This is a genomic window from Bradyrhizobium sp. 153 (assembly GCF_023073835.1).
Taxonomy (GTDB): domain Bacteria; phylum Pseudomonadota; class Alphaproteobacteria; order Rhizobiales; family Xanthobacteraceae; genus Bradyrhizobium.
Map to the genome: position 1 here is coordinate 1 of NZ_JADPKH010000124.1, position 54,426 is coordinate 54,426.

Here is a 54,426-nt window from a genome sequence, read left to right on the forward strand (position 1 = left end):
ATCCGCCACCCGGCAAGACCGTCATGTGGCGCGGGCTGTCACGCCTCACCGACATAGCGCTAGGTGTCATGGTCGGAGGAGAATTTGTGGGTAATTGAAGGCCTGCCAACCCTGTGCTTGGATCGAGCGCGTGATCACGCCAAATGCTTGATGGCCGGCAAACGACGAGAGGCGGAGGGTGAGGCCGGCTGGCTGGCTGGCCTACCTGTGTCTATCAAGGACCTGACCGATATAAGAGGTGTCCGCACAACCTATGGCTCCCCTATCTTTGCCAATCATGGGCCAACGAAGTCTCACCCGCTCGTTGAGCGCATCGAGCGCAAGGGCGGCATTGTGGTCGCTAAGTCCAATGTGCCGGAGTTTGGGGCAGGGGGCAGCACCTACAACGAAGTTTTCGGTAGGACACGAAATCCCTGGAACACGTCGCTCACCAGCGGAGGATCAACTGGAGGCGGCGCGGTCTCTGTCGCAACGGGCGAGGTCTGGCTTGCGCATGGCAGCGATTTTGGGGGGCACTGCGAGGTCCGGCTACGCATTGCTCGGTGGTGGGCTTGCGCCCTTCGCCCGGACGCGTTACCCGCGGCACGTCAAACAATCTCTGGGCGCCGCTCTCTGTACAAGGTCCTATGGCGCGTACGGTAACAGATCTTGCGCTCTTCCTCGACACTATGGCCGGCTTCTGTCCGCATGACCCAATGACGTTTGATGCGCCTCCAGGATCGTTCAGCACTGCAGTTGCCAATCCTTTCAAACCCAATCGGGTAGCGGTGACGATGGATTTCAATGGTGCTTTCCCCCTCGACAGCGAGATGCGCACGATCTGCAGCAAGGCGGCGCATCGGTTCGAGGAGTTGGGCTGCATTGTCGAGGAAGCCTCGCCTGATCTCGGACCGCTCGACGAGGTGTTCATGATTCTGCGCAGCCAGCAGTTTGTAGTTGACCACGAACTGCGCATCCAGCAGCACCGCGACAAGATCAAGCCTGACATCATCTGGAACACCGAACTCGCACTTAAGCACACGAACAGCGCGCTCGCTTGGGCGGAGCGCGAGCGGGCAGCTCTGTTCGGACGTATGGTAGAGTTCTTTCAGAAATACGACCTGCTCGTAACGCCAGTTGCAGCTGCGGGAGCATTTGACGTCATGTTGTCTGCTCCTCCGACCATCGCGGGCAAACGGCCTGAGCATTACATGTCAGGCACCACAGCGACTGCGGCCGTCACGTTAGTCAGCAATCCCGCCATCTCCGTGCCCTGCGGCTTTGACAAGTATGGTCGTCCCGTCGGATTGCAGCTTGTCGGTAAGCCGCGAGGCGAATCAGGGTTGTTGCAAGCCGCGGCTCTTTACGAAGACCTGCTGGGAATCCCAGCGCTTTTGCCCATCAATCCTAAGTCGGGGAGCGTGCCACCATCAGACCCGTAGGGGTCGCGAGGGCCCTCTAGGGGATCACCCCGTGCCGCCGCTCGAGGGGGAGCACATATGGTTCGCGATATTCCTGATCGTGGCATTTTGCGAGACAATGACGTGGCGGTGAGCGGCTTAGCATCGAGAGTACGGCTTTGACGAGAAATCGCCGCAAGGATGAAATTGCCAAGGAACTCGCTAAACGCGTTGGAGAAAAGGGATGTCCGATTTGCTCGATCAAGGTGCCGGCGCTATCGCAAGCGCCGTGCGAACGGGTAAGTTAAAGGCACGCGATGTTGCCGAAGCCGCTATCGCCCGCGTTGAGGCGCGTAACCCTCAGCTTACTGCTATCGTGGACTTTAATCCGAGTGAAGCTCGCGCCGCCGCGGACGCCGTCGACGCGCGTCGCAGACAAGGGTTTGACGGACCGATCCTTGGCGTACCTTTCACAGTAAAGGATATGGTCTGGGTCGGGGGCCGGCGTGTAACCAATGGCTCTCTGCTCTACAGGGATTTCATTCCGCCGCGCGATGCCCTCGCCGTCGAGCGGCTGAGGAGTGCGGGTGGCGTGTTCCTTGGAATGACCAACACACCCGAGATGGGGGCCAAGGGCCATACCGAAAACAAGGTTTATGGTCCAACGCGCCATCCAATGAATCCAAAACTCACGCCCGGCGGTTCCTCCGGTGGCGCGGCCGCGGCGCTCGCCGCCGGGTTTAGCCCTATTGCCCTTGGCAGCGATGGCGGCGGATCAGGTCGAAGACCGGCTGCACACTGTGGTGTCGTCGGGCTGAAGACATCCGCTGGCGCTATTCCCAAGCCGTTTGGCTTTCCCGGCGCCTTTGGCCCTCTGTACGCCGTCATCGCGCCTATGGGCCGTACCGTTGCTGATGCGAAAGTCGCCTTCGACGTCATGGCCGGACCGGATCCACGTGATCCGCATTCGGTTGCAACGCTGGACATTCCAGCTCCAGCGCAGGCCCGTTTTGCATTCAGTCCGAGACTCGGCTTGGATGTTGCAGTCGATCCCGATGTGATGTCGGCCGTGGAAACTGCTATCGAAACGCTGCGTTCCTCTGGCTGGCGCATTGAATTGGCCGACATACCCTGGCCCGAGGGAACGAATGAAACGTCTTTTGATGCAGCGACCAGAGCCGGAACAGCGCTGCTCTATGGGGAGCGTCTGACGCGCCAAGAGAATCTATTTGGCGACAATCTGACCGGCATTATCGAGCACGGACGGTTGGTCTCCGGCAGAGATGTCGCCGCGGCGCTTAGATCCGCGGATGCATGTGCCCGTGCCGTTGCCCAGTTCTTTACAGAGTACGATTTTCTCTTAACTCCGACTACGGCCTGCGTCTCGTGGCCAATAGAGGATGTTTATCCGAGGGTAATTGAGAACAAGCAAGTGGGGCCACGCGGACATGCGGCCTTTACTCCGCTCTTTAACCTTGCGTTTGTGCCCGCGATCTCCGTGCCCTGCGGCACCGGCCGTGAGGGCTTGCCAATCGGCCTACAGATCGTGGCTCCTCGGTTACACGATCGGCCGCTGCTTGCGGTGGCCCAAAGAGCGGAAACCGCCCTTGCAGCTGGCACGGGAAACCTCTTCTGATCTGTCTCGACCAACTCGCAGTAATGGGAAACGCCGTTTGTGGACTTTGTTGACGCGGCTTTCCCTTTCGGAGCGCGCGTATTTACTGCACTCTCGTGCCTCTTCCGATTGAGGACATTTGGATCCTACTGTGAGGAACCCCACAGGCGGGGGCCTAACTGCCGCGCCGATTCTCGCTGTTCGGATCGTGATGTGGATCAACGTCTTCTTCCAGGACGGTGTGTCGACCATAAACTCCTATTTGCCGACCTGGCAAAGAGCCGTTTAACCAGTGATGTTCATGTGAACATGCCTTCGTGTTCGCGACATTTGCCTAGGGCAAGTCCGCAAACTCTTCTGAAGCGTTCGGTCGACCTTGCAACCACTCCAACGCTGGATGGTCACCCGGCACGATGACGGGTAGGACGCGCCGGGCCAGCCGCAAGCCGCGCGCCGAATTGGCGAACCATACGACCCCGTCGCCTGTTTCTAGATTTCCCATCACAAATGCACGAAATCCCGGGTGGTGCCCCCAATGGAAGAAATATCTCTGCGCTGGTTCCAAGCCCCAACCCAAGCCCCAGGCAACCCCTGGTTGCTCAAGAGCTGCTGGGTTTTGCACGTCGTACACGCCCGCCCTGGCCTGCACGGCAGGCGTGAACCAGCTGTCGTGCATGGCAGGCCGCAGCCCAAGTCCGCGCAGCACGGCTTGTACAAAACGAGCGTAGTCGCTGGCGGTGGTCGAGAGCGACCAAGAGGCTTCGGCGATGACCGGGCGTCGCTTCGGCACCAGACGGCCATCGAGTTCGGCCCCTTGCGCGTGGTTGCATTCGAAGCGCTCTTGCCACTCTAAACTGGAGTTTGCCATGCCCAGCGGTTGAAAGACGCGCGAACGGGCAAGTGCTTCCAGCGAGTTTCGGGTGACATGCTCCATCGCACGTTGCAGCCACCCGAACGCACTGCTGCCATAGCTGAACCGCTCGCCGGGCTGGAAGTAGGTCTTTAGCGGCGTTTCGCGAGCGACGATATTTGGCAAGCCGCTCGTGTGCGTAAGGACGTGCCTGGCTGTAATCAAGCCAGCGCGCTCGTCACCCGTCACGTAATCTCCGCATAGAGACTTTAGGGGTACGTCGAGCGGCAACTTACCCTCTTCCGTCAGCTGCAGAGCGATGAAAGCAACGAGCGGCTTCGTCAGCGAGGCGGCCTCGAACACGGTGTACGCGTCGACCTCGCCTTTGCCTTCCGCGGTCCGAGTGCCAATCGCGTGGACTGAGGTGATCTCGCCATGGCGCAGAATTGCCATGGATAGTCCGGGAATCGCAGCACGTACTGCAGGCCTCCGGAGTATGTCTTCGAGCGAACTGAGCATGTTGAGCGAAATGCTACACAGTCGGTGGCGCCGAAATCCATTAAAGATGCGTTATGACCGCGCAATTTCAGCGCAAATCAGCTCAAACGCTTGCGAAATCGAAAAGAAGTCCCGTGAAATGGATCATTGGCTGGTGAGTCCTGACACGTGGGCACCGCAGTGCTCGCAAGCATGAATCCGGACTGACAAACCAGTCACCGCCAACGTTTAGGTTGTGTCCCCGGTGGTGGTGTAGCTCGGTAGAGCAAAGCCGCCCGGACGCGCGCCCCCAAATAGCGCCGTAGCGCGCGTCCACTCCATGCGCAACGCATTGGCCCATGCCCGCAAGAGCGGGCGGCGTGTCGTCTCGGCCTTCATTGCCACCGCGTTTGCCCAGGACGACGCCGAGGCGGCCCGGGCGCAGTGGCGCAAGGTCGCCGACCAACTCCGCCCCAAGCTGCCCAAGCTTGCCGGCTTCCTCGACGAGGCCGAGACCGACGTGCTCGTCTACATGACGTTCCCGCCGCAGCATCGCAGCATCGGACCAAGCTGCATTCGACCAACCCGATCGAACGCCTCTACGGTGAGATCAAGCGGCGGAACGAGGTGGTCGGCATCTTCCAAAACGAGGATGCCATCGTCCGCCTCATCGAGCCATCCTGCTCGAGCGGAACGACGAATGGGCTGACCAGCGCGCCCGCTACTGACGCTGGAAACCATCGCGCCATTGAGCGATGATCCAACCGTCAGCCTTCCGGCAATCGCCAGCTGACCTGCCCGGCTCTTGCCGGTGAACGCGGTGCCCCACCGCCAGTTACACCACGCTCAGGGACACGATCAACGTTTAAACGTCGGACGAGAATTGTCACACGACTCACACTGACGAAGCGCTGTCCAACGCCCAGTGATGACGTTGTGGTCGCGCTTCATCGTCGACCGCAATAGGCGCGTTTAGCTGTCCATCTCTGCTCCACGATGTCAAATCCCCTTCCGCATGATGCGCGAGAACGCGAGAACTCACATGTTACACGCGACGTCGGTTAGATGATTTGACATTGAACAGCGCCGCGAAGACCGATCCGGAAACAACAATGCATAAGTCGGCCTCGCGCCGAAATCTTAGATGGCACGTTCCTCGATCAGGTCGACGAGAATCCACGCACTATCTCGATCTCATGCAGAATTTCAGCCCCTCTGGCCGGTACTTTAGGGGATTTCTGCGCCGGTACCCCATATTATTTTGACAAGAACGAATAGCAGTAAAGCACAATAGAGTATGGTTGGGAGAGCCTTAGGAGAGAGGCAATGAGGATTCCGGTAAGTTGTGGATGGCTCGTGCGGGCAAGGCCGGACCTGGTGATCCTTTCTGTATGGCGCTCACCTGAGGCTTGCTGTGCTTCTTGACAATCCGCCGGCAATGTCCACGTGCTATCGTGATCACGACGTGGCAAAGAGTGGTCCAAGTCTGCTGCATGGGCGCCTTTGGTGGGGCAGGCAGTCTGTCCCAGATAGCTGGCAACATTTTCGATAATCTCAGCAGCCTTGGTGCCGCTAGAGCGGCTGGGGCATGCGTGGCGGGGCTCGCAGCTGATTTACGGCGCGAGTTGCCCGGTCGTATCCAAATTCATAAACACGGAGACCGCCATGGAAGGGCCTGCCGCATCCATCCTCTTCCAGCTAAATCGGCCTGGTCTGCCTGAACGGAGGGGGGGCAGCTTGGAGCAGGGCGCTGGGAGCTTGAGCCTGGGGGGGATTTCGAATCCTGTTCTGGAAGTTTCTAATCTTCAAACCATCTTCTGTTCTCGTAAGGCTCGGGTCTATGCTGTCAATGGTGTGAGCTTCCGTCTCAACCGAGGTGAGCTTCTGGGGGTGGTCGGCGAAAGCGGCTCTGGCAAGAGCGTCACGATGATGGCGCTGCTGAAGCTGTTGCCCATGCCGCCGGCTGAAATCGTGTCGGGGAGTGTGCGTCTTGGAGATAGGGAGCTCTTGTCTCTCGGCCCCCGCGAGATGCGGAGGGTTCGCGGTGGCGAGGTCGGGTTCATCTTTCAGGACCCGATGACATCTCTCAATCCGGTCTTCACGGTTGGCTACCAATTGATGGAGCCTCTGCGTAAGCATCTCGGTCTAACCCGGGGTGAGGCGCGTAAACGTGCCATCGAGCTTCTCTCGCTGGTTGGCATCCCGGCGCCGCAGGACAGGATGAACGATTATCCCCATCAGTTCTCCGGCGGCATGCGGCAGCGGGTTATGATTGCTATTGCGCTCGCCTGCGAGCCTAAGGTGCTTATCGCCGATGAGCCGACGACCGCACTCGATGTGACGATTCAGGCCCAAATTCTGGAACTGATCAAGAAGCTGCGCCAGGAAATCGGAATGAGCATCATCTGGATCACGCACGATCTTGGCGTGGTAGCCGGGATTGCCGACCGCGTGATGGTCATGTACGGAGGGCTCATTGTCGAGTGCGCCGCTGTCGACGATCTCTATAGAGATCCTCGTCATCCCTATACGCGTGCTCTCTTGGAGACGTTGCCGAGGGCTGATGAGACTGGACGGGAGCGATTAAAGAGTATCGGTGGTCAGCCGCCGCACCTTACTTCATTTCCGACGAGTTGCCCTTTCGCGTCACGGTGTCCGCATGTTTTTGACCGATGTCGCAGTGAAAGGCCTCCGTTGATGCCTGTGAGCGATGGCCATGATGCGGCGTGTTGGTGGGATATAACTAGACAGAGGCCGCCGCGATGACGTCTGAACAGGTGGGGCTCCTCGAAGAAGCGAGAGCCCATCAGGATGATGTCCTGCTTCGGGTCAGCGATCTGACGTTGCATTTCAAAATCTATCGTGGTGTCTTCGGGCGCGAAGTTGGAGCTATTCGGGCGCTCGATGGTGTAAATCTGGAAGTTAGACGTGGCCGGACGCTCGGATTGGTTGGCGAGAGCGGCTGCGGCAAGTCGACTACCGGGCGCGTGATCTTGCGTCTTCACGAACCCACTGGCGGCCGCATTGTGTTTGACGGCGAAGATATTACGCGGATGCAGGGAAACAGGCTGCGTCGGATCCGCCCTCGCATGCAGATGATATTCCAAGATCCGCAAGCCTGTCTTAATCCGCGTATGACGGTGGGTTCAATCATCGCCGAACCGCTGAACGAGCATGGGGCTTTGAGTGCCCGCGACAAACAGAAGCGGATACACGAGCTTCTCGAGTCTGTTGGCCTCAATCCAAGATTCGCTAACCGGTACCCGCACGAATTCTCTGGTGGGCAGCGACAGCGTATCGGCATTGCTCGGGCGCTCGCGCTGAATCCGGACTTCATCGTGTGCGACGAACCGATTGCGGCGCTCGACGTGTCCATTCAGGCGCAGGTCGTCAATCTCCTGAAGGATCTTCAGGATCAACTCTCTCTTACGTACCTCTTCATCAGTCATGACCTCTCAATGGTTCGTCACCTGTGCGATGATGTTGCCGTGATGTACCTGGGTAAGGTGGTTGAGCGAGGGCCGCGAGATTCCATCTACAAAGATCCGTTGCATCCCTACACGAAGGCGTTGCTTTCTGCTGTTCCGGTGCCAGATCCACAGGTCGAGCGTGCCCGCCAGCACGTCATCTTGATGGGAGATGTGCCAAGCCCTGCCAATCCACCATCCGGCTGCCGATTTCGGACACGCTGCCCGGTCTCCTTCGACCGGTGCGCTAAAGAAGAGCCCGCTTGGCGAAGCGTCGGGAGGGATCGGTGGGTGGCCTGTCATCGGGCCGAGTGACGGATGGTATTAAATCAATCGACCAGGGTGACCTGCCATGTCTCGATCGTTCTCGAGAGGCAACGCCGAAAATCGTCCGGTAAGGAATGGAACAATGGGAGCAAAACGCATGATGAGCCTCAAGTTATCAATCTCTGCTGCAACAGTTGCGACTCTTCTTGTAACACCGGCTCTAGCTGGCCGCGGCTCGGAGGGCACCGTAAACATTCTTTACTGGCAGGCGGCTTCGACCATGAACCCCTATCTGGTCGCTGCAGCAAAGGATCTTAGTCCTGCCTCACTGGTGCTCGAGCCTTTGGCAAAGTACGACGAGAACGGAAAGCTCATCCCATGGCTCGCACAGGAGATTCCAACCATTGAAAATGGAGGTGTCTCGGCTGACTTCAAATCGATCACTTGGAAGTTGAAGCCCGGCTTGAAATGGTCCGATGGCACACCTGTCACAGCGAAGGATGTCGTCTTCACCGCCAACTACTGTATGAACCCGAAGGCTGGTTGTGCAGCGCTAAATCAATTCGATGGCGTCGATAAGGTTGAGGCACCGGATGATCTAACAGCGCGGGTGGAATTCAATTCACCAAGGCCAGTTCCGTATGGTCCCTTTGTCAGCGCTCTGTCTCCAATCATCCAAGCCAAGCAGTTCGCGGATTGCCAGGGAGAGAAAGTCCCGACGTGTACTGAGGCGAACTTTCGTCCAATCGGCACGGGTCCATATATCATCGCCTCCTTCAAACCGAACGACTCGATCCAGTTCAAGCTGAACCCGCATTATCGGGACTCTGACAAGCCTCATTTCGCTGAGGTCAACTGGAAGGGAGGCGGCGATGCGGCCGCGGCGGCACGTGCCGTTCTGCAGACCGGTGAATACGACTATGCTTGGAACATGGCAGTTGCGCCCGACGTTCTCAAGAAGATGGAGGCAGAGGGAAAAGGCAGATTGCTTTTCAGCTGGGGGCCCGTTGTTGAGAGTCTCTGGTTAAATCTCACTGATCCTTCGTCCGATCTCCCGGTCGAAGAACGATCCACCCTGAAGCGTCCCAATCCTATTCTTGGCGATATTCGCGTACGTAAAGCTCTGTCGATGGCAATGGACCGCGCAGTGCTAAACAAGATCATCGCGGAGAGGGCGGGCCGCCCAACCTGCGACGTTATAGCGACGCCGAAAAAGTTCTCTGCAGACAACACGGGGTGCCTGAAGCCGGACATGGCTGGCGCCAACCAACTCCTCGATGAGGCAGGTTGGAAGCCGGGCCTCAGCGGCATTCGGCAAAAGGGCGACAAAAAACTCAAGCTCATCTTTACAACTTCGACCAGTCCCATTCGGCAACAGTCCCAAGAAATCCTCAAGCAGTGGTGGCGCGAGATTGGCGTGGACGTTGAACTCAGAAATCTTAGCGGCTCTGTTTTCTTTGGTTCGGATCCAAGCAGCCCCGACACTTACGTAAAGTCGTATCACGACATTGCGGAATTTACTTTCAACTCGACTATAGACCCTGCCAGTGTCATGGCGCGATATACTTGTGAGAAAGCCCCGAAACCAGGCGCATGGCAGGGCAGCAATGTTCCCCGCTACTGCGATAAGCGCTACGACGAACTAGTCGACGAGTTGGGACATACTGGTAACTATGAAAAGCGCGGTGAGATCGTTAAGCAGCTGAACAATATGCTGACCGTGGACAGCTATACGATTTTGCCCATCGCTTGGACCGCGAATGTTGACGCAACCTCGAACACATTACTCGGGCCCATCATGAATCCTTGGGAGAATTCGAGTGTGTGGAATATCCAGGATTGGCATCGCAAGAAGTAGTGAGTGTTGGGCTGGAATCCGATCTTGCCATGCAACATGCCGGCCGTAGAATCTTCACGGTCGGAGGCGATAGGCATACCAAATGTTCAACTATGCGATCCGAAGGCTTCTCATTGCGGCGCCAACTGTATTGTTGATCAGCCTCATTATCTTCTCGCTGCTCAAATTGGCGCCAGGCGATCCTCTGGCGGACATGCCCCTAACAATACCGCCGGAGGTTCGCGAGAAGATGCGTGCCGTACTCGGCTTGGATGAGCCGATGCTTGTTCAATATCTGCTATGGCTAAAGCAATTCTTCTTTATCGAGCCTATAAATATCTTTGATGCTCTGTTCGGAACGCATTTTTCGGCAGGGACATTGCGGATTATCTCGTGGCAAACGCGCAGCCCAGTATTCGACCTCATTGCTATGCGACTGCTTCAAACGCTGTGGGTCGTCGGCTTGGCTTATGTCGTCGGAGTGTTGATCGCTTTGCCGATCGGTATAGCGTCTGCTTATAAGCCGCACTCGATCTTCGATCAGCTCGGTACTTTCCTAGCGATGGTAGGTCTCGCCGTTCCATCCTTCTTCTCGGGCGTGTTGATGATCCTGGTCTTCGCCGTCTACCTTGGTTGGTTTCCGTCGATCTACAACACCAATCTGGTCGTCAATAGCTGGAGCAGCTTCGTCGAGCAGCTTCGCCAAATGGCAATGCCCGTTATGGTGCTGTCGGTGCAAACGACTGCCCAGATAAGCCGCTATCTGCGCTCGTCGATGCTCGAGAACCTAGGACAGGAGTATATTCGCACCGCGCGCGCTAAGGGTATGGGAGAGATGGTGGTGGTGCTCATCCACGCGCTCCGCAATTCTATGATCCCAGTGGTGACCATCGTAGCGCTTGGGCTGCCAAGCGTCTTCGGCGGCGCAATTGTGACCGAACAGATATTCAAGGTGAACGGCATCGGTCAGCTCATGATCAGTTCTATTTATGCTGGTGATGTACCGATGGTCCAAACCTTGGCCTTCATTTTCGCTGTGCTAATTGTCGCCTTTAACCTAATCGCCGACCTGCTCTATGGCGTTCTTGACCCAAGGATTCGGTATGACTGACCTCAGCGATCAAAAGCACCCGACAGTTTTCGCCCAGGGACCAGTTGTGGAAGCCCTGCTAACTGATCGCGAGAACGACACAGAACCATTGGCGCCAAATGGGTCATCGCGCAGCCAGTGGTTCGATGTGTGGGAGGAGTTCAAAAGTCACAAGGGTGCGCTGACCGGCGCCGCCATTTTCTTTCTTATCTTCGTCGGTGTGGTCTTCGGCCCATATTTCTGGCGCGTTAGCCCGACCTATATTGATTTTGCGGCCTTGAATGCAGGGCCGAGCCGGTCTCATCCGTTGGGCACCGACCAATTAGGCCGCGATCTACTAGCCCGGATGACGAGGGGTGGAAGGATCTCAATCGCCGTCGGTCTGACAGCCATGATCATCTCAATTTGCCTTGGAACACTGGTTGGTGTCCTAGCCGGCTACTTCAAATCCATCGACGGTGCACTCATGCGGCTCACCGACCTATTCCTTGCGCTGCCGGTGCTGCCATTGCTCCTCGTGATGATGATGCTATTCCGGGAGGCATTGGCAAGCACCTTCGGACTCGAAATGGGGATTTTTATCCTCATCGTGTCCGCGATCGGCGTGACAAGCTGGATGCACACGGCTCGCATCGTTCGAGGCGAAGTTCTCGCCATCAAGCATCGCGAATTTGTGCTGGCATCGCGAAGCATAGGCACTCCACCTCGCCGGATCATTCTTCGCCACGTGCTGCCTAACGTATTATCGCCGATAATGGTGTCTGCAACTCTCGGCATCGCGACGGCGATCATTGCCGAGAGCGTGCTGTCGTTTCTTGGGCTTGGCTTTCCCCCAGATTTCCCGACTTGGGGGCGGCTGCTCTATGACGGGACTGAATACATGCAAAATTACCCGCAACTCGTGCTATGGCCAGGTATCGCAATCACGCTTACCGTCCTCAGTGTGAACTACATCGGTGATGGCCTTAGCGACGCGCTTGACCCGCGGTTGCGTCGATGAAAATGCTTCAATGCTTCCAGCCGCCAAGTTTGGCTGTTTGATATCCACCTTGCCTTTTCGGCCAGTGAAGTCCTTACGTTCATCGCTCGATAGAGATCGCAATGTAGCGGCGCTATCACGTCGAAATTTGCCGATTGGCGAGTTGCAGCAAAGCTGCTCGAAAGCGCGAACCTCGCGTAAACTATGCGATCGTGCTGCCTAGCCGACCAAATTCTGCATGATGATCGTGATATGTCTCCCTCGGTAAACAATGGTCCAAGTTGTCAGTGTGCGCAATTTAAAGCTTGGCGCTTGGTAAGACAGAAGTGCCATAACATGAGAAATCCATACGGCCATTCTGCAACCACGCGCGCAGCCTCCAGACGCGTTACTTAGCCTATTCTACCATAACCGGATGGCGCGGATCGAAACCTATGTCCCAATCCCCCTTGATATTCCATGGCCATGACTGAGCCGGAAGACAGAACGGCCTACATCAAACCATCAGGACGTCGCAGCGCTCTTGCAGGCTACACGGTGTTAGACTTGAGCCAAGTCCGCGCTGGGCCGACCTGCGCAAAACAATTCGCGGACTTTGGTGCGCGCGTTATAAAGGTCGAGCCGCCTGAAACGGCCGGGCGTCCCGAGCTGTATGTCGGACCCCGCAACGGTCCAGACATGGCCAATCTACACCGAAACAAACGTTCAATTGCTCTCGATTTGAAGTCGCCGATTGGCCGTGAAGTGCTAATGCAGCTGGTGCGCCAAGCGGACGTGCTCCTTGAGAATTTCCGGCCTGATGTCAAGGCGAGGCTAGGGTTCGACTACGAAAGCCTCGTTGCTGTAAACCCACGCATAGTCCTGGTCAGCATCTCAGGCTTTGGTCAGGCTGGACCATACCGGACACGTCCGGGGTTCGACCAAATCCTGCAAGGCATGTGCGGGCTAATGAGCACCACTGGCGCGCCGGATGGGCCGCCGATGCGCGCGGGTGCAGCTGTAATTGACGTGATCTCAGGCGTCTATGCTGCCCTGGGTGCCATGACGGCTTTGCTCGAGCGTGAGACAAGCGGAAAAGGGCAATGGGTGCAGATATCGCTGCTTCATGCTGGCTTCGGACTCATGGATTTCCAAGCAGCGCGCTATCTCTACGATGGCACAGTGCCTGGTCGCACGGGCAACGACCATCCCACCAGCATGCCCACGTCTGCTTATCGAACGAAGGACGGATACATCAATATTGGGGCTGGCGGAGATAAGATGTGGCGCGCTCTTTGCGAGGCGATCGGTCGCCCAAGTGTCGCGGCAGACCCCGACTACGCTACGGATGCTGACCGCGTTCGCAATCGTGAAAAGCTCAATCGCTTTCTCGGTCACTGCTTCTGCGAAAGAAGCACCGCAGAGTGGCTCCAGATATTGGGTGAGAATGACGTGCCCGCAGGCCCTATCTACTCGATGGATCAGGCGTTCGCTGATCCTCAGGTTGCGGATGCGGGAATTGTGGCTGAGGTCCCCGGAGCGGACGGGGCAACACGTCGTATTCTAGGCCAGGTCGTCCAGCTAAGTCGTACGCCCGCCAATATCGAGCATCTGCTCGAAGCAAAGGGTGCGAGCACTGATAGAATCTTAGCTGAGATTGGCTATGATCCGGCTCAGATTGCGCGGTTGCATGAGCAGGGAGTCGTGTGAAGGTGTCTATGACTTTTGTTTGATGGCGGCAGCTCGTAGAACTCGGAAGGCCCTATCGAGCTTGCCGAACGCGAGTACCCAGGGTGCGATAGGCCGCCGAGAAGGTCAGGTCGCGTGGGATTGACAATGATGAATCTGCAGCTTGCCCGGCTGCCTATATCAGGGCGATGCAGCCCAGCGTCTTTTTACGACAAGACGGTATGCTAGTTGACACAGGAGACAGACGTGTCTGACAATTCCGGCGCACCCCTTCTGGTTAAACAGGGTGCCATTGCCATCGTAACATTGCGGCGCCCTATCCACGCTAACAGACTACAACCGCAAGACGTCCTCCAGCTGCAGGCATATTGGGATCAACTGAAAAATGACTTGACCATGCGAGCAGTCGTGCTCACTGCAAAGGGCAAGCATTTCAGTGGTGGTTATGACTTGAACTCGATCTCCGAGACGGCAAATCCGACCGGCGTGGTTGTCGAAAACGCGTTCGCGCGGATGGTTGATGCACTAGAGCACCTTCCGCAGGTAACGATATGTGCCCTAAATGGTGGCGTATACGGTGGAGCGACAGATTTGGCGCTTGCGTGCGATTTTCGATACGGAGTGTCGACATGCGAGATGCTTGTGCCAGCGGCGCGCCTGGGACTGCAATATTACCTAAGCGGGCTCCGCCGTTACGTTTCACGTCTCGGCTTGGACAGTGCTAAGCGTCTCTTGCTCTTGGCCGAGAAGCTCGACGCAGATCAAATGATGGCCATTGGATATCTTCATCGGATCGTTGCTGCAGACCGCTTGTTGGCGGAGGCGTTACAGACGGCAAAGCTGGTAGAAGCTTTGGCGCCTCTCGCGGTAGGCGGCATGAAAGCAGCGCTCAATGCGATAGCGGACGACCACGTTGATGAGTGCGCCATTCGTCTTAGCGAGACCAACACGCTCCGTTCGAACGACATGATTGAGGGCGTAGCCGCATGGCGTGACAAGCGCAATCCGATGTTTGGTGGTTCTTAGCCGATGCTTTAAATTGACGGTTTCTACCTTGGGGATCTGGTGAGGAATTCTATGATAGAGCGTTCAGATTATGACGAGGTTTTTCGACACACGGGCTATGATGCAGCCGGCTCAACTGCAACTAACGTCGCGGATGGATTCACGATGATCGCGGTTGGGGATGTCATTGCGACGCGCCCCCTGACCAAACTGAAGGACAAAGGCTGCGATGAGGTGATCAAGCTGCTTCGTGAGGGCGATGTTACGTTTGGCAACATGGAAACCAATATCTTTGACATTCGAACTTTCAAGGGGAGCCCGCAAGCTGAATACGGGGGAGCGTATCACGTCAGCCTGCCGGGGCTCGGTCCTGATTTGAACGCCATGGGATTTAATCTCATGAGTTACGCAAATAATCATACATGCGATTGGGGCGTAGAGGGGATGCGGGAGACAGCTCGAACGCTAGATCAAAATGGTATCGTCTTTGCCGGTGTGGGCGAAAATCTCGCACAGGCCGGAGCCGCTCGTTTTCTAGAAACCCCCCGTGGTCGTGTGGCCCTGATCTCTTTTGCGTCAACATTCACGCCGCTATCTCGTGCCGCCGACCCAGCCGGTGAGGCGCCAGGGAGGCCAGGCGTCAATGGTCTGCGCTTGAAGCGCAGAATCGCGATTCCCCAGGAAATGCTCGAGAGCTTAAGACGCATCCGAGATGTCTTGCCCGGTCCAAAACCCGACACGGCTGACTCGAAGAATGTTGTTCTCGCTGGGACAGAATACAAGGCGGGCAGCCAGGCTGCCTACAGCTACGAGGTTGACCCTCGTGATCTGGCCGAAATCCTTCGGAATGTGCGCCGAGGCAAACAGCTTGCCGATTTTTGTATCGCCACGAACCATGGCCACGAGCCCGGCAACTGGTGCCAGGAACCTCCGGACTATGAAGCCTCGTTCGCACGTAAGCTGATCGATACCGGCGCCGACGCCTATATCGGCCACGGGCCCCACCAGCTTCGCGGCATCGAGATCTACAAGGGGCGCCCCATCCTGTACGGGACGGGGAATTTCGTGATGGACGATCTGCGGACGCCCAGTGGCTCCGATATGTTCGACCTCTACGCGAAGGACCCCCGGATCCACACCGACGCGGAAGTAACAGCCGCGGAGATGTCGAGGACCGGTGGCTTCGCAAATTGCCTATTTTATGAGAGCGTCATTGCGGTATCCAGGTTTGAAAACAACCGGCTTGCCCAGTTGCTGCTTTACCCCATCGAACTCGGCTTCACGGATCGATTGGCAAACCGCGGCATCCCACGCCTGGCGAAGGGGGACCAGGCTGAGAAGATCCTGCGAAGACTTCAAGAGCTGTCGGCGCCCTTTGGCACCCGGATCTCCATCCGTGAGGGTGTCGCCACGATTAGGCCCGACTGAGGTGAATGTCGGGATTGCCGTGTCAGCCTTGAGCAGGCAAGACCATTCAATAGGGTAGTAATTTAAGTTCGTACCAACGCATTGAAAGAATTGAGACCGATGGCTGTCAACACACTTGAATTCCAGGGGACCAGGTACCTCGACGGCCGGGCGTCGGATCCGCTTCAGCTCGGCTGGATGCGCGGCAGTCCTCCGCCGCTTGCCGCAAGGATTGCATTTTCGGACAATGCATTCGAGTTCCCGCAGGTTCGATGGTCTTTTTCTCATATGCGAGAGCTGATCCCGACCGTCAATGTCCGGCATAGCGACGGCGGACCTTCGGTCCTCGCAGGCAACGACAGAACAGAGGAGATTGATGCACTGATCTGCACGGACACAAACGGAAGCGTTCGTCGATTCGAAGACACATTGTTCGACACATATACCGATGGATATTTAGTATTGCACCGAGGACGGATCGTCTACGAGCGCTACCTTGGCGTTCTGGGCCCGCATGTGCCCCATGCGGCGCATTCCATCACAAAGTCATACGTCGGGACTTTGGCTGCGGCGCTTGTCCATGAGGGTGTTCTCGATGACGTTAGGACGGTGCCGAATTACCTGCCCGAATTGCAACACACCGCCTGGGGTGACGCGACGTTGCGTCAGGTTATGGACATGCAAACCGGTCTGGCGTACTCGGAGGAGTACACCGATAAGAACGCGAGCGTGTGGAAGTACTCGCAATCAGTCGGCTTTCGCCCTCGGCCGGCCGGCTACGCCGGTCCCTCAAATCTTTGCCAATATCTATTGTCGGTGACAAAGGAGGGCGAACACGGGGCCGATTTCAGCTACAAGACGATCAACACCGAAGTTCTGTCGTGGGTTATGACAAGAGTCACCGGCAGGTCCCTCGCTCAGCTACTACATGAAATGCTCTGGGACCCTCTCGGGTGCGAAGACGACGGCTATCTCACGATCGATGTTACAGGAATGCCGCACGCGGGTGGCGGCCTTTCGGCCACTCTGCGCGATATGGCGCGCTTCGGCGAGATGATGCGCTGCGACGGCGCATACAATGGCAAGCAGATCATTCCGGCGGAGGTGATCCGTGATGTCAGAATGGGTGACCATTCGGCCAACTTCACCACCAATGGGGTGAAGAGTTCCTACCGCAGCCAATGGTGGGTCACAAACGACGAATTTGGCGCTTTCCAAGCGTCCGGAATTCACGGCCAGCGACTGTATATCGCTCCGAGCGCCGAGATGGTGATCGCTCGCTTTGGTTCCCATCCGATCGCGGCGGCGTCAGCTGGGCATGGGCCTATCAGCGTACCGCAGATGCGCGCGCTGGGAAGGATGCTGCGCAGCTAAGCCGGGGACGGTGTAAATACTTGGTGGTAGCCGGCGGGCGCGGCGTGGCTACCGTGTCAGAGGAAAATCGAACTACAGGCTGCTTGCATGGCGGTGCGCATTGACGTGGACTTAGTCTAGTCAGTCGTCCGTTAAGAAGCCGAATTGAGCGGGGGACGGCATGACTAAGTTCTTCCAGCACGTCTTCCCGCACGAGCGCTCGGACCTGAGCCACTGGCGCAAGCGGCTCGGCGACAAGCTGGAGATTTTGCTGGCCGAGCGATGGGAAGCGCTGTGGTTCTCCCGGGCATTGTACCGGCAGCTCTCATCTTTCCGGCGTTCGCTGAATGAAGCTCTCATCTTGGTCCGGAGCTAGGTGAAGGAAACGGCGAGGTTATGCGAACGGGTCGTAACTATTCAGGCCTACTCTAGAGCACGCCAATAGTTAGCTTTTGAGACGCCAATCGGCTATTTTTTGCAATCGAGGTCAGCCGCTTGTTGAGGTAGTCGAGTGACGCCTCGTCCAGCCCCTCAAACAGCGCCGCATTCAGCGCTTCCCTCTTGGCTGATAGCTTTGAGATTTCTCCGCGGGCCGTGTCTGTGACGGACATTTGAATGAATCTTGCATCATCTGGCGATGGCTTGCGCGTCAAGAACTCCATTGTCTCTAACTTTTTCGTTTGGTTGGTAACGAACGCAGGATGAATTCGAAGTTTGTTTGCAACCGCTATCCCGGAGACACCGCGACCCTCATCGAGTTCGTCGATAGCCATGAGGATCAACCACTGGGGCTCGGTCAAACCCAGTAGCTCCGCCCAGCTCTTATGGATTTCCTCGATTTGGGAATGGATCTCGACAACGTTCCAGATGAAGTCCCGGACGGCCCTGTCCATTTTTGGTTTTTCAGCCATGTTGGTTGTTCCGTCAAACCCGGGGGCGCGAGATTGAGCCGCCACGTGGCTTGACCCCACGGGTAGACCGGTTCGACAGACCCTGAAAGGGCTCGAAGGGCATAGGCGGCATGTAAGAAATAAATTGATATGTACAATTAGTTTTGATAAAGACATTCCCGGATCGTTGAGGGGCTCTTCGACGATCATGTTTAAATCTCCAAGGAGAACCTCTGGGATGCCCCCTGGGGGTTCTTTTTTTTGCTTTTTTTGCTTTTTTCGCACATGTCTCGTGCGGCAAGATATGGGTCGTTGCCTAAATACCACAGTCTCGGACCGAAAAAAGCTTTCTTATATTAATTGATTGATGCAATTAAAATGACGAATTAGACCTTCGGCTGACGGAGAGGGGGCGCCTCGACGTCGTCCGTCAAGCACCCGCCAGGAGGTGAGGCCAGCTGCAGCGGATCTTTGAAGGACGGAAACGACGTTTCCAACTTGGAGGTTCAACGATGAAATTGATGAAGAGCTTTATCCTCGGTTCGGCCGCGATGTTTGCTGGCGCCGGGGCTCAGGCCGCAGATCTTCCCGTGAAGGCAAAAGCGGTCGAGTACGTGAAAATCTGTTCGCTGTATGGCGCCGGATTTTATTACATTCCCGGCACCGACACGTGCATCAAGCTTGGTGGCTACTTGCGTGCTACAACGGCGCTCGGCACAAACAGCGTCTGGGGAGCGGCGACTGGTGGTGTCGCAGGCGCACATAACCGCCTGAGCAACTACTACACGGCGCAATCTCGTTTCGATTTCAGCACTGATACGCGGACGGCTACCGAGTATGGCGTCCTTCGCACCTATGCCGAGTTAGCCTTCACCTGGAGCGCGGGCGGTTACGGCGGGGCGGGGAGCAGCCTGATCAATGGCGCGACGGCCTACAATGGTAGCAATCCGGCCGGGAGTGGCAGCGGGTCCGTTGCTGGTGGTTCGCTCACCGTCTATTATGCTTTCATGCAGTTCGCCGGTTTCACTATCGGCAGAGCGCAGTCGCAGTTCTCCTCGCCTTGGACGAACTATCCCGGAAACGCCTTCGACGGCATGCCTGGCGGCGGCGGATGGGAGGCCGTCAACCAGTTTGCCTACACTGCTGATTTCGGCCAAGGCATTACTGCCTCCTTCTCGGCTGAGGATCAGGTTCAGCGTACAACGGGCATCTGGAACGTCAGCGCTGCGACGGCTGCAGGTCTTGCAACGGGTACGTACGGCGCGTACGACACCGGCGGTTCGCGCACTCCCGACCTCGTAGCCATGCTGAGGGTCGACCAGGCTTGGGGTCTTTTCCAGGCATCCGTCGCCGCACACGATAATCATGCTGGCTATTATGGTGTCGATGAGACGACCGGTCATCCGGCCGACAAGTGGGGCTGGGCCGGTCAGCTTGCGCTGTCGATCAAAAATATCCCGACCGGTGCCGGCGACACCATCAACCTCCAGGGCGTCTACACGAACGGTGCAAGCGTTTACAACTTCCAGTCATATGCGCCGCTCACTTATGCCATCTACGGCGGCACTGGATTGGCAGGGGCGTATCAGAGTGTCGGTCTAGCTGGCGTTGTTGACTCTGTGTTCGTCGCCGGCGCTGGCCAGCAGCTGACGACGACGTACGGGTTCAATGGCGCGTACACTCACAACTGGAACCCATACTGGAACAGTGCCATCTTTGGCGGCTTTGGTGCAGTACAATACAACGGCACGGCCAAGGGGTACATCTGTGGCGCCGTCGTTGGGACACTTGCGCTGTCGAGCGGCCTCGCTGGTTGTAATCCCGACTTCAACTATTCGGTTGTTGGCGTAGCGACGCGCTGGAATCCGGTCAAGGGCCTGACTTTCTCGACCGAGCTCGCTTACACGATGCTCGACCAGAAATATGCGAGCGGAAGCACGGTCGCCCTGCCGGTGCAGGCTGGCATCGCCAAGCCGGCGGCAACCTACGAGCTGAAGGATCAGAGCAGCCTGCAGGTGATGTTCCGCGCGCAGCGCAATTTCTAAGTCTTCTGTCGCATCAGCAAAGGAGAAGTGGCTTTATCGATCCAGGTTCACCTCCAAGAAGGCCTCCGGCATGCCCGCCGGAGGCCTTTGATTTGTTTCGAACCGATCGATTGACGCAAAATTCGATCTGGCCGGCTTCCTGGCGAACGCACGCTAATAGACTTAGCACTCACATCAGCTTGCCTCAGAGTTCAGACATAAGCAGCGGAATCCGATTTGTGCGCCGTTTCGATGGAAACTCATCTCGCTGGACCTCTGAGAAAGTCGGAGAGCCGAGCTGGCAATAAGCCGCGAGCGTGAATGCCTGAGAGCATGAGCTTAAGTTATATCGCAGCGCACGAGAGCGAATTACGTCAAAGTGTCGCGCGGCGATCAGGATGGACAAGCGCGACAATCAGAGGCGAGAGTTTCACTCGGCTCGTGACGTAAGGGTAGGCGTCACGCCGCCAGAGCTACGGCCCCGACATCCACCCCGCTCAAAGAGGGGAGCGGACAGGTGAACCCCGCCGGCACCTTTTAGATCGTTGCGCCCATCAATTTGCTGGGCAGTTTATCCTGTCTGCGTTTCGTTTGGCTTGACGGGAAACCTGATCGACTTCGTTGTTGCTCACGCGATGCTGCTCATTCCGTACCTTATGCTGAGTGCGGCTGCTGTTCAGTGTTCAGCAGCATTGATCCAGCCTTGACGGGCCAGCCAATCTGCGGCGCAAGCCGAGACCCGGCTTTCCGGCAGGTTGTCCTTCCAATATATCGCTTTGGATCTGACGCGGTTGCACTCAGAGGAACGGCGCGGGAAGCGGCGCGCCAGATCACGAATGGCAAAGCCCAATGTCCGGCTACTCTCTAACGCCGCAAAAGGGTGGCTTTGTGTTTTGGTGTTTGGTATAACGAGTGACACTTGAGGCATTGAGGCATTATGCTAGAGAAATCGGATATTGCGGCTCCCCTCGCGCCTCTCGGTCGCCAAGCCAGTTTGGGTGAACTTGCCTACGCTTCGCTCAAGGAATCCATCATTAGCGGCCAGTTTGTGCCCGGCAGCAAGCTTACGGTCCGTTCCGCAGCACAAGCGCTCGGCGTGAGTACGACGCCCGTCCGAGACGCGATCGTTCGTTTGATCGGTGAGGGGGCCCTCGTCAATCTTGGGCCAAAAACCGTCGTCGTGCCGGTCCTCACGATCAGCACTCTCGATGAGGTGACGAAGATTCGGCTTGCCCTCGAAGGTCTGGCGGCCTTTGAAGCCACCCCACACATGAACGATGCCGACATTTCGTTTCTCGAGGAAACGCAGATCCGAATCAATGAAGCGATGGACGAGGCGCAATACACAGACGTGCTTCGCCTCAACAAAGCCTTCCACTTCCGCCTCTATGCGGCTTCCGAAATGCCCCGCTTGGTTACCCTGATTGAGTCGCAGTGGTTGCGCATCGGTCCTTCTCTAAATGATCTCTATCCGGAGTTTGCAATTCATCGGCGCGGCGTCTCGAACCATCAATGGGCCATTGGTGGGTTGAAAGAACGAGATCCGAGCACGGTGCGCGCCGCGATCGAAAACGACCTGCGTGAGGGATATCGCCGGTTGAGCAATCTCGTCCAATCTAGGCAGACTGAACCAGAAAATGCTTGATTGGCATCCAGAACTTTGTGTCCGATGCGATCTTGCTATTGCGAAACAGAGCAAGCAGTCCACCTTTATAGCGTCGAACGCAGGGGAGGCACGAAAAGCAATTCTTCCGTAACTCAGATGTTTTCAGGTCCGCTGAGGATGGCGGTGCTTGACTCCGCAACTAGTCGAATTGCGATTCGCTTGAAGTTAAGGCTTGAGAAGTCCCAAGCTTCGTCTCTAGCCACGTGAAGGTACGATCATCGAGACTCACGAAGTTTTCAATCTCGTCTCCGGACGCTCGGATGATGGGGGCCATGGCCAGCTCCAGATCGATGCACTCGGCCATGCAATGGGCTTGCAGCGAGACCGCCTCGGATGCGCTGACAAGGCCTCGGCTCCCCATGACGACTAGAACTGGGCATCTAAGCTGCCGGATCCGTTGGGAACGATGCGATGACATTGCAAGTCCATCAATTGCATTACCGGCTCCTGAGAGCCAACCGATCGAGGCGCTACTACGTGACGAACTCCAAAGCCCACCGTCGCATACAGCCGCCGCAACACGGCTGTCCGAGGCAGCGAAGTCGGTTGCAAGAGCGCTTGAAATACCGTCTCCGTAGACGCCAATGCGATCAGGGTCGACATCCGGCCGAGCTGACAAGTACTCCAAGCAGCTTGACAGCTGCATATTCACTTCGTGGCGCGAGTCGTGAAGGAGATCGTCGTGTGAGATGATGAGAAGTGAGAGCTTGCGGTTGAAGGTTGCGGATAAAAGTCGACTGAACAGTATTGCTCCCGGTTCTTGCTCCGTGCTGATGCAAATCACTGCCTGTTTGTGCAAACCTGAGCCACAACGTAAGTAGAGCGCCTCTAACTCCGGCGGCTCGCCGGCTCCGATCCTGACCCGCTCGATCCTGTTTTTCGTCGATTGCTCGAGCCTCTGAATGCAGCGCTCGATCCCGGCAACAAGGATAGCGAGTTGATCGCTTCCAGTGATCAGTCGCCTTGCAACTTCGTAGGCGGTCAACGCGCAAAGCCAAGCTTCCGTCGCCGCATCTGAGTTTCCTCTGTTTATGCGCTCTTCGCCAAATTGCGAATGAACTTCCGCAATATCGATCCACTCGGACGACCATTGCGTCGTCGTTTGCATATCCCTGTAAGCGGGAACCGGATTGTTCAGAAACGCCGAAGCCCGTTCTCTAATGGTTGCAAGATCGCTTTTGAGTTGCCAGCGTGCCGCTCTTTCCATCCGACTCGTTCCCATCGCGTAGCCATTAATTTGCCTTGCGGGTCCGCCTCGGTCTTCAAAGCGTTTCAATTGATAGATGATCGCAATGGTTCATTGAAAAACTCAACTGATTGAAGCAATCGGAGCAAGTTAAATTCAGTGTTCATCGCAGCAATAGGCTATCGGCCGAAGTGGAGAGCCGGAGCCGTGTTCGATAGGTAGCGGCGCAGCCATGAAGAGACAGCGCCGCGAGACGCGCTCCAGATTGGCGACACATTCCAGGATCAGGATGCCATTCGGCAGCCAATGCTTGAAGTGTCCAGGAAGTGTACCGGTCGATGCGCCATCTACTAGCGCCGCTTCGCATGCAATTGTGTCCGCGCCGACGGCACGGACGTTGCGCTCCTTGAACAGGAGCACAAGTTCTTCATTCATGCCTGGCGAATTGCGAGCGTACCATTGGGCCTGTGCATCTCGTCTCCAATGCTTTTTCAGCCAGCCGAAGTTCACAAGTGCTATCTCGTCCGGGCCCACGGAGATGCCATGCTTGCGTTCATAAGCCTCGATGTCTGAGGGGGTCAGGATGTCGCCAGGCTTCCAGTCTCGATCAGAGAAGTCGTAGACGACTGCCTCCGCAACAAGGCGGTCGACAGGAACGGCGTCGATTGTGGCGTGCATCTGATCCACGACCGTATGGGCGGGTGCATCCACGTGACAGCCGATATGCTCGGCCATACTCAGGTTTTGACAGTAGTAACCATCGTTCTCATGCACGATGGTCGGATCGATGATCAAATGCGGATGGCTCGGCCAACGAGGAATGCCTCGGCCCAGGGTGGGCGCAAGGTCAACCGGCCGCAGACTTTGGAGGTGCCGAGCGGCGGCCCTGACTGCATCGAAGCCGCGCTTCGGTGTGAATGCGCTTGAATCCGCCATTTTGAACCCTTCAGATGCGTATGATTTCCGGAGTGGAATCCTGGGGCTGCACTATTGTTCAGCGCTGCAACCGGCATTCCCTAACGCGTAGTCGGGTGGATTGAGATCCAGGTGCAGGTCCACGAAAGAGTGTGGATGTTCCTGGCTCACGGGCTCCCCCATCTTTCGATCTTCCGTGGAGGTATCGGGCCGACGTATGCGTTCTCGGCCCCAGTTTTGAATCCAGGAATGGGCGTCGAAGATTGCGGCTGCATCAGATCACCTCGAGGCGGCGCATCTTGGCAGTGCGTTCTGCGTCGACGGCAAGCGTTCCTACTGTGGCGTTCTCCGTCAGGACGACCTGATACGTGTCGCGGGCGCGTTCGATGGTCTCGCGCATCTCGCAAACGTCGCGCAGCACCAAGGCGGGATCTCTCTTGGCCGGATCGCCGAAGCCACCGCCCCCATTGGTGGTGCCGCGCAAGGCCTGTCCCTTGCGGACGACGTGGACGCCGAAGCCCGGAATCCGCTCTTCACGGCCGTCCTCGTGAACCAAATAGGATGCGCCAAGAGCACCCGATTGCCCGCCTAGTACGCCTTGCGGCGCAAACAATTGGCCATCCGAGTTGGTGACAACAGTCATGGTACCCTCGCGGACACGGTAGCAAGTCTCCACCGCCAAGCCACCTCGATGCTCGCCGGCTCCGGCGCTTCCAGGTACAAGACGCAGGTGATCGACGATCATGGGAAACTTGATTTCGTTGATCTCGACACTGTCGCGATAGGTCAGGCCCGAAGCTGCAGGGATGCCGTACGTTCCCCAGCCGTCGGCAAATGCGGATGCCGGTCCGCCGTTCGAGGCGAGCGTAAGTTGGCTGATATAAGCGCGCCCCCCGTTCCGAAAGTCCTCACCCGAAATGACACCGGAGTTCACTCCCATGCATAGGCCCCCTTCGGCGAGGCCAATATCATGGCCGAGGCCAGCAAGCGCGGATTGAACCAGGTTGACGAGGCGATCGGCGACATTGGTCGTGGCGATCGAGCAACTTGCTGGAAATCGCGGAATGCCGACGACCGAGTTTTCGCGCAGCAGAACTTTGATGCGGCGGAACGCACCCGAATTGCGCGGCAGTCCGGTGCCCAAGCTATGATAGATCGCCGCCATGACACTGCTGCGTGCGGTCGCTTCGGTCTGGTTGAAGCCAGCTTTGACGCAGTCGTCGTTGTGTTGGAGGTCAACCGTGATTTCACCCGCGTCAGGATCAACGTCAATGACGGCCTTGACCGCGATGCCATCGGGCAGAAATCCCGGGACCGGGTCGTGCGTTGAGCTCACGTCCATGTGACCCGTCGGTAGAGCTGAGATCCGAGACGCCATGAGGCGCTCGGAATAGTCGAGCCATTCCTTGATGAAGGTCTTGATCCTCGCCGTTCCATGCTCCCGGCAGAGCTCTTTCAGACGCCGCTCGGCAATGCGCGCGGCCCCGAGCGTCGCGAGGAGATCCCCACGCCACTGCTCTGGAACGCGAATCCGTCGCATCCCTAAGCGAATAACGTCCTCAATGGTGCGCCCGTTTCGCTGTAGCCGCATGCAAGGGAAGATGATGGCGCCTTCCTCGTACACGTCCTTCGCAAACGGGTGATACGTTGTGGGCAGGCTGTTGCCGATGTCAGCCTGGTGCGCCTTGGCGCAGGCTGTGAAGAGATGTTCACCATCGACAAAGACCGGGACCATGACCGTCTGGTCAGCAGGATGCGTGTTGCCTCTATAAGGATCGTTGTCGATGAAGGCGTCACCTTCCGCCAGATCGGGGTGAAGACGCGCGATATTGGCCGCCTGCATATGCGAGTTGAACGTATGAACGGGCAGTCCGTCGGCGACCGAGACGAGTTCGCCATCGCCACTGACAATTGCGCACGAGAAGTCTCGTCCGTTACTGACGATGACCGAGCGCGCAGAGCGAAGGACCGTGTTGGTCATTTCGCGCACGATTGCCTCGAAACGGTTGGCAAGAACTGCCGCCAAGACGGGATCGGTAAATGTGACCGGGGTCGATTTCGGCGCCTGATCGCCGGCCGGGCCCACGCTGGGTTGCTGTCTCATGGGGGTTACCTTTCCAGGTTCAGGAGATAGCTGCCCGTCGGAGACAGACAGGCGGATGCATCGGGCGGCACGACAATGGTGGTCGTCGGTTCAAGGATAATGGCGGGGCCAATTACTTCCGCGTCCGGCTTCAAGGCGGGGCCGTCGTAAAATGGCGTGTCGACAAGCCCACGTCCGGGAAAATAGGCGCCCTTTCTCTTGAGGAGAGCGCTGCTGCTCTCGGCCGCAATCGGCTTAGCAACAGGACGGGGCAGGGCGACGCGAAGCCTTACTTTCCAGGTCAGGAATTCGACGATGCCGTCCGGATCGTCTACGCCAAACGTGCGTTCATGGGCCTTGTGGAAGCGCTGCGTAAGCTCGGCGGCGTTGAGTTCGCCATCAATCGCAAGGCCGGGAAGAGGGACCTCGAGTTCCCAGATTTGGGCCCGGTAGCGGGCATCCACCGCGATTTCAAAGCTGCAAGGCGCATTTCGGGCAATTTTCAATCCCGATCGCAATCGCTCAAGTGCTGCATGGGCGCGGCTTAGGGCTTGTCGAACCACGTTTTCATTGAAAGCGTCGGAGCTCGTGATGCCACTCGCTGCCTCCTCGGCGACCACGTCGGAGAATTGCATCCCGCAGGCGCTCAATGCGCTGGCCGTCTGCGGAAGAAGAACCGTCTTGCAGCCCAGCGCGCGGGCAACTGACGCGATGTTGAGCCCTGCGGCGCCCCCGCCCGCCACGAAGACGCTCTGCCGCGGATCTACGCCTTCGGACACGGTGATATCCTGGATTGCGGAGATCATGGTCTCATTGGCAATCCGCAAGATTGCCAGAGCGGTCTCCTCCGCAGAAAGCGAGAGCCGATCAGCAACGGTTGCAACGGCGGTCTGTGCCGCGGCAGCATCAAGGGTGATACTGCCGCCCAGAAAAAGATGCGGGTCAATATAGCCGGCTACGACGGCGGCGTCTGTTACGGTCGGCAGCTTCCCCCCGCGCGGATAACAGGCAGGCCCCGGCACCGATCCGGCGCTTTGCGGACCGACGCGCAGCAGTCCTCCATCATCGACCCAGGCGATCGAACCACCACCGGCGCCAACGCTGCGAATGTCCACGGAGGATAGAGCCAGCAGTTCTCCGGTGTAACGGGGCCCAAGCCAAGTCTCACGCGTACGAACGACCTCTCCATCACGGATTAGGCCGACGTCGAAGGTTGTGCCGCCCGTATCGCAAATAATGACGTCGCCGTTTGAGGTGACCCGGCCGGCATATTCCCGGGCAGCCAGCGGGACCATGGCTGGTCCAGACTTGGCGAGGTGAACGGGGCGGCGAGCGGCCGAGGCGACCTCGATACATCCGCCCACTGTCGTCGAAACGAGCAGGTCGCCCGAAAAGCCAAGCCGGCCGAGATCGGCCGCCATATCCTCCAGAAACTTCTGCATCACGGGCTTGAGCGACGCATCGAGTACGGTCGCCGAGGCACGACGGTATTCTCGCGGAATGGGCAGCATCTGGTGTGACAAGGTGATCGCCACGTGAGGAGCATGTTCCTTGAGAATCTGCTCAACGCGCAGTTCGTGCTCCGGGTTGACAATCGACCACAGAAGGCAAACGCCGACGGCCTCGACGCCGAGGCCAGCTAGAGCACGTGCGGCAGCGATTGCCCCAGCCTCATCAAGGGCGGTCTCCACACCGCCTTCCGCGTTGATCCTCTCTTTGATTTCGAAGGTCAGACGGCGCGGCACATAGGGTTCAGGGAAGGGGGTGCGAAAATCATGCGCGTCCTTCTTGCCACCCTCCCTGAGGTAGAGGATGTCCGGAAAGCCGGCCGTGGCGAAGAAGGCGGTTCGTGCCGTCGATCGGGTCACGATTGCGTTTGTCGCACGCGTCGTCCCGAAAATGAGACGGCCCGCATGACGGATCACATGCTCCGGCGTCACATCGAGCAAACGGGCTGCCGCGGAGATTGCACCGAACATGCCTTCGAACGCGCGTTTGGGAGTCGTCAACGCCTTCCCAATGGTCAGCCGGCCAGCCTCATCCTGGATGACCGCGTCTGTGAATGTTCCTCCGGTGTCGATCGTGATCACGTAAGACATGTTAAGTCGTACTCTCCAAGGCTTGATGCAAGTTGTCGTGCAATCCGCAGCTCAGCTTTGTTGCGCCCGGAGGCGATCGAGCAGCACGCCGGCAATTACGATGACCCCGAGCACGATCATCTGCACATAGCCGCTGATCTGCACGAGGTTCATGCCATTCGACAGAACGATGATGAAGAGAGAGCCGAGCAGAGTCGTACCCGCACTGCCGCTGCCGCCCGCAAAGCTTGCGCCGCCGACAATGGCTGCCGCTGCGGACTGCAGTGAGAGGGTGCCTCCAATGTTCGGTTCACCGGACCCCGTCCGCGCGGTCAAAATCATGGCTCCGAGCGCCGTCAAAACAGAGCTCAAGATATAAGCCGACATCAGGATGAGCCGGACCGGAATGCCCGCAACTTCTGCAGCGCGCGCATTCGCACCGATCAGGTAAAGCCCACGCCCGAACACGGTCCGGCGCAGCAGGAAATGGATTACGAGACCCAAGGCAATGGCAATCACAACTGGGGCCGGCAGCCCCAGCACCGTCCCCGTGCTGAGCAGCCGGAAGAACAGCTCAGGCATCCCCTGGACCGGATGACCGCCCGACAGGGTCGTTGCGATTCCCGTTGCGATGTTAAAGCTCCCGAGCGTCACGACGAATGGAGTGACCCGCAAAAAGCCGACAACAATTCCATTGAAGGCTCCGACCAGCGCGCCGAGACCGGAACCTGCCGCAAGGCCCGCGAGAACGATCACCCCCTCGCTGGCACCGGACCCAAGAGCCGCCATCGCGAGTGCTGAGCCGACACTCACCATCGAGGCGGTCGGACCGAGAGACAGGTCGAAGCCCTTCCCTATGATCACGATCGTCTGGGCCATCGCGAACAGAAACAGGAAGCTCGTCTGCTGCAGGATGTTGATGAGATTAGCCGGTGCCATGACCCGGGGATCTGCCAGCGCGAAACCTGCGAACAACATCACGACGCCGGCCGGTAAAACCAGCTGGTGAAGCGAAAAGTGGATCCGCGTTGTGAGTGCTGCAGGTGAGGGGGCGCTCATGCTAGCCTCGCGATCAGTCATGGACGGTTCTCCGGCGGCGGATTTCGTCGAGCGCGACTGCGCAAATCAGGATCAATCCGATAAAGATGGGCTGGATGCGGGAATCGACGCGCAAAAGATTGAGCGCATTGGACAGGATGCTCAGAAAGATCGCGCTGAGTGCGACCATGCCGACGCGCCCCACGCCACCGTGCAGGCTGACCCCGCCGATTACGGCAGCTGCAATCGATTGCAGCATCATCAGGTCGCCGCCGAAGCTCGCCTGGCCCGATCCAACGAGAGCGGTCAGAAGTAGGCCGGTGATTGCCGCAAGCAGGCCAGATATTACATAGGCAGCGATCTGATAGCGGCGCGTCGAAATGCCGGAGACAATCGCCGCTTCCGCGTTGCCGCCGATCGCGTAGAGGTAGCGCCCAAGAACGGTCCGGCGCTGGATGAACGCAAGAACAAGCAGGATTGCGATGGCAACGTAGGCTGCGCTCGGCAGCTCAAACCAGCGCGCCCGGCCGAACTGGCTTATAAAAGACTGCGGCAAGCCATATACGGGGATGCCATTCGTGATGATCAACGCGATCCCGAGGGTCACAGACATCGAACCCAGCGTCGCGATGAAGCCGGAAATGCGAAGGACGGCCACGCAAAATCCGTTGAGAAGGCCAACGAGAATTCCCGTCATAAGCGCGGCACCGACGCCCAGGGCGATGATGAAGGCATCTTGCTCGGGGAATGCGGTCCCGGCCCAGCGCATGGTGACGGCAGCAATTTCGCTCGAGAGCGCTACAATCGCACCAACCGACAGATCGAAGCCGCCGGCGATGAGTACGAGGGCCTGGCCGAACGCCACAATTGCGAGCATCGATGCGTTTCGAAGAATGTTCGTAACGTTGGCAATTCCGGAAAATCTCGGATCGGCAAGGCACATTCCGACGATCAGAACCGCGAGGAGAATGGGCAGAATGCCGACGGCGGATATCGAGCGCGCAAGCGCGCTCGCGGTCCGCGAGGGTGAATGCATGCGTGCTTCTTCGATGGTCAAGATGTTGTTCCTGCTGCAGAACGGGGCTCATTGCGGAAGAAGCTGGCCAAGACGTTTTGCTCCGTCTTCTGGCTGCCCTCGAGCTCATTCACGATGGACCCGTGGTGCATCACATAGAGACGGTTCGACAAAGCCAGGACCTCGGGAAGCTCGGAAGAAACCACCACTACCGCGGCTCCCCCCTCGAGAAGCTGTTCCATGAAATCGTAGACCTCGCGCTTGGCGCCCACATCGATGCCGACGGTCGGCTCGTCGAACAAAAAGACCGAAAGATCACGCAGTAGGCCACGGGCTAGCATCACTTTCTGCCGGTTGCCGCCCGACAGCTTGTTGGCTGGATGCTCGAGGTGGGGAGGACGCAGTTTCAATCGGTTCACAGCCTGCTGGACAAGCGAGCGCTCGTTCCGCAGATCCAAAAGACCTCGTCGCGCGAACTCAGGCACGTCCAAGCCCGACATCGAGGCGTTCTCTCGCACGACGCGCGCGAGCGCCAAGCCTTCCGTCGCGCGATTGGCAGGGAAGTACACGACGCCGCGACGAAGGCTGTGCCTGGGAGAAAACGTGGTTTGCGCGATGTCATGGAGCCGAATTTCGCCGCGCTCTATCTGCTCGAGTCCATAGATGGCACGCACCAGCTCGGACTTGCCACAGCCAACAAGCCCTGCGATCCCCGTGATCTCGCCTGCGCGAGCAACGAAGTTTACGTCGCGAACCGCTCCACTTGCTGTCGACAGGCCTCGGATGTCGATCGCAATTGGTCCGGGTTTATGCTCGAAGATCGGGAATAAGCCATCGATCTTGCGGCCGGTCATCAGTTCGACGAGATCGGCCTCCCTGACCGCCGCCGCATCGAGGGTCCGGACAAGCTGACCATCGCGCAACACGGTGATCCGGTCAGACAAAGCTTTGATCTCTCGCATCCGATGCGATACGTAGATGATGCCGACGCCGCGCGCCTTCAGCGCTGCAATGAGCTCAAAAAGCCGTCCTGCCTCTCGGTCGGTCAGGGACGCGGTGGGCTCGTCGAGGATCAGGATCCTCGGTTCGGCGAGCAGCGCCTTCGCAATCTCCACCATTTGTTGGTGTGCCCGCGACAGCGTTGCGATCTCTCGGTCGAGATTAAGGTCAAAGCCCAGCTCTTCAATGAGGTCGCGGGCGCGCCTTCGCATTGTCGCAATGTCGAGGATCCAGCCGCGTTTGATCTCACGGCCGAGAAAGACGTTCTCGACCACCGTCAGGTTTGGCGCGAGGGAAAACTCCTGAAACACCGCGCAGATGCCCGCACCGCGAGCATGATGGGGGGTGAGATGGCTGAGATCCTGTCCATCGAACCGGTAAGTCCCCTCGTCAGCCGGGAATGTGCCGGCGATAACATTGATCAGGGTCGACTTGCCGGCGCCATTCTCACCGAAGAGCACATGCACCTCGCCTGGCCGCACATCGAAATCGACCTGCCGTAGCGCGGTGATGCCTTGGAAGCGTTTGGTGATCCCTCGAAGGATCAAAATCGGCTCAAGAGCCTTTTCCTCCACCTTCCGAGATGATTCCACAAACGCTTCCGCCATGTGTCAGCCTACGATACGCAACCAATTACTGCTTGACGCTGTACACGGGGCTCCAGCTCGCAGGCGCCAGCACCGTGGACATGTCCATCTTGCCCATCGTGGCCTTGTCGATCACGCCCGCAATCGGCTGCACCAGGCGGATAAAGGGCTTCTTTTCGAGGATGCGAACCGTCTCGTCAATTGCCACGCGCCCCTCGATGACCGGGTACTGGGTCGTGAACGCAACAATGTCTCCACGCTTGAGCGCATCGAGCATCGCCTGATTTTCGTAGGTCGAGATGACCTTGACGTCGCTGCGGCCAGCCTCAGCCAAGGCTCCGATCGCAGCCTCTGCTGTTGGAGCGGTACCCCAGATGTAGTTCATGGACGGGTAGGCTTGCAGCGCGTCCTGAACCAATTGAAGCTGCACCGCGACGCCGGTGTCGCCGAACTTTGAGGAAAGTGTCTTCACGTTCGGGTTCTTCGCGACGACAGTCTCAAAATCCTTGTTCATGGTTTCGGCCCAGCCTGAGCCCGCGGGGCCGGGGAACGTCACGACATTTGCGGTCTCGCCACTCTTGACGTTGGCGAGCAGCGCATTGGCAGAGGCGCTCGCCATCGATTTAAGATCAACAAATACGCCGGCGGCTAGATCAGGCGAGATGAAGCTGTTCGTCACGGCGATGACAGGAATGCCCTTCGCCTTCGCAGCCAAGACCTGTTTGGCCACACCGACCGTCGAGATCGCACCGATCACGATCGCGTCCGCTCCGCTCGCAATGCAGTCGTCAAATTGCGACAGTTGCTTGGGCAGATTGTCATATCCGCCAGCCTCATACAGGTTCATGTTCACGCCGAGCGCTTTTGACTGCTCGGTGATGCCGTAGGCGACAGCGACCCAGAAGCTGTCCTTCATGTGCGGAAACAGCACGCAAATCTTGTGAGCCTTTTCGGCTTTCTCAAGCGGCGAGTAGTCAATGACCTTCAGCGTGTCCGCCGAGGCGTCGTTCATCTTGAAGGGATACCACTTTGTGTCCCCCGCAGACGCTGGCGCGACGTTGATCGCGAACGGGAGGGCAACGGCAAGCAACAGTCCGCAGAACTTTTTCATCAATGACCCCATCTCTGAAAATGAAATGACAGGTGAAGAGCCCGCCTAGCAAATTCATGTATCAAATATGATGCATCAGAAGTACAGATGCGACAAGCGATCGGACTGCTGAAAGTTTGAGCAAGACTGGATATTGTGCAGTGCGGAACTGAATCCTCGCGTAAATACACGATTTTTGTTGCATCAAATATCAATCGGCAGTACCTCGCAGCCATCCTAGGCAAGAGGTGAGAAACTCGTGGCAACCGGTCCAGCAGGTTCGAACAGGGCGGCGCAATTTGAACGAGCAGGGCAAGGCTCCAAGGATAGCTTTGCTCGGGCACGATTGGTTTTTCCCGATGGAACCTCGCGGGTCACCATCGAGCGAGACCCGGAGCCGGTCTACATCGAGCGCGGATCCGGGAGCTATGTGTTCGACATCGATGGCAGGCGATTTCTGGATCTCAACTGCAACTTCACGACACTCATCCATGGTCATGCATTCGCGCCTGTTGTCGAGGCGCTAACCGATCAGCTGCAGCGAGGGAGCTGTTTTGCAAATCCGACCCGCGGCGAAATTGAGCTTGCGGAGTTGCTCTGCGACCGGATTCCGCGGGTTGACCGCGTCCGTTTTGTCAATACAGGCACCGAGGCGGTCCTGTTTGCGGTCAAGGCCGCGCGGGCCTTCACCGGCCGTACAAAAATCGCAAAGCTCGAGGGGGCCTATCACGGGGCATATGATTGGGTTGAGGTAAGTCAGGCGGCAACGCCGGACAATTGGGGTGATCCCGCTGCTCCAAAGTCTGCGCCCTTTTATCGCGGCATGCCTCAAAGTGTGCTCGATGAGGTCGTTGTGCTTCGCTTCAACGATGTCGAGGGTGCGCGCCGGCTGTTGTCATCGCACGCGCGCGATCTTGCAGCCGTTGTCCTGGATCCGATGCCGAGCCGCGGCGGTCTGACCGCTCCCACTCCGGAATTCATTGCTGCGGTCCAGCAGACTGCGCGTGAAAATGAGATTCTGGTGATTTCTGATGAGGTTTTAAATCTCAGGCAGGGTTTTGAAGGAGCCGCCGCGCGCTATGGGCTTGTTCCGGACCTCGTCACCATGGGCAAAATCATTGGTGGCGGTCTGCCGATCGGAGCGATTGGCGGGCGTGAGGACGTGATGAAGGTGTTCGACGCCTCAGCGGGCCGGCCGCTGCTGCCACAGGGGGGCACGTTCTCCGCCAATCCGTTGTCGATGATCGCGGGCCTTGCCTCGATGCGGCACCTGGACCAAGCGGCCTTTGCGCATCTTGAAGCACTCGGCAATCTAGTGCGGGACGGAATTGGCCGAGCTATCCAAAAGAGAGGCGTCTCACTCTGTGTGACGGGGGCCGCCTCTCTGCTTCGTATTCATCCCATGGCGCGAGCGCCAATTGACTATCGGGACGCGCATCCGACGCCGGGAGGTGCGGCGGTCATGAAGGACCTTACGCGCTTCTTCGCCGCCAACGGCATCATTTTGCCATATGGCGCTGCAGCTGCGCTCTCGACGCCTATGACGCGTACCGATGCTGAAATCATTATCGAGGTGTTCGAGGGCTTCCTCGACAATCATCAAGACCAGTTGGAAGCTATTGAGGTGCAGAAGTGACCGACGAAACAGTTGCGCAGCGTATTGCTCTGGCCTTGAAGCGACATGGCGTGACGCTGATTTTCGGGCAAAGCCTGCCTTCAGCGGTCATTCTCGCTTGCGAAGCTATCGGTATTCGCCAGTTAGCTTATCGACAGGAGAACATGGGCGGCGCGATGGCCGACGGCTTTGCGCGCGTTTCTGGGCAGATCGCCGTCGTTGCTGCTCAGAACGGGCCTGCGGCCACTTTGCTCGTTCCGCCTCTGGCCGAGGCTTACAAGGCGAGCGTTCCCATCGTCGCTCTGGTCCAGGAGGTCGAGCGCAACCAGCTCGACCGGAATGCATTTCAGGAGCTCGATCACTTCGCGCTGTTCTCGTCTTGCGCCAAATCAGTACGGCGGGTCATCACGGCCGACCGCATTGATGACTATGTCGATGCAGCCTTTGTTGCCGCCGGCAGCGGCCGACCAGGACCGGCTGTGCTGTTGCTACCGGCCGACCTTTTGCGCGAAAAGGTCTCCACATTAACTCGCGAGCGCCGGTCGAGCTTTGGGGGATGGCCCATCGATCGGACGCGTCCGAGCGAGGCAGGGATTCGCGAGGCGGCGGAATCGATCGCAGCGGCGAAGGCTCCGGTCGTCCTGGCTGGCGGCGGCGTGGCTTCTCCCGCCGCGGCCGCTGCTATGGCCAAGCTGCAGAACATCGCGCATCTGCCGGTCTTTACCACAAACATGGGTAAGGGCGCAGTCGACGAAACGCATCCGCTCTCCGCAGGGGTCCTTGGCGCACTGGTTGGTCCTCGCTCCCTTGGCAGGCATACCTTGCCGATTCTGCAAGAGGCCGACCTCATCCTTCTTGTCGGGACGCGCACCAACCAGAACGGAACTGACAGCTGGCGACAAGTTCCTGCAAATGCACGCGTCATCCACATCGATGTCGACCCGCAGGAGATCGGGCGAAATTATGAGGCGACGCGCCTTGTTGGCGATGCCGCAGCAACATTGGAGGCTCTTGCAGCTGCCATCGAACAGATTGACCTCTCAGCTCGCCGTGATGCTCGGCCTGTGCTCGAGAAGCGTATCGCTGCGGCCTGGAAGAGCTTTGAAGAGGAACGCTCGGTATTTTCAGGCAGCAACGGAAGCCCGATCCGGCCGGAGTGCGTGATGCGCGAGCTCCAGGCGCGTCTGACGCCGGACATGATCGTCGTCGCCGACGCAAGCTACTCGTCGATGTGGGTGGTCGGTCAGCTTCGCAGCCGGACCGCAGGCCAGCGCTTCATCACGCCACGCGGGCTGGCGGGACTCGGTTGGGGACTGCCGCTCGCGATAGGCGCCAAGCTCGCAAGGCCGGCCAGCCCCGTTGTTGCCCTGGTCGGTGACGGCGGTTTTGCGCACAGCTGGGCCGAACTTGAAACCGTCGTCCGCAGTAATGTGCACGTCATCGTCATCGTGCTCAATAACGGCATTCTCGGCTTTCAAAAAGATGCGGAGACGGTGAAATTCGGCAGCTACACGACCGCCTGCCACTTCTCTCCTGTTGATCATGCTGCGATCGCGCGCGCGTGCGGCTGTGGGGGCACGGTGGTTTCAGTACCAGGCGATCTGGGCAAGGCGCTCGATGTTGCGCTGGCAGAGAACAGGCCGTGGTTGATCGAGGTCACAACCGATCCATCGGCTCATCCTCCCATTTCGCTCTTCGATGGTACGCTTGATCGGGGCCTTTCGACCGTTTGAGACGAACATATGGGGCGGCGCAAGATAGGCGTCTGCCCTTTTGAAAGTGAGCTGGGTATCGGAGGCCCGTCCAGGTGCGGGCACTTCGACCATGCTTGATTTGTAATCGCTTCTGACCGCGCCTCGCCAATGAGCCTAGCCAGTGCGAGCTGCCTTAACAACTGAGACTGCAATGGACGTTCATCAACACTATATCGCCGGACGCTGGGTTGCATCAGCCAAGACCCTCGATGTCATCAATCCCTCGGACGGCACCAAAATCGCCGAGATCGCGCGTGGCGGCGCATCGGAAATTGACGCTGCGGTTGCGGCAGCTCAGGCTGCTCGCAAGGGACCTTTGGGAAAGCTGGACGCGGTCTCGCGCGGCCGGCTTCTACTTAAGCTGGCGGAGCTCATTCGCCGCGATGCGGAAAAATTAGCAAAGCTTGAAAGCGAAGACGTCGGAAAGCCAATGACGGTTGCTCTTGGCGACGTCGCTGTCTGCGCCAGGTACTTCGAATATTACGGCGCGGCCGCGGACAAGGTGCATGGCGAGACCATCCCGTTCCAGAACGGCTTCACGGTGATGACATTCTACGAGCCGCACGGTGTGACGGCTCATATCGTGCCCTGGAACTACCCGCTGCAAATGACGGGCCGATCGGTCGCTCCCTCGCTTGCCATGGGGAACGCGATTGTCCTGAAACCTGCCGAGGACACATCCCTGTCGGCACTGGCGCTGGCAAAGCTTGCGGAGGAGGCGGGCTTTCCGCCGGGGGTGTTCAACGTGGTCACGGGCCTTGGTGAAGAGGCTGGTGCGGCGCTCTCGGTTCATCCAGGCATCGGGCATGTCAGCTTCACGGGATCCCGTGAAGTCGGTCGCCTGATCCAGACCGCCGCTGCCAGGAACACCATTCCGGTCACACTCGAGCTGGGCGGAAAATCACCGCAAGTCGTCTTCGCAGATGCGCCTCTCGAGGATGCCGGCGCTACGATCGTCAAGGGGATCGTGCACAATTCTGGTCAGACCTGCAGCGCGGGCTCGCGCGTCTTGATCCAGGACGACATCTACGAGGAATTTACAAACCAGCTCGCCAAGCGGTTCAAGGCGCTTCGTGTCGGCTCGGCAAGTCAGGACCTCGATCTCGGTCCCGTTGTCAACGCTGCGCAGCAGACCCGCATCGAGGGTTATCTCGAGACCGCGCGGCGCAATGGATTGCAGATTTTGGCGGAAGGCTCCTTCGGCACGAACCTGCCTTCCGGTGGCTATTACGTCAAACCGACCCTGATCGGTAACGTCCCAGCGGAGCATGCATTGGCCCAGGAGGAGATCTTCGGTCCCGTGCTGGTCGCCTTACGTTTCCGTGACGAGGAGGAGGCGCTGCGCATCGCCAACGGTACACCGTATGGGCTTGTTGCCGGCGTGTGGACGTCCGACCTCGGCAGATCGCTGCGCTTGTCCCGCAATATCGAGGCTGGCCAAGTGTTCGTGAACAATTACGGCGCCGGTGGCGGCGTCGAATTGCCGTTTGGTGGTGTGAAGGGATCAGGTTTCGGCCGGGAGAAGGGATTCGAGGCGCTGTATGGCTTTGGCGTTCTGAAGACTGTGACCATCCGTCATGGTCTCTGATAGCCGCAAGCCATATCGGGCGCGCGTCAACCGGTCACGTGTTCGATTCGTTCGTCGCAACAGTCTTCCTCCCTCGACGAACGCGACTGGCCGCCCCTTCAAGGGGCGGCCACTTTTCCTCTTTCAAGCTGCGCCGTTTTGGGCAGACTTCCAGATCCAGTTCGATGAGATGACTGACGATGAGTAGATCAATCTATAGCGGTCCTGTTTTCGAGATGGCGAGGCAGCAGTTCGATCAGGTTGCCAATCATCTGGAGATTCCGGAAATGGAGAGGGATCGGCTGCTTTATCCCAAGCGCGCAATCGCAGTGTCCTGCCCGATTCACCGGGACGATGGCCGAACGGAAGTCTTCCAGGGTTACCGGGTCCAGCATCACCTGACACTGGGGCCTACGAAGGGCGGTACAAGGTTCGCTCCGTCCGTCGATGTCGGCGAGGTGGCTGCACTGGCTGTGTGGATGAGCTGGAAATGCGCTCTGGCGGGACTTCCCTACGGCGGAGCAAAGGGAGGCATCACCGTTGATCCCTACACGTTGTCGCCGCGCGAACTCGAAGCGCTGTCCCGCCGCTACATGCAGGAGATGATACCCTTCGTCGGGCCTCACACTGATGTCATGGCGCCTGACATGGGCACGAATGAGCAGGTCATGGCCTGGTTCATGGATACGTATTCGATGTACCAGGGCCAGACAATCAACGAGATCGTCACCGGAAAGCCGGTGTCAGCCGGAGGCACGCTTGGCCGCCGCGAAGCGACCGGCCGCGGGGTTGCCTATCTCGTCGGCCGCGCGCTCGACCACCTTGGGATCAAGGCGGCTAGTGCGACTGCCATTATCCAGGGATTCGGTAACGTTGGATCAGTGACAGCCTACTCGCTTGCGGAGAGAGGCGTGAAAATCATTGGCGTCAGCGATCACACCGCCGCCTACTATGATTCAGCGGGGCTCGACGTCTCCGCGCTACAGAAACACGTTGCCCAGCAAGGTCAGCTTGCGGGTTTTTCCACAGAGAGCACCATTGATCCCTCGGAGCTGTTGCTGCGAAAGTGCGATGTGCTCGTACCAGCTGCGATGGAGCAGGTGATTACAGGTCAAAATGCCTCCGAGCTCAAGTGTCGCATTCTCGCCGAGGGCGCCAACGGCCCAACGACACCTGAAGCCGACGCCATTCTGGATCAGCGCTGCGACGGAATCTTCGTGCTGCCTGATATTCTCTGTAACGCAGGCGGGGTCATCGTCAGCTATTTCGAATGGGTGCAGGATCTGCAGCGGCTGTTCTGGGAGGAAGCCGAAGTGTTCGATCGCCTTTACCGCATTCTCGAGCGCTCCTTCCAGCAAGTGATCGCCCGAGCTAAGCGCGATGGCATTTCTCATCGCATGGCGGCTATGGCCATTGGCGTCAGCGTTGTGCAGTCGGCCAAAAGTACCAGAGGCCTTTTTCCGTAATGACTGTTGTTCCGACCCATAGCACCGAAACGGAGAGACCCATGCTTGTTGCCCCCTGGCGGATCGGAATCGACATCGGAGGCACCTTTAGCGATGTGGTGGCCATCGACACCAACGGTCACATCGAGGTTCTCAAGTCGCCCTCGAAGCCGGACGATCCGACCGCCGGCGTTATGGCGGCACTAGAGGGGCTCGCGCGGCGCCTTGGCCTTGCCACCAAGGATCTGCTTAACGGCTGCTCGATGCTGGTGCATGGTTCGACGATTGCGACGAACACCGTGCTCGAAGGCAAGGGCGCAAAGGTCGGGCTTCTCACCACCAAGGGCTTTCGTGACACGCTTGAAATCCGGCGGGGCATCCGCGAGGAGCCTTGGAATCATCGCCCGCCGTTCCCCAAGGTGCTTGTGCCACGCCGCTGGCGTCTGCCGGTCGGTGGACGTCTCGACAGGGATGGACGCGAGCTTGCAGCACTGGATGAGCGTGATGTGAAGACCGCATCAGCGGCATTCAAGGCTGCGGGCCTTGATTGTGTCGCTGTATCCTTTCTCCACAGCTACGCCAATGGCGCGCAGGAGCGCCGGGCCATGGAAATCCTTGGAGCGGATTGGGATCTGGATGCGATTTTCTGCTCCCACGAAATCTCGCCCTACGCCGGTGAGTATGGTCGAACCTCCTCAACGGTGCTCGCAGCCTACGTCTCAAGGCGCGTCGTTCCCTACCTGCGGTCTCTGGAAGGCATTCTGCGGCAAAACGGACTATTTGGTCCGCTGCTTCTCATTCAAAGCAACGGTGGTATCTCATCCGTGGACGAGATCGCGCGCAATCCCGCCTGCCTCCTTCTGTCGGGACCGGCGGCACAAGTTGGTGCGCTAAGACATGTCGCGGCGACAGCGGGCACCGAGAATCTAATCTCTCTGGAGATGGGTGGGACGAGCTGCGATCTCGCCTTAATGGAAGGCGGGCGCGTCCATTCGACCGACCGGATCGATATTGCGGGGTATCTCGCCCTAGTGCCCAGTGTCGACATTCATTCCGTCAGCGCCGGCGGCGGCAGTATTGCTCGGCTCGATGCCGGCGGAATGGTGACCCTCGGTCCGGACGGCGCCGGGTCCATGCCCGGCCCCGTCTGCTATCGTCGTGGTGGGCAGAACCCGACGAACACCGATGCCCAGCTCGTCCTCGGCCGCCTCGCTCCAGGGCCCTTCGCCGGCACGCTCGACCTTGATGATCAGGCGGCCCGAGACGCGCTGCAGCGCGTCTATGGCGATACTGTCGGGCTTGCACCCGAAGCAGCCGCTCTCGGTGTCGTTGAACTGATGGATCAGAATTTGCGGCATGCTGTCGAGCATGTGAGTGCGGAGCGCGGTTTCGACCTTCGCAACTTTACGCTTGTTGCTGTCGGCGGCGCTGGTGCCTTGCACGCAAGCTCGGTTGGCCGAAGCCTCGGCTGCTCGACGGTTTACATACCGCGGCTTGCCGGCGTCTTCTGCGCGTTCGGTATGCTCAATTCGGACGTGCGCCTCGACGAGGTCCGGACGATCCGCCGGCCCTTCAATCAGGCGGCTCTCGAGGATCTGCAGCACGTCGCGCACGAGCTCGAAATCGCGCTACGCGCACGTCTTATGGCTTATGGCGAGACCGGAAGCCATCCAGTGTTCAGCCGCCACATTGATCTGAATTATTTGGATCAGCAATCTCAGCTCTCGATCGAGTGGACGGACAACAATATCGAGAGCATCATCAAGGCCTACGAGGAGCGCTATATCCTCCTCTATGGGCATGCTCACAAGCATTCGCCGATCATGACTTGCGCGCTGCGCGTCAGTGGAGCTCGCCAGTTTCCGGGCGTTTCAATCCAGAAAATGTCAGTTGCCGAGTACGTGCCGCCCTCCTCTAGCAAGCGTCGTATCGTTGTGAGCCGGGAGGTTGGAGCCGCTGACGTAGATATTTACGAAGGCTCAGAACTGCGGCCAGGTGCGCGCCTTATCGGGCCTGCGGTCATCAATGATTTGACCACCACCGTATTCATCGGAAAGGGTGACAAGCTCGAAGTGGACGCGACGAACAACTTCGTCGTTCGCTTGGCTGTTCCGGCTCAAGGAGGCAAGGCATGAAGGCAATTGATCCAATCAGCTTGGCGCTTGGCCAGAAGCAGCTCGATCATATTTGTCGGACGATGGGCTGGGTGATGGCCCGGACCGCGCGAAGCCCCATTTTCAGCCAATCGCACGACTTCTCCTGCTTCATCGGGAGCAAGTCCGGCCAGGTCGTCTCCCAAGCCGACGGCATTCCAATTCATACCGGAGGGGGTGGGATTGCGCTGACGCGCCTGTTGGAAACATTCGAAGGTCGCATTCATCCCGGCGACTGTTTCCTGGCGAATGATCCGTATGTGGCGGGCGGCAATCATCTGCCCGATTTTACGGTCATGCGGCCGGTCTTCCTGAACGAGGCGCTCATTGGATTTACTTGCAACCGCGCGCATCAGTCTGACATCGGAGGCGGAGCAGCAGGCACGTACAACCCGAAGGCCGAGGAGATTTTTCACGAAGGCTTGCGCATACCCGTCATAAAGCTGGTCTCGAAAGGCGAGGTTCAGGACGATCTTTGGCGCTTGATCCTCCTGAACTCCAGAACGCCCGACCTGCTCGATGGCGATCTCCGTGCCATGCTCGGATCGACCGAGATCGGCGCCAAGCGCGTGCATGACATGGCAAGCCCAATGGGAGGCGAGGGGCTGAACCAGCTGTTTACATTGCTGCTCGATTGGGCCGAGGAAAGCTTTCTCGCTGCAATTCGTAAGCTAAAGCCAGGAACATATGTCGGCGAAGACTTTTTTGATCACGATTGCTTCGAGCCCATCGAGGCACGCATCAAGGCTGCAATAACGATTGGGGCGGACGGAGTTCTGGTCGACTTTGCGGGCACGAGCCCGCAGATGCGCGGCTTCAAGAACAGTTCACTGGCGAACACGCGTTCAGCCGTACTCTTTGGACTGGTCTCGTTTCTTGGGGCACACATCCCGCGCAACGATGGTGTCTTCCGCCGCGTTCGCGTCGAGGCGCCCGAGGGATCGCTCGTCAACGCGAAGCCGCCAGCCCCGGTTACCTCAGCGACTACCTATCCCGCGCATCAGATCATCCACGCGATCTGGCAGGCATTGAGCCCAACTGCTCCCGAGTTGAGCTGCGCAGGTTGGAGCCGGATTTCGCATTGTAATACGTCTGGGACCGACGAAAGCGGACGATACTACGTCGCATATCAGTGGCTGGCGCAGCCCGGCGCCGGCGCGGTCAAGGGCCGAGACGGCTTCAATGTCATGGGACAGATCACGACGCTCGGCGGTCTCGCATTGCCAGATGTTGAAGACTTCGAGACAAGCTACCCGTTCATTGTAGAGTGTCAGGAGTTTGTCACTGACGGTGGCGGCGCGGGCCGCTACCGGGGCGGCACCGGTGCTGTCGCAACCGTCAAAGTTCGGCACTCCGCAGAGTATTCATTCCGCGGCGAAGGCAACGGCAATCCGACGTCCTTTGGCGTTTTAGGGGGACATGCGGCCGGCGTCGGGAGCTGTTCAATCAAGTTCGAGGATGGTTCCTCTTACGCGCCACCTCGCTTCGGGGTCGAAAGGCTGCGTCCCTTGACACTCACGATCAAAGCCGCCGGCGGTGGCGGCTTCGGATCACCGTATCAGCGCCCCCCGGAAGAGGTCTTGAACGATGTCCTCGACGGGATAGTCAGCCGTGAAAACGCGGAGGCAGACTACGGCGTCGTTCTGACGGGCAAAGATCTCTATGTCGATGAACAGGCGACGCGGGTACGCCGTCAACAGCTCAAAAAAGTCGAAAGCTCAACATAACCGAATCGCGATGTCGCAGGGGCGGGCTGGCAATGCGCTTAGCATGGGCCCCCCGTTGATTGCCTGCCAACGGCCATCCAACATTGAGCTGACATTTGGAGATCCAAGTGCAAGTCTTGAAGGACATCAGCAAGTCAGCCTTGCTCACACGTCCCGATCTGCATGAAGCGACGGAAGGCGAGTTCAAAGGCTGGCGCACCTGGACGTTCGATAGTTTCTTGAATCAGAGCGGGCCTTTTTGGCACCGGGTCGACGTGGATCGAAGGGTACATTGCGCATTTCGCGTGCAGAAGAAGCATCTCAATGGTCACGGCAATGTTCATGGCGGCTGCTTCATGGCCTTCGTGGATTATTGTGTATTTGCGATCGCAGGTCTCGTGCTGGAAGGGCCTGGGGTCACAGTCGCCCTCAGTAGCGAGTTCCTCGAAGCGGCGCGGGAAGGTGAGTTGATTGAGGCCGCGGGCGAGGTTACCCGGGCCGGCGGCTCGCTCATTTTTGTCAGAGGCGAACTGAAATCTGGCGAACGGCTGGTCCTCACGTTTTCCGGAACCATCAAACGATCGAAGCAAAAGCTCAGCACGTAACGCTGTTTGAGCTGCGATCCGGCAATGTCCTTGCTCGGCCCGCCGTCGCTTGCGGCGGTTGGATGCTATTCCGATTGGACGCGGGGATCTGTGCGAACCGTCACGTGTTTCTGCCATTCCTGTTCACCCGAACGACCGCTCGATCGTGCGGCGCACGCGCACCTTGCCTGGACCCTCATGGTACTGTTTTATGATGCGGTCTTCCATCGTTCGCTCGGTTAGAGTGGAGCAGTTGCGTTGGCGTAGATAATCGTCCCAAGTGCGAAAGTGGTAGCGCTCGATCCACATGTTCGGATCTGCCATGTTTCGCGCAAGCGACCAACCGTAAGCGCCGTTGCGCCTCCGGATGAGCCGGAGGTCTTGCATACTCCTCCGAAACTCTGGCGAGTTTTTCTGCTGAATCCGATATTCGATCTCGATCGCCACAGTTCCGTGGCGCCCGCTTATGGGTACCCGCACTTCTGGATTCTCGAGAAGGCTTCCTTCTTCCTCACGCGCCTTCACAGGCGGCATCCGCAGCCGTAGGCCGAGCAGTGGTGACGCAATCATCAATGCGGTCGCGACGAGGAGGGCTGTTTCAACACCCGCGACCTGGGCCACATGTCCCCAAACCCGGCTGCCGAGCACCAGCCCTCCTGCTGAGGCCGCCTGATAGGCTGCCAGAGACCGCGCTGCGACCCAGCGGGGAGCGGAAAGCTATACGCCAACATTCAACAGCGTCCAACACAGGGTCCACCCAGCACCGGCCACGACCAATCCCAGAGCGGCGATGACAGAATTTCGGCTGACTGCCACAAAAGCAATGCCAGCGCCCATACCAACAGCGCAGCATCGCAGGGCTGCTTCACCGCTCAAGTGCTTGCGCACCATTCCGATATTTGCTGCTCCGATGACAGCTCCGCACCAAAGGCTCCAAGCATGAGACCGTATGTTGGTGCGCCGCCGAGCAGCACATCGCGGGCCGCCAGCCGCAAGAGAGCCAGGATGACTGCGCTAGTCAAGCCATGATAATCGTTTGGATCAGCACGACCATGATCGAGGGTGAGTTCGCGATATACTGGACGCCTAAAAGAATCGCGCGATTGAGCTTTTCCGGCGGTAGTCGCGAACGCTCAGCGGCGCGCTTCCACAGATAGAGCGCGCCGATGAGCGGCACATAGGACGCGGCATTCAATACGAAGGCGAGAAAGTCCCTTCGGTAGCTACAATGATGCCGCCGATTGCCGGTCCTACGCTTCGTGCAATATTGAAGCTGATTCCGTTGAGCGCGATGGCGGCAGGCAGAGCTTGCGCGGGTACCTGCTCGCTGACGGCCGCCTGCCACGCGGGTCCCCACATCGCTGCCCCAGTTCCTGCGGCGAAGCAAAGCGCGAGCAGCAGATTTGGTGTGAGCAGCCCCATCCATGCGAGCGTCGCCAAGGTTGTCGTGGCCGCCAAGGCGATGATTAGTGAACACAGTACCACGATGCGTCGATCATGCAGATCCGCAATCGCGCCCGCTGGAATTCCGAGAGCATCCAAGAGCAGTTTGGACCAGTACCACTTTGTCAGCCGAGGACGACATCTCGGTCATGGCCCAGGCCACTCCAACTCCTTACACCAGACTGCCCAGATTTGAGATCAGGCTCGCAACCCAGATGTGGCGGAATGTGCGGTGGCGCAGGGGGGGGCGGAATGCGATCGGCGTTGGCAGTAGCGACGGGATCTGCAAGGTCGAGTGCGCGAGGCTCTGTACCCTGCGTCTTCGGCTGGTCTGCCGGGTCACCGGGAGCCGCGGCGAGGTGGTTCAACGAACGAAGTGAATTATCCGGACACACGAACGTTCTGGCCTGTGAGATCCGACTGAGCCTGAGACCGCTCGGAGCCGGATCGTTGTAAGTAGAATGCCCCAGCGGTTCGTTCAAAGGCCTCCTGTGTCATGCGGGCCTGCGCAGCAATCCGGCGCCAAGGAGGCCCTAGTTGCTGCAATTCTGCTGCGCATGCGCGTAGAATACATGATGATTGTTCGGCCATGAGAAACGAGGATTCCAAGGAGTTATTTCGGAGGTGAACGTGTGTTCGGCGAAATCGCAGGTGATCTCCGACTTGGTATTGGTGTTCCTAGTGGGTCCTCACAAAGTTACTTAAGTCGCGAGAGGGGGCGGCATAATTATGACAGCGGTTCTGATCACTGGGGCAAACCGGGGAATTGGCCTTGCGCTGGCGCGGCAATACGCTGCCGACGCGGCCGAGGTCATTGTCTGCTGCCGCGATCCAGCAAGAGCCGGCGCTCTAAAGGAGCTTGCGGCGTCGTCCGGCGGTCGCGTGCGGATCTTGCCGCTCGACGTGGCCGACGAGAACTCGATCACATCCCTCAAGAATGCGCTCGGCGATCAATCGATCGACATCCTCATCAACAATGCTGGGATTGTTGGCCCTGAGCACCAGTCGGCGGACCTTATCGACGCCGAGGGCTGGATGGCTACGTTGCGGGTCAACGCCCTCGCGCCGATGCTCATCGCACTTGCGCTACGTGAAAACCTGAAGCGTGGAAGCGAGAAGAAGTTGGTGGCGATCAGTAGCGGTTTGGGTTCCACCGGCAGGGAGCCTCGCTCGGCTCTCAACCCGATCAGATATGCATACTGCGCGTCGAAGGCGGCTCTCAACAATGGCATGCACGCGCTTTCGCGCGACTGGGCGGCGGATGGCGTGTTGGTGGCGATTCTAGCCCCAGGCTATGTGCGGACCGACATGGGCGGTTCAGGTGCTGTCGCCCATCCAACATCCATATCGCCGGAAGAGAGCGCAAGCGCTCTCATCCAGCGAATCGCCAAGCTTACACCAGCGACCAGCGGCACCTTCCAAGATCATCGAGGCGATACGATAGCTTGGTGATTCAGTAGTGAAGGGAAGAATAAACGAAAGAACGTAGCAGGACGCATTCTGTCCGAAGACCAAAGCGGGCCGAAATGCTCGAGAGTGAGGAAATGATGAAGTTGCTCGAAGGAAAACTAGCTCTTGTAACCGGCGGCTCGCAAGGGATCGGCAAGGCGGTCTGCGAAGCATTCGTTACCCATGGTGCGAAGGTAATAGTTGCGGATGTGAGGATTGCTGAAGCCGAAGTGCTTGCGGCTTCGCTGAGGGAGGCGGGCGGCGGTGCTTTTGCATTTCACCTCGACGTTAGTGATCTAGGCGCCTGCGAGGCGCTGGCGTCGCACGTCAAGAAGGAGATCGGACCCGTTTCAATACTCGTCAATAATGCCGGCGTCGGTTTCGGCGCCGCACTCGATGCGGATGACGCTCGCAACGCCTGGGATAGCACGCTGGGCGTGAACCTCACTGGCCCCTTCAACGTGACCCGCTCCTTTCTCTCTGCCCTCGAAGAGACGAAGGGTTGCGTCGTCAATCTATGCTCGATCGCATCCTTCAGTGCGGTGACAGCGGGATATGGCTACAACGTATCGAAGGCCGGGCTACGATCCCTGACGCAAACCATGGCGCGCCAGCTCGCAGTCAAAGGCATTCGCGCAAATGCTGTCGCGCCTGGTTGTATTCAGACCGCGATGACTGCTAGGCGATTAGGCGATCCTGCCTTACGAGCCGAGACCCTGTCGCGCGTTCCGATGGGGCGGCCTGCAATTTCTAACGACTTGGGCGCTCCGATGGGCAGGCCCGCCACTCCTGACGAAGTAGCGGATCCTATCGTGTTCCTTTGTTCCGATATGGCCCGGTACATTACCGGTGCGACGCTGCCAGTCGACGGTGGGTTTTTGGCTGTCTGACAATCAAACGTTGATTAGCTATCAGACAAGGCGGGGCTGATAGCGGAGGGCCATACTCCAGCAGCCAACAACCTTGCATGACGCTCGGGGCAGGTGCGAGGGCTTCAAGTGCCACCGTTCCTAGAAGCCCACTGGAGGGGTCCGATCGTGTCCCTGAGCGTGGTGTAACTGGCGGTGGGACACCGCGTTCGCCAGCAAGAGCCGGACTGGTCAGCTGGCGATAGCCGGGAGGCTGACGGTTGGATCATCGCTCAACGGCGCGATGGTTTCCAGCGTCATGTAACGGGCGCGCTGGACGGCCCATTCATCGTTCTGTTCGAGCAGGATCGCGCCGATGAGGCGGACGATGGCGTCCTCATTGGGGAAGATGCCGACGACCTCTGTCCGGCGCTTGATCTCGCCGTTGAGGCGCTCGATCGGGTTGGTCGAGTGCAGCTTGGTGCGGTGCTGCGGCGGGAACGTCATGTAAGCCAGCACATCGGTCTCGGCCTCGTCGAGGAAGCCGGCGAGCTTGGGTAGCTTGGGGCGGAGCTGATCGGCGACCTTCCGCCATTGCGCTCGTGCGGCCTCGGCATCGTCCTGGGCAAACGCAGTGGCGATGAAGGCGGAGACGACACGCCGTCCGCTTTTGCCGGCATGGGCCAGCGCGTTGCGCATGAAGTGCACGCGGCAACGCTGCCAACTGGCGTTGAGCACCTTGGCGACGGTCGCCTTGATGCCCTCGTGGGCGTCGGAGACGACCAGCTTGACGCCGCGCAGGCCGCGGCGGGCGAGCTTGCGCAGGAACGCCGTCCAGAATGTCTCGGCCTCCGAGGGACCAATGTCCATGCCGAGAACTTCGCGCCGGCCATCGCTGTTGACGCCGACCGCGACGATCACCGCGACCGACACGATGCGTCCCTGCTGGCGCACCTTCACGTAGGTGGCGTCGATCCACAGATACGGCCAAACGCCCTCGATCGGGCGAGCGAGGAACGCCTTCACCTTGTCATCGTTCTCCGCGCACAGCCGCGAGACCTGGCTCTTGGAGATGCCGCTCATGCCCATCGCCTGCACCAGATCGTCGACGGAGCGGGTCGAGACGCCCTGCACATAAGCTTCCTGCACCACGGCGGTGAGCGCCTTCTCGGCCATCCGGCGCGGCTCCAGAAAGCCGGGGAATTTGCGCAGCTTGGGAATGCGCAGCTCGACCGTGCCGGCGCGGGTCTCCCAGCTCCGGTCGCGGTAGCCGTTGCGCTGCGCCAGACGCTCCGGGTTCTTCTCCCCGTAGGCGGCCCCGGTCTGGCCCTCCACTTCCAGCTCCATCAGGCGCTGGGCAGCAAAGCCGATCATCTCGCGCAGCAGATCCGCATCAGGGGTCTTCTCCACGAGCGTGCGGAGGTTCATCATCTCATCGGTCATCGGTGGTTCCTCGAATCAGGTTGGTGTCAGCAACCCGACCCTACCGGCGAACTGCTGGTGACCACCGCAAAGCCGTCCGCCCGCTACGGCGCTACTGGAGGGCGCGCGTGCGGACGGCTTTGCTCTACCGAGCTACACCATCACTGGGGACACGACCAGGGGTCCTCGCGATTTGACCTGGCGCTACTTCACCGAAAACATCACCAAGGATTTTCTTTCCAACACCGGCTTGTTCGTTCATGGGTCGACGGTTCCGACGGGCACCCCGCCTCGAATAGAAGAGAACAAAGGTCGGTTTATTGATCACAGATGAAATTCGTGGCTTATTGATGCGCCGGTCTATCCCACAAGACGTCTTGGATCACTACCGGCCTTTCCGCAAATCCTCGTTCCCCGATATCGTCGGCTGCCAGTCAGGGAACGGATAGAGGCCGATGGCACGGTGCGGATTGCATTCGTGGCCGCCGCGCGAGTCTTTTGGAGGAAGGGGTAAAAGCGGCTGTAATCTACTTTTCGTCTTGCCGTGGACATGAGCTGGCGGCTAGGACTGAACTTCAGAAGCAACTTCCTAACGTATGGGTGAGCACGTCATCAAACATCACCCCACATTCGAGGAGTGAAAAAACATGGACTACCTAGTCGACGCATACGCGCTCCGCGGGTTGTACCTCACTTGAAAAGCTTGGCCGAGCGGCTGGAGCATTGCGCTTGCGTGCGAGCTGCTGATGATCCAGTCGAACCGGCGGCGCAATTCGACATCGATCAGGCGCCGTCAGTCTGGCTGCGGTCAGCCGTTCGCCGACCACCGTGCGAATTCCTGCCATAAAATAGGGAAACGGTAATCTAGGCGGTGGGCTCGTGCAGTTGACCTGGACAAACGCGTCCGTCAATGAGTCTAGACGCGCAGTTTCTGTACCCCAACGACATGTGAGCTGTGAGCTTCTGGGCCGGAGCAGAGATGACAGCCTCTTCGGAGGGGCCATTCAGGATGAGGGCTTTCCCAAAGTCGGGGCTCAGCACTGGCTGGAATCGAGGATTTTGAGGCCAGGATTTAGGCGACGCACACGCAGGCCGGACGAGGGCTTGCCGCGCGGCTCAAGTACTTAGGTTAGCGCGGGATTGGACCTTACCAGCGGATAGCCCCGCCACGGTAGTCGCGGAACGAGCCGCTGGTGGCCGGCGTGAGCTCGGCGATTCTCTGGATGAGACCGCGCGCGCTCTCCTCGGGCGACACGGCGGCGACTTCGCCGCCTCCCATGTCCGTTCGTACCCAGCCGGGGTGGAGTATCCCCACTAGGATTCCGTCATGGGCCCAGTCGCGCGATAGCCCGCGCATTCCGTTGTTGAGTGCCGCCTTCGAGGCCCGGTAAGCATAGCTGCCGCCGCCGGCGCTGGTGGTGGAACCAAAATTGCTGCTAATCACCACCAGCTTCTTCTCAAAGCCGCGTCTCAAATTCTCGCGCAGCCCCTGGGCAATGAGCATTGGGGCGAGGGCATTAGTACGCAGCGTAGTCATCCAGCCCTCAGCTTCGATCCTGTTTACCGACAGGTTGGCAATTGCCGCATTGTTGATGAGGATGTCTAACGGCCGATCGCCGAGCGACCGAATCAGGGATGCGATCGATGCCTCGTCCGCTACGTCGAGCTGCCATATTCGCACCTGACCGGCGGAGGATGCCGCGAGATCCCTTAGCGCTTCGGCTCTTGCTGGATCGCGGCAGCAAGCAATCACCTCAGCCCCATCGCCGACGTATTGCCGCGTGAGTGCAAGGCCGACGCCCCTGTTCGCGCCGGTGACTAGAACTGCCGCCATATAAGGACTCCTTGTCAGGTGGACCGCGCGCTGCCAACTCCATGATAATTTCTGAATCTCAGAAAGGGGCCTTCGTGCTTAGGCATAGTATACGAAGAAGCTAGCCTGCATGCTTCTACGAAGCTTTGCATTGAGATACTCGCGACGATTCTGAAACACCGCGTGAGCCGTCCTCGCATTGCAATTCTCTTCGGAATCATAGCCCTTAAACAGAATGAGCTCATTCGGCTTCATCTCCGGAAAGTAGTACCAACACTCACGTGGATTATAGTTAAGAATGCAGCTCTTATATGGGGCACCAGCATCTGAGGTGTAGTCCAGCACGACAAAATCGGTATCGAGAACGGTGGCAGCATCGCAGATCGCCAAGGCGCAGGCCTGCGGAGGCGGAAAGAGAGCTCGCCAACTGTGAATGATCATCAATCGAGAGTATGACCCAATCGGAATACCCTGCGCTTGGTTCTCAAGCGCGGCTAGCATAGGACTGGCGATCGGTGCGCAATCAATACGAGCCGGTTCTCCAGGTTTCGTTACCGCGGGAATTGAGCTCCCGCTGGCAGAATGAACGATAGCGCCTTTTTTGCGGGGCACGACCCAGGATGCATTGAAGAACTGTTTGATGAACGAGGCCATTTCTTCCAAGTGCTTGTGACACGTGATCTCTGGATCATCCTCGCGACCGTCGTCTGCGCTGGGTATGTTGTGCTGAATTAGGGTGAAGCCCTCCCGGTCAAGCGACAGTTCGTCCAAAATCGCACGGGCGTTGCGAATCGTGACGTTGTAGGTGACCATGGCTAGATTGCACCTTGGCACAACAACTGCTGGAGCGTTCTCGTCCGATGTGCGTCTGGCAAAGTTAATTTGACCTTGCACGCACTCAAGCTGATCCCGTTTCACTTGCATCTCTGGGGGGCTCCGCGTCCCATAGTTGCTCTCTCTCTGTCGCGCTACGATCACGTTAACAAAACGAAATAATAAGTGCCCGCGCACGAGGGGCACAAACGCAACCTGTCGGCGGGGAAATTTTCCAATGATAAACAACCTGAAGGGCTCCAACGCCGACTACTAGCCACGCTAGTGGGCTGCATTTCAGGCGATGCCTCTGGTGCGTGGAATGTCCGATCGTATCATGTCCATGTTCGGTATTTTCAAGTCCACGGCTCCGTCCTGGCTCTCTGTAGAACCCGTCCCTTTTCCTTTTGGTGCACTCACAATGGCGCTTGCGGCGGAATTGAGTTTCAGGTTCTGCTTCCACAATACGACCATTCCTGCTGCGCTTTGTTCAGACAACATCGCATCTTCATTTTCTCTGAGGAGTTGAAGCGCAATGTCAAGAATGGGAACTTAAAAGGATAGAGCACAAACGACGCTGGTCTACCAACCATTCTTGGTAGGATACGCATAATGAATCCCACCCCTAAAATGTCAGCAGGCTGATCCGTATTCTGAAAGCTCCTGGAGCGTCTTTAGCTAAGGACGAGTAGACGGGAGCGACGCAACGGCCTCAGAACCGTCAGGGGCTGGTCCATCGAGGCGGTCAAAGAGACCTTCTTGTAGAAAATAGTTGGAAGCGACGTCTGAAGGATGCGGATGTGATACGAGGCTTCGCTGCGCGGCTAGGGAGGAGCTTGTCATTTTCGACTCTGTCATGATTGCAACTTGATAATGGGAGCTGCGCCACGCGAACAAGATGATTCTGAGATCAGACTCTGGCAAGCAAAAAGCGTGAACTGCAGCACTACGGTGACAAATACGAAAAGCGGGAACATAATCATGACCACAGTTCTGATCACGGGCGCAAACCAGGGCATTGGCCTTGCACTCGCGCAACAATACGCGGCAGAAGAGGCCGATGTCCTCGGCTGTTGCATTGAGCCCGCAACCGCCGCCTCGCTCAGCGAGCTCGCGTCTTTGTCGGGCAGTCGCGTGAAGATCATCAAGCTCGACGTGACCGACGAAACGTCCATTCAGTCCCTCAAGGATGAGCTTAGAGATCAGCCGATTGACATACTTATCAATAATGCGGGGATCATCGGTCCCGAGAACCAGTCGGCCAACTGTATCGACGCCGAGGGCTGGATGACCACGCTGCGCGTCAACGCCCTCGCTCCGATGCTCGTAGCTCTGGCGCTCCGCGACAACCTGAAGCGTGGATACGAGAAGAAGCTGGTGGCAATCAGCAGCGGCCTCGGCTCCACGAGCATCGACTCCTCCTCCACCCTGGCGCCCATCAGATACGCCTACTGCGCATCGAAAGCAGCGCTCAACAACGGCATGCACGCGCTCTCGCGCGATTGGGCGAACGAGGGTGTTCTGGTGGGAATACTAGCCCCCGGCTTTGTGCGGACCTCCATGGGCGGTGCAGCAGCAGCAGCCGATCCCACCTCAATCTCGCCCGAAGAGAGTGCCAGCGGCCTCATCCGTCGCATCGCCGAGCTGACGTCGGCGACCAGTGGCGTTTTTCAGAATTACCGCGGCGAAAAGATTCCATGGTGACCGGATCTGCTTCAGCCTGACCGGTTGACGGGTGCAGCCTTGCAGGCTATCTGGCTGTGTTCAACGAGACAGTAGCACCTGCCTGAGCGTTTCGCCTCGGCCGCGAATTCGTTGGTCCTCTATATCAATTTGCACGCATATTGGCATCGCTGGAGCAATTGTCGAACGGGCGCGCCGCCGGGAACATTGTCACCTCGGGATATAAGACAAAGGCTACGAACTTTGGTGAAGCTGAGCTTCCCGGTCATGATTTGAGGTATGTTCGCGCAGAGATTCTGTCCAAAGTCGCTAACGTCTGTTGGGATTGCCGGGAAATTCGTGGACAAATGCGAAGATGCGTGCGCTTAACCACAAAGGAGGGTTTTTCAGTCAGTGGTCAGCTGAATATTGCTTAAGCCCGCAAGGCTATCCCGTTCCGGTTCAGCTCGCGCAGCTGATGCTGGAATCGCGCCGCTGCGGAGTCTGATGAAGTCGTACTCAGTACCGAACCTCATCGAGACAAGGGCAAGCAATGCTATAACATCTAAACAGAGAGCGCGGGCGGTCGGTGGAAGAAGATGACCTGCTGGTCATGACGGGTACTGTCCCAATAGTAGTATGGCTGACCAAGTAAGAAGCGTCTGACGACGTGAAAAGCTGCGGGCCTATACAGACCCGGATTCTTGACTGAAGTGGCCAATCGTTGGGCGTTCGATTGATCTCGAGCCGGCGTTGTCCGAGACTTTCCGTAGACCAATCTGTTCCAAAAAAAAGGGCTCCTCGATTTAGCCGCACCACAAAAGTTCACATTGAATCAGCTGATCAGGTTCATCTCAGACAACGCAGATCCTTTGATAGTCGTTGTGACCTCAGATGAGATCGCCGATGTCATGGTGGATAGTCGTCCATGAACAAAGCTCTAGGCGATTGAGCGAGAGCCTGTTTGTCGGATTTGATGCGGTTTGAGATTTGCAGGGTTCGGAGGCTTAAGGCCATCAAACCCTGCAATTCCGCTTTGATGATTCCTTTCGCCGTGGATCGTGATTCGTGAGCGTCATGCAGGGACGACGCGCTGAGGGCTGATCTGGTCGGCTAGGAAGATCTCGCGGAATAGTTTGTCGCGAGGTCACAATGTCGAAGGATAGTCGTAAGGATAGCGATAAGGA

Annotated in this window: 38 protein-coding genes and 3 pseudogenes; 25 read left to right on the forward strand and 16 right to left on the reverse strand. The window is 58.3% G+C overall.

Features of this window, described 5'->3' with window-relative positions; translation table 11 throughout:
* The first annotated feature begins 150 nt into the window (after positions 1 to 150).
* Positions 151 to 1,421, forward strand: a pseudogene (locus IVA91_RS29385) (amidase family protein).
* Positions 1,422 to 1,623: 202 nt separating this feature from the next.
* On the forward strand, positions 1,624 to 3,015 hold the full coding sequence (locus IVA91_RS29390) for an amidase (RefSeq protein WP_247459780.1): 1,392 nt from the start codon (positions 1,624 to 1,626) through the stop codon (positions 3,013 to 3,015).
* A gap of 313 nt (positions 3,016 to 3,328) precedes the next feature.
* Here IVA91_RS29390 and IVA91_RS29395 read toward each other — a convergent pair whose 3' ends face one another.
* A complete protein-coding gene (locus IVA91_RS29395; protein WP_256466419.1) occupies positions 3,329 to 4,363 on the reverse strand; it encodes a serine hydrolase domain-containing protein in 1,035 nt (344 codons plus the stop codon).
* A 286-nt stretch (positions 4,364 to 4,649) separates the two neighbouring features.
* Here IVA91_RS29395 and IVA91_RS29400 point away from each other — a divergent pair.
* The 11 genes and pseudogenes from IVA91_RS29400 to IVA91_RS29450 all read left to right on the forward strand — a co-directional run.
* Positions 4,650 to 5,114: pseudogene (locus tag IVA91_RS29400) on the forward strand (transposase); the annotation flags it as partial.
* An 872-nt stretch (positions 5,115 to 5,986) separates the two neighbouring features.
* Complete coding sequence (locus IVA91_RS29405) at positions 5,987 to 7,087, forward strand: ABC transporter ATP-binding protein (protein WP_247459783.1); 1,101 nt, start codon at positions 5,987 to 5,989, stop codon at positions 7,085 to 7,087.
* Positions 7,084 to 8,103, forward strand: coding sequence for a dipeptide ABC transporter ATP-binding protein (locus tag IVA91_RS29410; RefSeq protein ID WP_247459785.1), 1,020 nt, complete (start codon positions 7,084 to 7,086; stop codon positions 8,101 to 8,103). Before IVA91_RS29405 ends, IVA91_RS29410 begins: the two co-directional genes overlap by 4 nt.
* A gap of 112 nt (positions 8,104 to 8,215) precedes the next feature.
* Positions 8,216 to 9,913 carry a peptide ABC transporter substrate-binding protein gene (locus tag IVA91_RS29415; RefSeq protein WP_247459841.1) on the forward strand — a complete coding sequence of 566 codons (1,698 nt, stop codon included), beginning with the start codon at positions 8,216 to 8,218 and terminating at the stop codon, positions 9,911 to 9,913.
* A gap of 82 nt (positions 9,914 to 9,995) precedes the next feature.
* Complete coding sequence (locus IVA91_RS29420; RefSeq protein ID WP_247459787.1) at positions 9,996 to 11,003, forward strand: ABC transporter permease; 1,008 nt, start codon at positions 9,996 to 9,998, stop codon at positions 11,001 to 11,003.
* Complete coding sequence (locus IVA91_RS29425) at positions 10,996 to 11,982, forward strand: ABC transporter permease (RefSeq protein WP_247459788.1); 987 nt, start codon at positions 10,996 to 10,998, stop codon at positions 11,980 to 11,982. The genes IVA91_RS29420 and IVA91_RS29425 overlap by 8 nt, the downstream gene beginning before the upstream one ends.
* 438 nt (positions 11,983 to 12,420) lie before the next feature.
* Positions 12,421 to 13,650: a CoA transferase gene (locus IVA91_RS29430; protein ID WP_247459790.1), complete on the forward strand. Its 1,230-nt coding sequence runs from the start codon at positions 12,421 to 12,423 to the stop codon at positions 13,648 to 13,650.
* 225 nt (positions 13,651 to 13,875) lie between these two features.
* A complete protein-coding gene (locus tag IVA91_RS29435; RefSeq protein ID WP_247459792.1) occupies positions 13,876 to 14,655 on the forward strand; it encodes an enoyl-CoA hydratase/isomerase family protein in 780 nt (259 codons plus the stop codon).
* 51 nt (positions 14,656 to 14,706) lie between these two features.
* The gene (locus IVA91_RS29440; RefSeq protein ID WP_247459794.1) at positions 14,707 to 16,062 is read left to right on the forward strand and encodes a CapA family protein; all 1,356 of its coding nucleotides are present in this window, start codon (positions 14,707 to 14,709) and stop codon (positions 16,060 to 16,062) included.
* 99 nt (positions 16,063 to 16,161) lie between these two features.
* Positions 16,162 to 17,415, forward strand: a complete 1,254-nt coding sequence (locus IVA91_RS29445) for a serine hydrolase (protein ID WP_247459796.1) — start codon at positions 16,162 to 16,164, stop codon at positions 17,413 to 17,415.
* A 160-nt stretch (positions 17,416 to 17,575) separates the two neighbouring features.
* Complete coding sequence (locus IVA91_RS29450; protein ID WP_247459844.1) at positions 17,576 to 17,770, forward strand: hypothetical protein; 195 nt, start codon at positions 17,576 to 17,578, stop codon at positions 17,768 to 17,770.
* Between the two features lie 52 nt (positions 17,771 to 17,822).
* Here IVA91_RS29450 and IVA91_RS29455 read toward each other — a convergent pair whose 3' ends face one another.
* Positions 17,823 to 18,305: a MarR family transcriptional regulator gene (locus IVA91_RS29455; protein WP_247459798.1), complete on the reverse strand. Its 483-nt coding sequence runs from the start codon at positions 18,303 to 18,305 to the stop codon at positions 17,823 to 17,825.
* 491 nt (positions 18,306 to 18,796) lie between these two features.
* On the opposite strand from IVA91_RS29455, the gene IVA91_RS29460 reads away from it, so the two are divergent.
* Both IVA91_RS29460 and IVA91_RS29465 read left to right on the forward strand, forming a co-directional pair.
* Positions 18,797 to 20,329, forward strand: a complete 1,533-nt coding sequence (locus tag IVA91_RS29460; RefSeq protein WP_247459800.1) for a porin — start codon at positions 18,797 to 18,799, stop codon at positions 20,327 to 20,329.
* Between the two features lie 916 nt (positions 20,330 to 21,245).
* Positions 21,246 to 21,953 (forward strand): GntR family transcriptional regulator, encoded by a 708-nt coding sequence (locus IVA91_RS29465; protein ID WP_247459802.1) that lies wholly within the window; start codon positions 21,246 to 21,248, stop codon positions 21,951 to 21,953.
* Between the two features lie 160 nt (positions 21,954 to 22,113).
* Here the strand turns inward: IVA91_RS29465 and IVA91_RS29470 are convergent, their stop codons facing one another.
* The 8 genes from IVA91_RS29470 to torT all read right to left on the reverse strand — a co-directional run bounded on the left by IVA91_RS29470 (position 22,114) and on the right by torT (position 32,986).
* Positions 22,114 to 23,181 carry a hypothetical protein gene (locus tag IVA91_RS29470; RefSeq protein WP_247459804.1) on the reverse strand — a complete coding sequence of 356 codons (1,068 nt, stop codon included), beginning with the start codon at positions 23,179 to 23,181 and terminating at the stop codon, positions 22,114 to 22,116.
* Positions 23,182 to 23,316: 135 nt separating this feature from the next.
* A complete protein-coding gene (locus IVA91_RS29475) occupies positions 23,317 to 24,096 on the reverse strand; it encodes a cyclase family protein (RefSeq protein WP_247459805.1) in 780 nt (259 codons plus the stop codon).
* Positions 24,097 to 24,349: 253 nt separating this feature from the next.
* Positions 24,350 to 26,179: a hydantoinase B/oxoprolinase family protein gene (locus IVA91_RS29480; RefSeq protein WP_247459807.1), complete on the reverse strand. Its 1,830-nt coding sequence runs from the start codon at positions 26,177 to 26,179 to the stop codon at positions 24,350 to 24,352.
* A 5-nt stretch (positions 26,180 to 26,184) separates the two neighbouring features.
* A complete protein-coding gene (locus tag IVA91_RS29485) occupies positions 26,185 to 28,257 on the reverse strand; it encodes a hydantoinase/oxoprolinase family protein (RefSeq protein ID WP_247459809.1) in 2,073 nt (690 codons plus the stop codon).
* A gap of 51 nt (positions 28,258 to 28,308) precedes the next feature.
* The gene (locus IVA91_RS29490; RefSeq protein ID WP_247459811.1) at positions 28,309 to 29,316 is read right to left on the reverse strand and encodes an ABC transporter permease; all 1,008 of its coding nucleotides are present in this window, start codon (positions 29,314 to 29,316) and stop codon (positions 28,309 to 28,311) included.
* Positions 29,309 to 30,331 (reverse strand): ABC transporter permease, encoded by a 1,023-nt coding sequence (locus IVA91_RS29495; protein ID WP_247459813.1) that lies wholly within the window; start codon positions 30,329 to 30,331, stop codon positions 29,309 to 29,311. Before IVA91_RS29495 ends, IVA91_RS29490 begins: the two co-directional genes overlap by 8 nt.
* Positions 30,328 to 31,896, reverse strand: coding sequence for a sugar ABC transporter ATP-binding protein (locus IVA91_RS29500; protein WP_247459815.1), 1,569 nt, complete (start codon positions 31,894 to 31,896; stop codon positions 30,328 to 30,330). The genes IVA91_RS29495 and IVA91_RS29500 overlap by 4 nt, the downstream gene beginning before the upstream one ends.
* Positions 31,897 to 31,921: 25 nt before the next feature.
* Complete coding sequence (gene torT, locus IVA91_RS29505) at positions 31,922 to 32,986, reverse strand: TMAO reductase system periplasmic protein TorT (protein ID WP_247459817.1); 1,065 nt, start codon at positions 32,984 to 32,986, stop codon at positions 31,922 to 31,924.
* Between the two features lie 238 nt (positions 32,987 to 33,224).
* On the opposite strand from torT, the gene IVA91_RS29510 reads away from it, so the two are divergent.
* From IVA91_RS29510 to IVA91_RS29540, 7 genes are all read left to right on the forward strand, one after another.
* Positions 33,225 to 34,601, forward strand: a complete 1,377-nt coding sequence (locus tag IVA91_RS29510) for an aspartate aminotransferase family protein (RefSeq protein ID WP_247459819.1) — start codon at positions 33,225 to 33,227, stop codon at positions 34,599 to 34,601.
* The gene (locus tag IVA91_RS29515; protein ID WP_247459821.1) at positions 34,598 to 36,313 is read left to right on the forward strand and encodes an acetolactate synthase catalytic subunit; all 1,716 of its coding nucleotides are present in this window, start codon (positions 34,598 to 34,600) and stop codon (positions 36,311 to 36,313) included. The genes IVA91_RS29510 and IVA91_RS29515 overlap by 4 nt, the downstream gene beginning before the upstream one ends.
* A gap of 172 nt (positions 36,314 to 36,485) precedes the next feature.
* Positions 36,486 to 37,922 carry an aldehyde dehydrogenase family protein gene (locus IVA91_RS29520; protein ID WP_247459823.1) on the forward strand — a complete coding sequence of 479 codons (1,437 nt, stop codon included), beginning with the start codon at positions 36,486 to 36,488 and terminating at the stop codon, positions 37,920 to 37,922.
* A gap of 179 nt (positions 37,923 to 38,101) precedes the next feature.
* On the forward strand, positions 38,102 to 39,367 hold the full coding sequence (locus IVA91_RS29525) for a Glu/Leu/Phe/Val dehydrogenase (protein ID WP_247459825.1): 1,266 nt from the start codon (positions 38,102 to 38,104) through the stop codon (positions 39,365 to 39,367).
* A gap of 41 nt (positions 39,368 to 39,408) precedes the next feature.
* Positions 39,409 to 41,481 (forward strand): hydantoinase/oxoprolinase family protein, encoded by a 2,073-nt coding sequence (locus tag IVA91_RS29530; protein ID WP_247459827.1) that lies wholly within the window; start codon positions 39,409 to 39,411, stop codon positions 41,479 to 41,481.
* Positions 41,478 to 43,226 carry a hydantoinase B/oxoprolinase family protein gene (locus tag IVA91_RS29535; RefSeq protein WP_247459829.1) on the forward strand — a complete coding sequence of 583 codons (1,749 nt, stop codon included), beginning with the start codon at positions 41,478 to 41,480 and terminating at the stop codon, positions 43,224 to 43,226. Before IVA91_RS29530 ends, IVA91_RS29535 begins: the two co-directional genes overlap by 4 nt.
* 116 nt (positions 43,227 to 43,342) lie before the next feature.
* On the forward strand, positions 43,343 to 43,810 hold the full coding sequence (locus IVA91_RS29540) for a PaaI family thioesterase (protein WP_247459843.1): 468 nt from the start codon (positions 43,343 to 43,345) through the stop codon (positions 43,808 to 43,810).
* 123 nt (positions 43,811 to 43,933) lie between these two features.
* On the opposite strand, the gene IVA91_RS36685 is transcribed toward IVA91_RS29540, so the two are convergent.
* Together IVA91_RS36685 and IVA91_RS36690 are read right to left on the reverse strand one after the other, a co-directional pair.
* The gene (locus IVA91_RS36685; RefSeq protein ID WP_346015539.1) at positions 43,934 to 44,473 is read right to left on the reverse strand and encodes an MFS transporter; all 540 of its coding nucleotides are present in this window, start codon (positions 44,471 to 44,473) and stop codon (positions 43,934 to 43,936) included.
* 334 nt (positions 44,474 to 44,807) lie between these two features.
* Positions 44,808 to 45,274, reverse strand: a pseudogene (locus IVA91_RS36690) (MFS transporter).
* A 687-nt stretch (positions 45,275 to 45,961) separates the two neighbouring features.
* Between IVA91_RS36690 and IVA91_RS29550 the strand changes: the two are divergent.
* Positions 45,962 to 46,684 (forward strand): SDR family oxidoreductase, encoded by a 723-nt coding sequence (locus IVA91_RS29550; RefSeq protein ID WP_247459831.1) that lies wholly within the window; start codon positions 45,962 to 45,964, stop codon positions 46,682 to 46,684.
* Between the two features lie 92 nt (positions 46,685 to 46,776).
* On the forward strand, positions 46,777 to 47,571 hold the full coding sequence (locus IVA91_RS29555; protein WP_247459832.1) for an SDR family oxidoreductase: 795 nt from the start codon (positions 46,777 to 46,779) through the stop codon (positions 47,569 to 47,571).
* A gap of 210 nt (positions 47,572 to 47,781) precedes the next feature.
* Here the strand turns inward: IVA91_RS29555 and IVA91_RS29560 are convergent, their stop codons facing one another.
* The 4 genes from IVA91_RS29560 to IVA91_RS29575 all read right to left on the reverse strand — a co-directional run bounded on the left by IVA91_RS29560 (position 47,782) and on the right by IVA91_RS29575 (position 52,078).
* On the reverse strand, positions 47,782 to 48,972 hold the full coding sequence (locus IVA91_RS29560) for an IS256 family transposase (RefSeq protein WP_247459833.1): 1,191 nt from the start codon (positions 48,970 to 48,972) through the stop codon (positions 47,782 to 47,784).
* Positions 48,973 to 50,098: 1,126 nt separating this feature from the next.
* Complete coding sequence (locus IVA91_RS29565; RefSeq protein WP_247459834.1) at positions 50,099 to 50,785, reverse strand: SDR family oxidoreductase; 687 nt, start codon at positions 50,783 to 50,785, stop codon at positions 50,099 to 50,101.
* A 78-nt stretch (positions 50,786 to 50,863) separates the two neighbouring features.
* The gene (locus IVA91_RS29570; RefSeq protein WP_275996842.1) at positions 50,864 to 51,688 is read right to left on the reverse strand and encodes a CmcJ/NvfI family oxidoreductase; all 825 of its coding nucleotides are present in this window, start codon (positions 51,686 to 51,688) and stop codon (positions 50,864 to 50,866) included.
* A 186-nt stretch (positions 51,689 to 51,874) separates the two neighbouring features.
* Positions 51,875 to 52,078: a hypothetical protein gene (locus tag IVA91_RS29575; protein ID WP_247459837.1), complete on the reverse strand. Its 204-nt coding sequence runs from the start codon at positions 52,076 to 52,078 to the stop codon at positions 51,875 to 51,877.
* A gap of 480 nt (positions 52,079 to 52,558) precedes the next feature.
* Between IVA91_RS29575 and IVA91_RS29580 the strand changes: the two genes are divergently transcribed.
* Positions 52,559 to 53,281: an SDR family oxidoreductase gene (locus tag IVA91_RS29580; RefSeq protein WP_247459839.1), complete on the forward strand. Its 723-nt coding sequence runs from the start codon at positions 52,559 to 52,561 to the stop codon at positions 53,279 to 53,281.
* The last annotated feature ends 1,145 nt before the right edge of the window (positions 53,282 to 54,426 follow it).

Bases quoted from the DNA above. Each gene is read 5' to 3' on its own strand.
- IVA91_RS29440 (WP_247459794.1), top strand. From the start codon at position 14,707: ATGATAGAGCGTTCAGATTATGACGAGGTTTTTCGACACACGGGCTAT.
- IVA91_RS29560 (WP_247459833.1), bottom strand. From the start codon at position 48,972: ATGACCGATGAGATGATGAACCTCCGCACGCTCGTGGAGAAGACCCCT.
- IVA91_RS29455 (WP_247459798.1), bottom strand. From the start codon at position 18,305: ATGGCTGAAAAACCAAAAATGGACAGGGCCGTCCGGGACTTCATCTGG.
- IVA91_RS29555 (WP_247459832.1), top strand. From the start codon at position 46,777: ATGATGAAGTTGCTCGAAGGAAAACTAGCTCTTGTAACCGGCGGCTCG.
- IVA91_RS29530 (WP_247459827.1), top strand. From the start codon at position 39,409: ATGCTTGTTGCCCCCTGGCGGATCGGAATCGACATCGGAGGCACCTTT.
- IVA91_RS29410 (WP_247459785.1), top strand. From the start codon at position 7,084: ATGACGTCTGAACAGGTGGGGCTCCTCGAAGAAGCGAGAGCCCATCAG.
- IVA91_RS29535 (WP_247459829.1), top strand. From the start codon at position 41,478: ATGAAGGCAATTGATCCAATCAGCTTGGCGCTTGGCCAGAAGCAGCTC.
- IVA91_RS29405 (WP_247459783.1), top strand. From the start codon at position 5,987: ATGGAAGGGCCTGCCGCATCCATCCTCTTCCAGCTAAATCGGCCTGGT.
- IVA91_RS29475 (WP_247459805.1), bottom strand. From the start codon at position 24,096: ATGGCGGATTCAAGCGCATTCACACCGAAGCGCGGCTTCGATGCAGTC.
- IVA91_RS29525 (WP_247459825.1), top strand. From the start codon at position 38,102: ATGAGTAGATCAATCTATAGCGGTCCTGTTTTCGAGATGGCGAGGCAG.
- IVA91_RS29450 (WP_247459844.1), top strand. From the start codon at position 17,576: ATGACTAAGTTCTTCCAGCACGTCTTCCCGCACGAGCGCTCGGACCTG.
- IVA91_RS29480 (WP_247459807.1), bottom strand. From the start codon at position 26,179: ATGAGACAGCAACCCAGCGTGGGCCCGGCCGGCGATCAGGCGCCGAAA.
- torT (WP_247459817.1), bottom strand. From the start codon at position 32,986: ATGAAAAAGTTCTGCGGACTGTTGCTTGCCGTTGCCCTCCCGTTCGCG.
- IVA91_RS29575 (WP_247459837.1), bottom strand. From the start codon at position 52,078: ATGTTGTCTGAACAAAGCGCAGCAGGAATGGTCGTATTGTGGAAGCAG.
- IVA91_RS29490 (WP_247459811.1), bottom strand. From the start codon at position 29,316: ATGACTGATCGCGAGGCTAGCATGAGCGCCCCCTCACCTGCAGCACTC.
- IVA91_RS29420 (WP_247459787.1), top strand. From the start codon at position 9,996: ATGTTCAACTATGCGATCCGAAGGCTTCTCATTGCGGCGCCAACTGTA.
- IVA91_RS29395 (WP_256466419.1), bottom strand. From the start codon at position 4,363: ATGCTCAGTTCGCTCGAAGACATACTCCGGAGGCCTGCAGTACGTGCT.
- IVA91_RS29485 (WP_247459809.1), bottom strand. From the start codon at position 28,257: ATGTCTTACGTGATCACGATCGACACCGGAGGAACATTCACAGACGCG.
- IVA91_RS29470 (WP_247459804.1), bottom strand. From the start codon at position 23,181: ATGGAAAGAGCGGCACGCTGGCAACTCAAAAGCGATCTTGCAACCATT.
- IVA91_RS29425 (WP_247459788.1), top strand. From the start codon at position 10,996: ATGACTGACCTCAGCGATCAAAAGCACCCGACAGTTTTCGCCCAGGGA.
- IVA91_RS29550 (WP_247459831.1), top strand. From the start codon at position 45,962: ATGACAGCGGTTCTGATCACTGGGGCAAACCGGGGAATTGGCCTTGCG.
- IVA91_RS29465 (WP_247459802.1), top strand. From the start codon at position 21,246: ATGCTAGAGAAATCGGATATTGCGGCTCCCCTCGCGCCTCTCGGTCGC.
- IVA91_RS29430 (WP_247459790.1), top strand. From the start codon at position 12,421: ATGGCCATGACTGAGCCGGAAGACAGAACGGCCTACATCAAACCATCA.
- IVA91_RS29460 (WP_247459800.1), top strand. From the start codon at position 18,797: ATGAAATTGATGAAGAGCTTTATCCTCGGTTCGGCCGCGATGTTTGCT.
- IVA91_RS29520 (WP_247459823.1), top strand. From the start codon at position 36,486: ATGGACGTTCATCAACACTATATCGCCGGACGCTGGGTTGCATCAGCC.
- IVA91_RS29390 (WP_247459780.1), top strand. From the start codon at position 1,624: ATGTCCGATTTGCTCGATCAAGGTGCCGGCGCTATCGCAAGCGCCGTG.
- IVA91_RS29445 (WP_247459796.1), top strand. From the start codon at position 16,162: ATGGCTGTCAACACACTTGAATTCCAGGGGACCAGGTACCTCGACGGC.
- IVA91_RS29580 (WP_247459839.1), top strand. From the start codon at position 52,559: ATGACCACAGTTCTGATCACGGGCGCAAACCAGGGCATTGGCCTTGCA.
- IVA91_RS29565 (WP_247459834.1), bottom strand. From the start codon at position 50,785: ATGGCGGCAGTTCTAGTCACCGGCGCGAACAGGGGCGTCGGCCTTGCA.
- IVA91_RS29415 (WP_247459841.1), top strand. From the start codon at position 8,216: ATGAGCCTCAAGTTATCAATCTCTGCTGCAACAGTTGCGACTCTTCTT.
- IVA91_RS29570 (WP_275996842.1), bottom strand. From the start codon at position 51,688: ATGCAAGTGAAACGGGATCAGCTTGAGTGCGTGCAAGGTCAAATTAAC.
- IVA91_RS29500 (WP_247459815.1), bottom strand. From the start codon at position 31,896: ATGGCGGAAGCGTTTGTGGAATCATCTCGGAAGGTGGAGGAAAAGGCT.